Genomic DNA, 57,299 nt, shown 5'->3' with positions numbered 1-57,299 from the left:
ACGAGCTCAAGCGCGTGCGCGCCCAGACGCTCCCCAAGGTCTCCGCCGAGATGGCCAAGGCCGTCAACCTCCAGGGCCGCAACGACTACGAGCAGCAGGTCGCCTGGAACGAGCTGCGCGACTTCCTGCGCCCCGCGCCCTTCATGCCCTCCCTGCGCGGCTGGGCCGCCTCGCCCGACGTCATGCGCCTGCTGGTCCGCCTCATCGACGAGCGCCGCCCCAAGCTCGTGGTCGAGTGCGGCAGCGGCGCCTCCAGCGTCTGGCTGGGCTACGCGCTGCGCCGCTCCGGCGGCGGCCGGCTGATCGCCCTGGAGCACGACGAGCGCTACGCCGAGCTGTCCCGCCAACTCGTGCGCGACCACGGCCTGGACGACATCGTCGAGGTCCGCCACGCGCCGCTGACCGAGTGGACCCACCCGGCCGGCGGCGACGAACCCGCCCGCACCCAGCCCTGGTACGACACCACCGCCGTGGAGGACCTGCACGACATCGGCCTGGTGTTCATCGACGGCCCGCCCGAGGCCACCGCCGCCGAGGCGCGCTACCCGGCCGTGCCGGTGCTCATGCCGCGCTGCGCCCCCGACGCCGTGCTCGTCCTCGACGACGCTGCCCGCCCCGACGAGCGCAGCATCAGTGAGCGCTGGGTCGCCGACTTCCCCGAGCTCAGCGCCCGCGACGAGGCCGCCGAGAAGGGCGCCCGCGTCTTCACCCGGACGGCGCTGTGACCGACCAGGTCCTGCTGCGGGCGCTGCGGCTGCGCGGCGAGCGCCCCGCGCTGCTCGGCCACACCGGAACGGGCTCCCACGGCCCGCTGCGCGGCCTGCCGCTGCTGCCCGCCGACCTCGTGGTCAACCTCGACCGCACCCCGCCCAACGGCGACCCCCTGCTGGCGCCCGCCGAGACCGGTGCCGACTCCCAGGGCGAGGGCGCCGGGCCCGCGCCGGAGCCCGTCGACCACGTCGGACTGGTCGCGGTGGTCGCCACCACCGTCGCCGACCTGCGCCGCGCCGTCAGCCTGGGCGCGCGCCTGCCCCGCACCCACCAGGTCGTCGCGGTCATCACCAGCCCCGCCGCCCACCTCGACCCCCCGCTGCCGGCCGTGCCCGGCCTGGGCCAGTGGCGCGACCTGCAGGAGGCCCGGGTGGCGCGCCTCGACGGCGGCGGCTGGGCCTGCGAGCTGTTCTTCCTGGAACCCGTCGAGACCGCGCCCGCGCTCGACGCGATCGCCTTCGGCGCCGTCGGCCGCCGCCGCGGCCCCGCCACCGCACCCCCCACCGCGCTCAGCGGGACCGAGGCGCCCGCCTGGCGCCCGGCCGTCCCGCGCGCCCGGGGAGTGCCCCCGCGCGGGCCCGTGGCGCGGCACCGCTCCACACCCGTGGCCGACATCGCGCTGCGCACGGGCGAGGGCCGGCTGCCCGACTGGCGCGACGACGCCGTGCCCGCCCTCGACCGCTACCCGGCCGGCTCCCTGACCTGGGAGCGCATCGGCGCCGCCGACGGCGTGGACCGGGTGCGCGAGGGCACCGCCGGCGGGTTCGACCCCAGCCGGCTGCCGCCCGTGGACGAGCGCGTGGTCAACCCCATCGGGTTCACCGGGGAGTCGCTCCCGCGCGTCGCCGAGTTCGGCGTGCGCGACGGCCGCGCGGTCATCGCCTACGGCCGCCGGGTCTACCTGGAGCTGCCGCCCACCGGCGCCGTCACCGACTCCGACATCGCCCGCCTGCGCGACCTGCGCGGCGTGAAGGTCGGCTGGCGCGGCCACGCCGGCCCGCTGGCCGCCGCGCGCGCGGTGGCCGGACTGGCCGCGGGCGGGGTCCCCCTCTTCTGCGAGGAGGTCCCCGGCTGGGCCGAGCCGCTGGGACCGGAGCTGACCGCGCTGCTGACCTCGGTCACCGCCGCCGACCTCGACGACCGGCTGGCCCGCGAGCGGCACAGCATCCGCCTGCGCCGCACCGCGCTGCGCACCCACGGCACCGCCGCCCGCTGGCGCGAGCTCGCCCGCCAGGCCGGCGTGCGCCCGGTGCCCGAGACCCGCGTCTCGGTGCTGCTGTGCACCCGGCGGCCCGACATGGTGGACTTCGCGCTCGCCCAGGTGGCCGCCCAGCGCGACGTGGAACTGGAGGTCGTGCTCGCCCTCCACGGGTTCACCGCCGAGGACCCGCGCGTGCGCCGGGCGCTGGACGCCTTCGCCCGCACCGGCCGCGGGACCGTCGTCTACGAGGCCCCGGCCGGCGAGGTCTTCGGCACCGTGCTCAACAACGCCGCCGGGCGCGCGTCGGGCACCGTGATCGCCAAGTGGGACGACGACGACTGGTACGGCCCCCACCACCTGGGCGACCTCCTGCTGGCCCGCACCTACGCCTCCGCCGACCTCGTGGGCTGCGCCCAGGAGTTCATCTACCTGGAGGAGATCGACCGCACCGTGTGGCGGCCGGCCGCGACCGAGCGCACCGACCCCTTCGTCGCCGGCGGCACGCTCCTGCTGGACCGCACCGTCCTGGAGGAGTGCGGGGGCTTCCGGCCGCTGCCCCGCGCCATCGACACCCAGCTGCTGCTGGGCGTTGCGGGCGGCGGCGGCCGCATCTACCGCACGCACGGCCACAACTACCTGGTCCGCCGCCGCGCCTCGGGCCACACCTGGAGCGAGGACCCCGGCTACTTCCTGCGCGACGCCGCACGCCAGTGGCCGGGGCGGCGGGCCGGCGGGCTGCTCCTCGACGACGACCCGGCCGGCCGGGCCGGCCACCCCCGCCAACAGGAAAGCGAGTCGGTGTGACGATCCTCGGCGGTCGCAGCGCGGCCACGGACCAGGCGGGACAGGCGGTACCCCGCCCGCCGATCCCCCGGAACGACTACACGGTGCTCGACGTCCCCGCGCTGGGCGAGTGGACCCCGAGCCTGGCGGTCAGCGTCGTGATCCCCGCCCACGGCCACCAGGAGAAGCTCGACCTCGTGCTGGCGGCCCTGGCGGCGCAGAGCTACCCCGCCCACCTCATGGAGGTGGTGGTGGTCGACGACGGGTCCGCGCCGCCGCTGCGGCTGCCCGAGATCCGACCCGAGCACACCCGCCTCATCACCGCCGCGCCCGGCGCGTGGGGGTCGGGCCACGCCCTCAACTGCGGGGTGGCCGCGTCCGAGGGCGCCGTGGTGCTGCGGCTGGACGCCGACATGCTCGTCTTCCGCGAGCACGTGGAGTCGCAGCTGCGCTGGCACCACCAGGCCGACTACCTCGCGGTGCTGGGCCACAAGATGTTCGTGCCGTTCACGCCGGGCGCCGTGCGGCCGGCCGAGGTGCGGCGCGCGGTGGCGGCCGGCGAGGCCGACCGGCTGTTCGACGCCGCCTCCGCCGAACCGCACTGGATCGAGAGCGTCATCGCCCGCACCGACCGGCTGACCGCGCCCGACCCGCTGGCCTACCGGGTGTTCATCGGCGCCACCGGATCGCTGCACCGCGCGGTGTTCGAGGCGGCCGGGGGCATGGCCGGCGACATGGTCCTGGGCGGCGACTCCGAGTTCGCCTACCGGGTGGCCCAGACCGGCGCGGTGTTCGTGCCCGACACCGACACCAGCAGCTGGCACCTGGGCCGCAGCCAGATGCAGGCCAAGCGCGACGCCGGCACCCGGTTCCGCCACCCCTACGTCGCCACGCGGGTGCCCAACTTCGCCAACCGGCGCAAGCAGGGCCCGCGGCAGTGGGCCGTGCCCTACGTCGACGTGGTCGTCGACGTCGCCGAGGCCGCCCTGGAGGACGCCGACACCACGGTGGCGGCGCTGCTGACGGGCGAGACCGCCGACATCCGGGTGTGGCTGGTGGGGCCGTGGCCGGAGCTGACCGACGACCGGCGCTCGCCGCTGGAGGACCCCCGCCTGGACCTGCGGCTGATCCGGGAGACCTTCCGCGGCGACGCGCGCGTCCGCTTCGCCGACACCGCACCCGCCGCCGACCCGCTGGTGCCCTTCCGGCTCACCCTGCCGGCGGGCTGCCGCCCGGCGCCGCGCGGCCTGGCCCGGCTGACCGAGGCGGCCGAGCGCGAGCACGCCGGTCTGGTGCGGGTGGCCGCGGCGGGCGTGCCCGCCTCGGGCCCCGGATCCATCCGGCTGGAGCGCACCGCGGCCTACGCGCGGGCGCGCCACCTGGGCACGCCCGAGGACGACCTGGACGGCGCGGTGGAGCGGCTGTTCGGCCTGCACTGGGTGCGCGGCCCCGGTGTCCTGGCCGAGGGCGCCGCCGAGGAGCCGCCGGAGGACTGGCGGGTCCGGCTGCGCCAGGCCGAGGAGGAGGCGCGCGCCCAGCGGGAGCGCGCCGACCGCCTGGAGCGGCGGCTGGTCTGGCTCAGCCGCGGGCTGCCCGCGCGCCTGGCGCGCCGCCTGGCCCGCTGAGGGAGCCGCCGGGCCGCGGCCGCGACGGCCCGGCCCGGCGGCGCGGCCGCTAGGGCACCATCAGGCTGAGGCCCTCGGCGACGAGCGCGGCGCGCTCCTCGCCCTCGATCTCCACGGTGTGCCCGAAGGTCAAAAGCAGGCCGTTCTTGGTCTCGCGGGTGTCGATCAGTTCGATGCCGTCGCGCACCCGGGAACCGGTGCGCACGGGCTGGAGGAACCGCACGCGGTTGAGGCCGTAGTTGATGGCCATGGAGGGCCGCTGCCGCAGCGTCCACACCTGCGGGCTGAACGCGGACAGCAGCGACAGCGTGAGGAAGCCGTGCGCGATGGTGCCGCCGAAGGGGCCGTTGGCGGCGCGCTCCCGGTCGACGTGGATCCACTGGTGGTCGTCGGTGGCGTCGGCGAACCGGTCGATCCGGTCCTGGGTGACGGTCAGCCAGTCGCTGTAGCCCAGGTGCTCGCCCTTGGCGGCGACCAGCTCGGCGAGGTCGGTGAAAATCCGCATGATCGTCTGCGCTCCTTAGACCCGAACGGAGGACGCCCCCGACTCTAGCGAACCGACCATTCGGTATGGCGATGGGGGAGCGGGCCGCCGAGACCCCGGCGGCGGAGGCCGTCGGCGCGGGCGGTCAGGTGCGGCGCGGCCGGTGGGGACGCCGCGGGTACCTGCGGCGCCGCCCCTGCTCCGGTCAGCCGCCGGACGCGGCGCGCACCACCAGGCCGTTGGGGATGGCGCGCTCGTCTTCGCCGGTGCGGTTGTGCCGCACCAGCTCGCCGGTCGCCGGGTCGCGCGTGAGCAGGGTGGCCGATCCGCCGCCGTCCAGCTCCAGCGCGTCGTGGGCGCCGGCCAGCAGCATCCGCTCGGCCATGTCGCCCAGTGAGGCGCCGGTGGCGCCCGGCACGCGGCCGTCGGCGGTCACGACGACCATCCGCGAACCGTCGGCGGAGAACCCGATGGCGGTGCGCGGGTGGCGGGCGTTGTCGGTGGCGCCGGTGAAGGCGCCGTCGCGCAGCAGCACGTGCCGCCCGCCGATCGCCAGGCGGGGCCGGCCGCCGCCGGCGGCGAGCCGGTAGTCCAGCGCGACCGGGTCGCCGCGCCGCAGCGAGGCGAGGCGGTCGGCGGCCGCGCCGCGGCCCAGCAGCACCCGGGTGCCGGGGGCGACCGCGCCCGCTCCGGCGCCCGAGGTGACGCCGGCCACGCGCCCCCCGGCCACCGCGACCTCGGTGACCGGCCCGCTGGGCGCGGCCCGCTCGCGCGGGTGGTCGCCCCAGTCGGCGGTGAACACGCCGGTGCCGTCGGCGGGGACCTCGTGGCTGTTGAGGCGGTCGACGGCGAGGTCGCCGCCGGGGAGGCCGACGGCGCCGGTGAAGGCGGCGGTGGCCACGCGGCCGCGCCCCGCGGAGTCGACGACGGCGACGGCGCGGTCGTCCCCCGAGGGCGACTTCAGCACGGTGCCGTCGCGCACCGCCGCGCCCAGCGGCGCGTAGGAGGCGCCCGAGTCGAAGAAGTCGCCGTTGACGGCGGCGACGGCGTCCGGCCCGGAGGCCATCTCGCGCAGGAGCGCCCGGGCGGCGACGCTGCCGGGGTCGACGTAGTCCACCTCGGCGCCCGCGGTGAGGTCGACGCGCAGCGTGGTGAAGTACTGCGTGCCGTCGCCGGCGGGGACGGACGCGGTGGAGAGGTGCACCCCGGGGGCGACGGGCTCGGCCCGCTCGGCCGCGCGGGCGGCCGGGGCGGCGCCGGTGAGCAGGACGAACACGGTGAGGGCGAGCGCCGCTGCGGCGGCACGGCGGGACACGGCGGGATACCTCCGAGAGCGCGCAGCCGAAACAGACCGGAAACGGGATGGCAACCCAAAGTAATCCAACGGCGGCGTAGAGTATCGGCCAACGCTCGCCCGGGCGCGCCGCGCACCGTAGTGGCCCAACTACCGCCGATTAACGGCCGTGTATCGCGGGTTGATCCCGTGGCAACACGGTCTGCCTAGAGTCACGGCTGATCGCCCCGCCGTCACCCCCTGCGGAACCGGCGACCGGCTCCCACTGACCCGGCCATCCGACGGGAGTCTGTGATGCGCACGCCACGCCGCGAACCCCCCAGGCGGGACCGCCGCTCTCCCCGGCACCCCACTCCCTGCGCCGCACCGCCTCCGCCCCCGCCGCACCGGGGGCGCGGCCCTGGCGCCGTCCTCGACCCCGCCGGCCCCCTCCCGGGCCTCCGCCGCGCCTCCGATCGGCCCCAAGCCGCCCGGGCGGCGTCGCGGCACCCCGCGGGCACCGGGCCGCCCGGACCCGCCGGCACCCCCGCGCCCGCCGCCCTTGACCGGACGCGGCGCGCGGCCGGGACGTGCCCCGTCCGCAGCGCCGCCGCATCGCCGATGGTGCGCGCGCACGAGCCGCTCCGGCCCCGTCCGGGCCGCCCGACCACCTACGGAGGACGCATGGGCGAGTCGACCACCGCTGTTGAGGTGCCCCTCATCGACATTTCGGGCTGGGACTCCGGGCCGCACGCCCAGGCGCGCATCGCCGCGCGCGTGGGCGCGGCCGCAGCCGACCCCGGGTTCATGCGCGTCGTCGGACATGGGATCCCCGGACAGATCCACGACGGCGTGCGCGAGGCGATCGACCTGTTCTTCGACCGCCCGGCGGCGGGCAAGCTGCGCTACGCGCCGCCCGAGCCCGACTCCGAGCGCGGGTACCGCGCCCCGGCGGCCCCGGGCGCGGCCGAGACCTTCCGCATCGGCACTCAGGCGCGGGACTTCCCCGACCGCGCGCTGCCGGTGGACATCTACCCCGCCAACATCTGGCCCGTGGGCCTGCCGAAGTTCCAGCCGCAGGTGATGGCCTGGTTCGACGCCGCCCAGCGGCTGGCCCGGCGGCTCACCCGCGTCTTCGCCGTGGCGCTGGACGTGCCCGAGGGGTTCTTCGAGCCCTACACCGGCCACTCCATCGACGTGCTCCGCCTGGAGCACCGCCCGCCCGCGCCGGCCGGCACCGCGCCGGCGGCGGCCTCCGGCGAGGAGGCCGCCGGGTACACCGAGCCGGGGCTGCTGCGGGTGGTGTGGGCGGAGGGCGCACCGCTGCAGTTCGCCGACGACCTCGGCCGGTGGCGCGAGGTCGCCCCCTGGCCCGACGCCCTGGTGGTGCACGTGGGCGACCTGCTGGCCCGCTGGACCAACGACCGCTGGCTCGCGCCGCCCTTCCGCGCGGTCCGCCCGCCGGCGCCGGCCGGGCGGACCGGGCAGCGCTGGCGGGCGGCGGCCCTGTCGCACGGCGCCGACTTCGACGCGCTGGTCACCACCCTGCCCACCTGCGTCGGCCCTGACCGGCCCGACTACTACGAGCCGGTCACCGTGGCCCGCCACATGGCGGTCAAGCTCGGCGGCCGGTGGCAGCGGCTGATCACCGGAGCCCGCGGCGGCCGGGACCCGCGCGAGGGCTGAGCCGGCCGGTCCGCCGGGGCACCGCCCTCGCGGCCCGCGGCCCGCGGTCGCCGGTCAGCCGGCCGGGCCGAGCACGACCGACTCCACGGTCAGGCCGCGCAGCTGCTTCCAGTCGATCTCGTAGCCCAGCCCGGGGCGGGTGAGCGGGATGGGGGTGATGCCCTCGTGGGCGCGGACCGACGGGCGGACGGTGTCGCGGGCGAACCGGCCGCCCGCGCCCGGCATCTCGCTGGGGAGGGTCACCCCCGGCAGCGACGCCAGCGCCGCGATCGCGGCGCTGCCCAGGCCCGACTCCGCGTCGGCGCCGCACCACACCGCCCAGCCGGCGTCGACGGCGCGGTCGTGGGCGCGCCGCGCCGGGGTGAGGCCGCCCAGGCGCGCCGGGCGCAGGCTCAGCGCGCCGGCCGCCTCCATCGCGATGGCGCGGTCCAGGGTCTCCAGCGAGTCCACCGTCGTGCTCAGCGCGACCGGCGTGCGCAGGTCGCGGCGCAGCCGCGCGTGGGCCGCGAGGTCGCCGCCGCCGAACGGCTCCTCGATGGCGGCCAGCCCGTAGTCGTCCAGCGCCCGCAGCGCCCGCAGGTGGGCGGGGTCCTCGGTGTAGCGGCCCCCGGCGTCGGCCTGCAGCACCAGGAACGGGAAGCTCTCCTGCACGGTGCGCACCACGTCGATGTCCCAGCCGGGGCCGATCTCCAGGCGCACCCGGCGGAACCCGGCGCCCACCTGGCGGTTGACCTCGCGCACCAGGGACTCCTCGGAGGGCTGGCGGCGGACGGTCGTGCCGGCGGTGAAGGCCGTGCGGTCGCCGCCCAGCGCGTGGGACAGGGGCGTGCCGCGCCGCCGGCTCCACAGGTCCCAGCAGGCGGTGTCGAGCGCGGCGGCCACCGCCGGCTGCCAGGCCAGCCCGGCCCAGGCGGCCTCGGTCTCGGTGGGGCGGTGCCAGGAGTGGCCCAGCAGCGCGGGCGCGTAGTCCTCGACCAGGGCCCGCCACCGCTCGGGGTCGGCCTGGGGGACCTCGCCCCAGCCGGTGCGGCCCCGCTCGTCGACGACGCGTACCAGCGCGTGCCGGGAGAACTCCTGGCGGGTCTGGACCGCGCCGCGCGAGCGGTGGGCCAGCGGCAGCCGGACCAGGGTGGCGTCGACTCCCGCGACGCGGGTGAGGATGGCCGGTTCGGTGCGTGACACGCGTGCTCCGTCTCGATGCGCGGGAGTGGATGGGCGGGGCGGCCCCGCGGCGCCCGCGGGCGCCCCGCCCTCTCGAAACTATCCGCACCGCGCGAATAGTCCACCGGTGCCGCCACGCGGGGTGCGGCGAACGTCTCCCGCGCTCCGCGCCACGCCGGTGCGCGCCGCGCGGGTCGTGCGGCCGGGCGTCGCGGTTCGCGCGGACCGAAGCGGTGGCGGGCCGGCGCGCGTCTGGATAGTGTTTCACCTGCGACTACGCAGTGTGCATCCGCCAATACGCAAGGAGCGTCCCATGCGCCCTCGTCCCGCCCGCGCGGCCCGGGCCCTCGGCTGCCTCGCGGCGGCCGCGGTCCTGGCCGCCGGCGCCGCCCCGGCCCACGCCGCCACGGGCGTCCTGGCCGTCAACGGCGCCGAGCACACCGACCCCCGCGGCTGCCTGCCGCTGGAGGCCGCACCGGCCGCCGTGGACAACCGCACCGACCAGACCGTGTTCGTGCTGGCCGAACCCGACTGCACCGGCGAGGTCACCGCGGTGCTGCTGCCGGGCGAGGCCGACCCCGCGGTGCGGGGCGCCGCCGTCTACGCCCCCTGAGCCGCCCGCGCGCCGCCGCCCGGCTCCGGCTCCTTGACCGCCTCGAAGACCACCGACCCCGGCAGCAGCCGCCGCTCGGCCGCTCCGAACCGCTTGGCCATGGCCTCCTCGACCAGCGCGAACTGCGCGGCTGACAGCCGGAAGCTCTCGGGGAACCGGTGCCAGGTGACCACCGCCCGGCCGCCGGGGCGCAGGACCCGGTGGAACTCCGCCATCCCGGGGTCGAGGTAGGGCCACATGGCCACGGTGTTCACCGACAGCACCAGGTCGAACGCCGCGTCGGGCTCGCCGGTGTCGGCGGCGGTGCCCCGGTGCAGCCGCACCCGGCCCGCCCGCACCCCGGCGGCGTTGCGCCGCCGCGCCATGGCGACCATCTCGGGGGAGGGGTCGACACCGGTCACGTTCACGCCGGGGACCTCGGCGAGCATGCGCACCAGGACACCGGGACCGTGGCCGACCTCCAGGACCCGCCGGCACCCGGCCACGCGGCAGGCGCGCAGCACCTCGGCGTTCTGCGCGCGGTTGGTGAAGGCCAGCACCCAGCCCGCGGCACGGCCCAGCGGCCCCCGGGGCAGGGCGAAGGGGTTGGACCCGGGCGGCCGGCCCGTCCACAACTCGCGATCCGCCATGGCCGCCTCCTCGCCGCCCGGTGTCCAAACGGTCGGACACCACCGGTCGTGGGGAGACGCTACCGCAGACGGCGCGGCCCAACCCCTCCGCGCCGGGCCGCGCCGTCCGCGTCGCGGGCTCAGCCCGCCAGGACCTCGGCGAGCGCCGTGGACTTCAGGCCGTGCGCCTGGGCGACGGCCTCGTTGGTCAGCACGCCGTCGAAGGTGTTGAGGCCCAGCGCCAGCGCCGGGTCGTCGGCCAGGGCCCGCCGCCAGCCCTTGCCGGCCAGTTCCACCACGTAGCGCAGGGTGTCCTTGGTGAGGGCGCGGGTGGAGGTGTTGGGCACGGCGCCCGGCATGTTGGCCACGCAGTAAAAGACGGTGTCGTGCACCGAGAACACGGGGTCGGCGTGGGTGGTGGGGCGGGAGTCGGCGAAGCAGCCGCCCTGGTCGATGGCGATGTCCACCAGCACCGCGCCCGGCCGCATGCGCGAGACCAGTTCGTTGGACACCAGCTTGGGCGCCTTGGCGCCGGGCACCAGCACCGCGCCGATCACCAGATCGGCGTCCAGGACGGCGCGCTCCAGCTCCAGCGCGTTGGACACCACGGTCCGCACGCGCCCCTGGTAGAGGTCGTCGGCGTGGCGCAGCTTGGCGACGTTGAGGTCCAGCAGGGTGACGTCGGCGCCCATGCCCACCGCGATCCGGGTGGCGTTGAGGCCCGAGACCCCCGCGCCGATCACGGTCACGCGCGCCGGGCTGACCCCGGGCACGCCGCCCATCAGCACGCCGCGGCCGCCGTTGGGCCGCTGGAGGGTGGCCGCGCCCACCTGGGGGGCGAGCCGGCCGGCGACCTCCGACATCGGGGCCAGCAGCGGCAGCGAGCCGTCGGGCAGCTGCACGGTCTCGTAGGCGATCCCGGTGACGCCGCGGTCCAGCAGCGCCCGCGTGCACTCCTCGGAGGCGGCCAGGTGCAGGTAGGTGAACAGCGTCTGGCCGCGGCGCATGCGGTGGTACTCCTCGGCCACCGGCTCCTTGACCTTCAGGACGAGGTCGCCCTCGGCCCAGACGTCGTCGGCGGTGTCGAGGATGCGGGCGCCGGCGGCGGCGAACTCCTCGTCGGTGATCGAGGAGCCCAGGCCCGCGCCGCGCTCCACGGCGACCGAATGGCCGCGGGTGACCATTTCGTGGACTCCGGCGGGGGTGATGGCAACCCGGTATTCGTGGTTCTTCACTTCTCGGGGCACGCCGACGCGCACGGGGCTCCTCCTCGTATCGTCATTGACACCTCTTCACTGTGACGTGCCCGCCCCGGGGCGGCCATCTCCAACATGACTGCCGATTTCACGTCTTGTTGACATGGTGTAATCCGGGCGGGCCGGGGCAGGGGCCCGCGGTCACGGCGCGGCGACGGGGGAGTCCTCGGCGGCGGGGCGCCGGCCGCCGGCCGCGCCGGCGCGGACGTACACCGGGCGCCCGGCGACCCAGGTGCGCTCCACCCGCCCGGTGAGGGTGCGGCCCGCGTAGGGGCCGGGGTCGTCCGGCGGCACCGCCTGCCGGGCGTCGGGGTCGAAGGCGACGAGGTCGGCGTCGCAGTCGGGCGCCAGGCGGCCCCGGTGCCGCATCCCCACCAGGTCGGCCGCCGCCGTGGCGGTCCAGCGGGCGATGTCGGCGAGGTCGCAGCCCCGGCGGCGGGCCGCGGTCCACAGCGCCGGAAGGGTCCAGGAGATGCCCGAGACCCCGGTGCCGGGCCGGTGGCCCGAGCCCACGCTGGTGATGGCGCAGTCGCCGCGCTCCAGCAGCACCCGCCACAGGGCCTCGCGGTTGGTGCCGGCCCGCAGCGGCGGGTGGCAGGCGTGGGACGCGGAGTCGTCGGGCACCTGCTCGGCGGGCAGGCACAGGTAGTGCGGGCAGGTCTGGGCGCTGACCGCGACCCCGATCGCGCGCGCGCCGGCCAGCACCGCCGCGCACTCGGCGGCGGTGAAGGGGGAGATGTGGGCGCGGGTGCCGGCCATGCGGGCCGCGGAGATCACCCGCTCCAGGCCGCGCCGCTCGGCGCGCGGCGGGCGGGCCGCCAGCAGGGCGACGTTGCCCGGCCCGGCGGGCGGGGCCAGTTCGGCGGCGTCCTCGGCGTGCACCAGCAGCGGGACCTCCATGGCGGCCAGTTCCACCATGGCCTTGCGCAGCCGGTGGTCGTCGAGCGGGCGGGTGCCGGCTCCGGCGCCGTCGGACAGGGAGCAGTGGAAGGCCACCACTCCGGCGGCGCGCAGGTCGGCGAGGTCGGCGGGCGTGCTGGAGGCGGTGATGCCGCCGAGGAAGGCGACGTTGACGGCGGACTCGGCGGCGGCGGCCAGGTGGACGGTGAGCGCGGCGACGTCGGTGACCGGGGGGGACGCGGGGGCGGCGGCGGCGACGACAGTGGTGACACCGGCCCGCGCGGCGGCGGCTGAGGTCTCGGTGTAGCCCTCGCGCAGCGTGCGGCCGGGTGCCTGCACGGCGGCGTCCAGGTCGATCGCGCCCGGCAGCAGCGCGACCTCACCGAGGTCGACCTGGGTGCGGGCCGGCAGGGGGCGGTCGTAGGCCGTGACGGTGGTGATGCGGCCCGCGCGCACGGCGACCGCCGCAGGAGCCACCCCTTCGGGCGTGACCACGCGGCGCGAGCGGATCACGGTGTCGATATGGGGCATCTGAATCCCCTTCGTTGTTCTGTGGCGAAATTCGTGCGCGGTGGGGCGTATGGTGCCGCCTGTGCCGGGGGTGGTTGTCGCACTCCTAACACGTGCGGCGATTGTTCGACCGTATCGCGCTCGCGGAGGGCTATCGTGCCCGTTGTCCAGTAACGCGCCGGGTGGCGTGCGCGGTTGTCGGCAATCGGTGTTTTTTCCCATGGAATGTCGGAGTTTTCCACCGAGTCCAAAAACCGTTATCGGCATGCACCGAAGAAATTGCAATTGCGGACAGGGGATTCCGCGCCGTATTTTTGCCGAAGGGCGGGGGCGGGACCGATGTTCCGGAGGCGGCCGGGCGCCTCGGCGGCCGTTTGCACGGCGGCCTCCGGCCCGGGCGGGGGCGGCCGGCCGCACCGCCGGGCGGGTCGCGCTTGTGCCCGGGGCGGCCATGGGGTGGAGTGGTGCGGGAGCCGCGCGCGGCGGCCCGACGGTGAGCGCGGCGCGGCCGCCGAGCGCGCCGCAGCGACGGAAGGGACGCACGAGTGCTCCTGGGACCAGAGGTGGGCCGCACCGGGCGCCGGAACGGCCCGGGGCCGCCCGCGGCGGCGCGGCCGGGCCGGTCAGGGCGCGGTCGCCCCCCGGCGGGGGCGGGTGCGCCGCCCCGCCGCCCGTCTCCGACACGCTGTAGTAGATTTATCCTGTTTCGTGGTGGTGTTCGCGCTTGAACGTCGCAGCTCTGCTTGTCGGTCCCGCCGTCCCCGGCCCCCCGCCGCCCGGCCTCGTGCTGCCGGTCCTGGTGGAGGTGTCCGCGCAGACGGCCGCCTGGTTCTGGAGCGGTCTGGGGGTGCTCGTGGGTGCGGCCATCGCCGCGGCGGTGATCCGTCACCGCTACCGCCAGTAGCGACCCCTACCCCACGGAGCGGCACGCGTGAGTTCCTCCGGAGTCCGCGACACCACCCCGGCGCCCCCCGGCGGCACCGCCCCGGGTGCCGACACCGCGGTCACCATCGGCGTCGCCGCGATCGCCGGTGGCGCCATCTCGCTGATCATCGCCCTGGTCACCGGGGGAGCGGTCACGGCCGAGGTGATCCCCGGCCTGCCCGACTCCGGCCCCCTCACCCGATGGGGCCTGCCGGTCTCGACCATGGCGCGCGACCTCGCCTCCGCCCTCACCCTGGGCCTGCTGGTGCTCGCCGTCTTCCTGCTGCCGCTGCCCGCGCCCGAGGACAAGAGCGGGGCGCGCCCCCTGGGCGCCCAGGCCCTGGGCTACGTGCGCGCCGCCTCCTGGGCGGCGCTGTGCTGGGCCGCCGCGGCCGCCGCCACCCTGGTCTTCCAGCTCTCCGACATCTCCGGGCTGCCGCCCCAGGAGGTCATGGGCAACCAGCTCACCAGCTACGCCGTGTCGGTCTCCCAGGGCATCAGCCTGCTGCTGATGATCCTGGCGGCCACCGCGCTGGCGCTGTTCTGCCGTACCGCGGAGTCGGCCTCCTCCGCCGCCGTCCTGGTGGTCCTGGCCGCCGCCGGCATGGTTCCGCCGGTCCTCACCGGCCACTCCGCCTCGGCCGGCGCCCACGAACTCGCCGTCGCCGGACTGGCCCTGCACGTCCTGGCCATCGCCGTGTGGGTGGGCGGGCTGGCCGCCGTCACCTTCCACGGGCTGCGCGCCGGGGCCCAGGACGCCCCCGTGGCCGCCGAGCGCTTCAGCCGGATGGCGCTGTGGGCCTACGCCGGCGTGGCCGTGGGCGGGGTGGCCAGCGCCGTCAGCCGCCTGTACGAGCCCGCGCAGCTGTTCACCACCTCCTACGGCCTGCTGATCCTGGTCAAGATCGCGCTGTTCGCCGTCCTGGGCGCCGTGGGCTACGTGCACCGGCGCGCCACGGTCCCGCGCATCACCGAGACCGCCGGGCGGCGGCTGTTCGCCCGCCTGGCCGGGGTCGAGATCGTGGTGATGGCGGCCGCCATGGCGCTGGGCGCCGCGCTCAGCCGCACCCCGCCGCCGCCCGACGACGGCGGGGTGCCCACCCCGGCGGAGTCGGTGCTGGGCTTCCCCATGCCGCCGCCCATCAGCGCCCAGACCCTGCTCACCCTGTGGCGCCCCGACCTGTTCTTCGCCGTGCTGGTGGCCGTCATGGGCGGCCTCTACATCGCCGGGGTGGTGCGGCTGCGCCGCCGCGGCGACAGCTGGCCCGCGGGCCGCCTGGTGGCGTGGCTGGCGGGGCTGCTGCTGATGACCGCTGTGCTGCTCAGCGGCGTGGCCACCTACTCGATGGTGCTGTTCAGCACGCACATGGTGCAGCACATGCTGCTGTCGATGATGGCGCCGGTCCTGCTGGTGCTGGGCGCCCCCGTGACCCTGGCGCTGCGCGCGCTGCGCCCGGCCCGCCGCCGCGGCGACCGCGGTCCGCGCGAGTGGCTCAACGCCTTCCTCAACAGCCGCTTCTCCAAGGTGGTCACCCACCCGGGCGTGGCCACCCCGCTGTTCGTGTTCAGCCCCTACGTGCTGTACTTCACGCCGCTGTTCGGCATGCTGATGAGCGACCACAGCGGGCACGTCTTCATGAACGTGCACTTCCTGCTCAGCGGCTACCTCTACTACTGGACCATCGTCGGCGTCGACCCCGGTCCGCGCCGCCTGCACCACCTGCTGCGGATCCTGCTCCTGCTGCTGGCCATGGGCGTGCACGCGTTCTTCGGCATCACGATCATGATGCAGACCGAGCCGCTGGCCATGTCCTACTACGGGCAGTTCGACGTCCCGTGGGCCGACAGCGTGGGCGAGGACCAGTACGCCGGCGGCGGGGTCGCCTGGGCGATCGGCGAGATCCCCACCCTGCTGGTCATGCTCGCCCTGCTGCGGCAGTGGGCGGGCGACGAGGAGCGCCGGGAGCGCCGCCGCGAGCGGCACAGCCGCCGGGGCGGCTCCGACGACGCGGACATGGACGCCTACAACGCCTACCTGCAGGAGCTGGACCGGCGGGCCCGCGCGCAGGAGGGCCCGGCGCGGGCCGAGCGCCCGGCACCCGAGGCGCCGGCCGCCGACCAGGAGACCCCCTCCTGACAGCGGCGCCACCCCGGCCGGGGCCACCGTAGGGCCCGGCCGGGGGCGGTGTCCAGGCTGCTGCGCCGATAGCGGAATGGGGTGGCGCGCCACCGGCGGATCCGGTTGGGTCGGTGCCCATGAAGAGATTTCGGTTCGGGATCAACTGCCGCCACCAGGAGATCGACCACTGGACGCAGACGTGCCGGAGCAGCGAGCGGCTCGGCTACGACGTCATCCAGGCGCCGGACCACCTGGGCTCGGCGTCCCCGTTCGCGATGCTGGCCGCCGCCGCGGCGGTGACCTCCCGGATCCGCCTGGGCACCCTCGTCCTCAACAACGAGTTCTGGAACCCCGCGCTGCTGGCCCGCGAGGCCGCCACGGTCGACCGGCTCTCCGGCGGGCGGCTGGAGCTGGGGCTGGGCGCCGGCCACATGAAGTCGGAGTTCGAGGCCGCCGAGATCCCCTGGCGCCCCCACGCCGAACGCGTGGCCAACCTGGAGCGCAGCATCGGCGAACTGGACCGGCTCTTCGCCGAGGACGGCCAGCAGCCCCTGCCCACGCAGGTGCCGCGCCCGCCGCTGCTGATCGGCGCGCACGGCGAGCGGGGCCTGGACCTCGCCGCCCGGCACGCCGACATCGTGGGGTTCGCCGGGCTCACCCAGGTCCGGGGCGCCCGCATGGGCACCTTCCGGGTGGCCGACTCCGCGGAGACCCTGCGCCGGGTCGAGTTCGTCCGCGCCCGCGCGGGCTCGCGCGCCGAGGCGCTGGAGTTCAACGTGCTGGTGCAGGCGGTGGTGGTCACCGACGACGCCGAGAAGACCGCCGCCGAACTCGCGGCCGCCTACTCCACCCCCGGGCTGGACACCGCCGAGGCCGTGCTGGCGAGCCCCTACGTGCTCGTGGGCACGGCCGAGGAGATCGCCGACGAACTCGTGGCCAACCGGCGGCGGTTCGGGTTCAGCTACGTCACCACGCACGGCGCCTACCGCGACGCCCTGGCCGAGGCCATCCCGCGGGTGCGCCGCCGGGAGGAGGCGCTGGAGGCACCGCCCGCCGCGGCTCCGGCGGAGCCGGCGCCTCCCGGCGGGGTCTGAGCCGGGGGCCGCGCCGAGAGCGGGGCGGGGTTAGGACAGGGCGGCGGCGATCCCGGTGCCCGCGGCGCCCAGGGCGGCGCACACGGCCAGTCCGCCCAGGGCCACCCCCGCCGAAAGCCGCAGCCCCAGGCCGGCCAGGCGCGGCGCGGCCTGGCCGCGCGCGGCCGCCGCCTGGCGGGCCACCAGCGGCAGCAGCGCCACCCCGGCGGCGTAGACCACCACCACGGCCGCCGACGCCACCAGGAACGCCTGGCCGATCCCCGCGCCCGGGCGCGCGCCCCACAGCCCGGCCGCCGCCAGGGCGGGCACGGCCAGCAGCAGCGCCACGCACGCCGCACCCAGCAGGGCGGAGGCCACCGGCGCGGTGCCGCGTCGGCGCACCACCAGCAGCAGGCCCACCAGGGCCGCCATCATGACGGCGCCGACGACTCCGAACACAGCGATGTTGACCAGGGAATCCACCCCGTCATTATGGCACCGCCCCCGCGACGGCCCCGCCGGGAGCGGGCAGCGCGGGCCCGGGTGTGAACCGGATCTCGGCGAGGTCGTCGGCCCGGCGGCGGTCGAGCAGCAGCAGCGAGCGCGCGCCCGGCACCACCGCGCCGGGGCCGGCGGGGCAGTCGGCGAGCAGCCGCCGCCACCGGCGCACGTGGGTGCGGTGGCTGCGCGGCGCCACCTGGCGGCCGCGCAGGATCTGGCCGCGCAGCGCGTCGCCGGGGTCGCTGTCGATGAGCAGCAGGTGCACCTCGATCCCGCGCCGGCGGCAGTACCAGCCCAGCAGGCGGCGCACGGCGCGGCGGGTGCCGCTCTCGTGGACCACCACGGGGCCGCCGCCCCGCAGCGCGGCGAGGATGCGCAGGTAGTGCAGCAGGTGCATCAGGGGGCGCCAGAGGGGGTAGTGCACGGCGCTCAGCAGGGGGTGCAGCCGGTTGCGCGACTGCTGGGAGTCGACCACCCGCACGCCCGCCGGAGTGCGCACGGTGGCGGGCTCGCGGCCGGTCATGCCGAAGAGGCGGTTGAGCATGGTGCTCTTTCCCGCGCCGGGGATTCCGGCGACCAGGACCAGCGAGTTGGCGGGATAGCGCAGGACGGGGGGCACGGGGGAGATCCGCCGGGTCTGCGGAGAGCACCCCGACGCCGCGCCGGGTGCCGGGGCGGGAAGCGTCGATGGGGACATGAGGTGGTTATGCGCCTTTCGGATAAGCGGCGGCTAAGGGCGGGTGCGTTCATGGGCGGCTAAAGAGGATGGGATGGGCATATGTTCGGTACGCGGGGTATGCGCGTGGAGTGCGGGCCGTGCCGTCTGCGGAACGCTCCGGCGCCCCGCGGGGTGCCCGCCGCCCGAGCCGTCCGCGTGCCGGCCGGCGGGCCGAGTTGACGACGAGTGCAGGGAGTTCGGTGACATGGCACGTAGCGACCGCGGGATCCCGCTCGGGCCGGAGCTGCGGGCGCCGGCCATCGGCCAGGGGACCTGGCGGATGGGCGTCCGCGAGGACCGGCGCGCCGAGGAGGTGCGGGCGCTGCGTCAGGGCGTCGACCTGGGGCTGACCCTGATCGACACGGCGGAGATGTACGGCGACGGCGGTGCGGAGCGGGTGGTCGGCGAGGCCGTGGCGGGCCGGCGCGAGGAGGTCGTCCTCGTGTCGAAGGTGTACCCGAGCAACGCCGGACGACGCGGTGCCCGGACCGCCTGTGAGAGGAGCCTCACGCGGCTGGGCACCGACGTGATCGACGTCTACCTGGTGCACGGGCCGGGCCCGGTGCCGCTGTCGGAGACCGTGGCCGTCATGGAGGAGCTGCGCGACGAGGGCAAGATCCGGCACTGGGGGGTCTCCAACTACGACCGGGAGACCATGGAGCGGCTGTGGCGGGTGCCCTCCGGCCAGGCGTGCGTGACCAACCAGGTGCTCTACAACCTCGCCGCCCGGGGGATCGAGTACGACCTGCTGCCGTGGTGCCGCGACACCGCCCCCGCCCTGCCGACCATGGCGTACTCGCCGCTGGCCCAGGGCGGCCGGGCGCGCGAGCAGATCCTCGCCAATCCGGCGGTGCGCGAGGTTGCGGCGGGGCGCGGGGTGGCGCCCGCGCAGGTGGCGCTTGCCTGGACCGTCCGCGAGGGCGACGTGCTGGCGATCCCCAAGGCGGTCGACCCCGACCACGTCCGGCAGAACGCCGAGGCGCTCACCCTCGACCTGACCGCCGACGAACTCGCCGCCCTCGACACCGCGTTCCCGCCGCCGCGAAGCAGCCGCCCCCTGGAGATGTCCTGATTGAGGGGATCGGCGGCGCCCGCCTTGCGGGCGTGCGCAATTCCCGTGTGGAATCGCCGCGGGCGGATAGGGGCCGGTGGCGGTTTTGCGGCTGATTCCCGCCGCCGTGTCCGTATTGGGGCGGAGACGGCGGCGGGGGTGTTAAGACCTCCGCTGAGATGCGCGGACGGTCGGTTCTCCGCCTTATGCCCAGACGACTCCACGAACGGCCATGGTGGTGCTCCTCGGTTTTCGGTGACCGATAATTGTGTGCCCACTTTATGAGACGCTTATGCGTCGCCGCAGGCGGTTGATGATTCAGGGAAACGCGTTTTTCATTGGTTCGCGGGAATATCGGCCGTTCCGGCACGCACCCAAAGGGCCCGTTCCCGGCACGCGCGCCCGCCGCGCTCACGTCTGGCGCAGCCGCGACCCCGTCGGCGTCTTGACCACCTGCAGCCGCGTGGTGATCCGGGTGCGCAGGTCGGCCACGTGGCTGACCACGCCGACGGCGCGCCCGCCGTCCCGCAGGCCGTCCAGCACCCCCATCACCTCCTCCAGGGTTTCCTCGTCCAGGGTGCCGAACCCCTCGTCCACGAACAGGGTGCCGATGTCGCCGCCGCCCGCCTCTTGGGCCGCCACGTCGCCCAGCCCCAGCGCCAGCGCCAGCGAGCCCACGAAGGTCTCACCGCCCGACAGGGTGGCGGGGTCGCGCTCCTGGCCGGTCCAGGCGTCCAGCACGCGCAGGCCCAGCCCGCCGCCCGAGCGCGACCGGTCGCCCGCGGCCCTGTCCACGGTGTGCCGCAGTTCGTAGCGGCCGTTGTGCATGGTCCGCAGCCGGTCGTTGGCCGCGGCCACCACCTGCTCCAGGCGCGCCGCCAGCACGTAGGCCGACAGCCGCACGCTCTCCCGGTTGTCGGCGGAGGTCCCGGCGACCAGGCGGGCCAGGCCGTCGGCGACGGTGTGGCGGCGCCGGGCCGGCCGGGAGTCAGCGAGCAGGCGGTCGAGGTCGGCCCGCAGGTCGGCGAGCCGGCGCGCCCGCTGCTCGAAGCGGTCGCGCCAGGTCAGCGCGGCCTCGGCCGCGGCCTCCGCCCGCCGGGCGAGGTCTGCCAGCGCGGCGAGGTCGGGCTCGGGGCGCGCGGCGGCCTCGGCGACCTCGGGGTCGGCCAGCACGGCCTCGACGGCCGCGACCCGGTCCTCGTGCGCGCGGATGTCGGCGCGCAGCCGGGCGCGCTCCTCCTCGCCGCGCTCGGCCGCCCACACCGCCTCGGCGTCGGCGAACCCGGCCTCGGCCACGGCCCGCCGCGCCTCGCGCGCGGCACCGGCCAGCTCCTCGGCCGCCGCCGCGCGCCTATCCAGTGCCGCAACGGCGTCGGCGAGCAGGTCGGCCTCGCCGGTCAGCCGCCCGATCCGCGCGGCCAGGTCGGGGTCGGCGCCCCGCGCCGCGTCGAGCAGCGCCGCCAGCCGCTCGCGCTCCTCGGCGCGCCCGGCGCGCCGCTCGGCCAGGGCCGCGAGGTCGGCGCGGAGCGCGGACTCGCGCGTCCGCGCCGCCTCCACGGCGGAGTCGATCCGGGCCAGGCGCCCGGTCAGGCGCTCCACCTCGGCGGCCGCGGCGTCCAGCCGCGCCAGTTCGGCGCGCCGCCGCTCCTCCAGGCCGCGGGCCTCGGCCTCGTCCGCCCCGCCCGCATCGGCCCGGGCGGCCTCCAGCCGGTCCTTCAGCGAGGCCGCCGCGCTCTCGGCGCGGCTGCGTCCGGCCGCCGCGGTGTCGGCCCGGGCCTGGGCCCGCTCCTCGTCCTCGGGGGAGGGGCGGTCGGCCGCACCCCGCGCGGGCGCGGGGTGCTCGGCCGAACCGCACACCGGGCACGGCCGCCCCGGGGCGAGCGCGTCGGCGAGTTCGGCGGCCATGCCCTCGATCCGCCGCCGCCGGATGTCGAGCAGGCGGTCGGCCGCCGCCTGCGCCGCGTCCACCGCCGCGACGCGCTCGGCCTCGGCGCGCGCGAGGTCGGCGCCCAGGCGCACCACCGCCTCGGCCGCCTCGCGCCGGCGCCGGGCCAGCAGCAGCGCGGCTTCGGCGGCCTCGCGCGAACCGGTGCGCCGGCGGGCCTCCTCCAGTTCGGCGGCGGTGTGCTCGCGCTGCCCGGGCAGGTCGGCGGCGCCGGCCCGGCACTCCTCCAGTTCGCGCTCGGCCGCGCGGGCGCGCGCGTCGATGCCGGCGATGTCGGCGTCCACCGCGCCGAGCCGGTCGGCCTCGCCGCGCAGCTGCTCCAGCCGCGCCACCTCGGCCCGCCGCTCGCGCTCGGCCTCGGCCAGCGCCGCCCGCCGGCGCGCCGCCTCCTGGGGGTCCTCGGTATCGGAGCCGGCGCCGGGCGGCGGCCCGCCGGCGAGCTCGCGCACCAGGGCCAGGCGCTCGGCGGCGTCCAGGTCGGCCTTGTCCAGCTGGGTCCTGCGGTGCTCCTCGGTGCGCAGCAGGAGGACGGCCGCGGCGGCGCGTTCGGCCGCGGCCAGTTCGGCGCGGGCAGCGGCGCAGGCGGGCTCCCGCTCGGCCAGGGCCGCCCGGCGGACCAGCGCCTCGGCGTGGCGGCGGCGCCGGTCCGCCAGGGCGCGGGCCTCCTCCACGGCCAGGCGGGCGCTATCGCGCTCGGCCAGCGCCGCATCGACCACCGGCCGGGTGTCGCGGGCGGTGGCGGCGGTGACCGAGGCCAGCTCGGCGGCCCAGGGCGCCAGCGCGTCCAGGTCGCCGGCCTCGGGGCGCGGCGCCCGGCCGACCTCGGCGATCGCGTCGGCCTTGCGCAAAACCGCCTCCTCGGCGCGGGCGGCGGCCTGGCCCAGGGAGCGGGCGCGGTCGGCCAGCCAGTCCTCCACGCGCGCGAACACGCCGGTGGCGAAGATCCGCTCCAGGCTGGCCCGCCGCTCCTTGGCGTCGGCGCGCAGGAACCGGGCGAACTCCCCCTGGGGCAGCAGCACGATCTGGCAGAACTGCGCCAGGGACAGCCCCAGCAGGTCGTCGACGATCTGCCCGGCCTCGTCGGGGCGGTTGGTCAGCCCGCGCCAGCGCCCCTCGACCAGTTCGCTGACCACCACCTTGGCCTTCTCCTCGGTGGTGCCCGTGCCTCGCTTCTTGGGCCGCCGCCAGGCGGGGGAGCGGCTGATGGACAGCCGCCGCCCGCGCACGGTCAGCTCCAGCTCCACCCGGGGCGCCACCCCGGGGGCGGCGTGGTTGCTGCGCGGGGACTTCGCGGCCTCGCGCACGCCAGGCACCCGCCCGTAGAGCGCGAAGCACACGGCGTCCAGCACCGAGGTCTTGCCGGCGCCCGTGGGGCCGTGGATGAGGAACAGCCCGCCGTCGCCCAGCCGGTCGAAGTCCACGGTCTCGGTCCCGGCGAACGGCCCGAACGCCTGGACGGTCAGGGTGTGCAGTCGCATCAGCGCGCGGCCTCCCGGTGCCGGATGTCCTCGAACGCGGCGCGCACCAGGCGCCGCTCCTCGTCGGTGGCGGGCGCGCCGCGCGCCCAGTCCACGAAGTCCAGCACCAGTTCGGGCTCGCTGCGGTCGGCGGTGCGCCGCGCCCACGCGCGGTCCTCCTCGGCCCGCCCGCCCTCGGGCGCGAAGTCCAGCACCAGCGTGTGCGGGAAGCGCTCGCGCAGCCGGTCCATGGGCAGGGCCGGGCGCAGCGGGTCGGTCAGGGTGACCTGCAGCCAGTGGCCGGTGTAGCGCTCCCACTCCGGGCCGGAGAGTAGGTCCTCGAGCCGGCCGCGGAGGCGGGCCAGCGGCCGGGGCACCGGCGCCTCGACGAAGTGCGCGCCGACGAACCCCGATGCGTCCAGTTCCACCAGCCACGAGCCCTTGACGTGGTGCTCCTCGGAGAAGGAGTAGGCCAGCGGGGAGCCGGAGTAGCGCACCGACCCGGCCATGGTCTGGCGGCCGTGCAGGTGGCCCAGCGCCACATAGTCCACGCCCGCGTAGAGCGAGACGGGCACATGGGCGGCGCCGCCCACGGCGATGTCGCGCTCGCTGTCGGAGGGCGCCCCGCCGGTGACGAAGGCGTGGGAGAGCACCACCGAGCGGGTGCCCGCCGGGCGCGCGGCGAGGTCGGCGCGGACCAGGTCCATGGCGTGGCCCAGCACGGCGGGGTGCCCGCGTCCGGCCAGCCCCCAGTGCGGCCGGGCGATCTCGGGCTCCAGGTAGGGGATCCCGTAGAAGGCGACCGGCCCGTGGCGGTCCTCGACCACCACCGGCGTGCCGACCTGCTCCAGCGCCGCGCGCACGTGCACGCCGGAGGCGTCGATGAGGTCGGCGGCGTAGGCCAGCCGCGCCATGGAGTCGTGGTTGCCCGCGATCAGCACCGCACGGGCGCCCGTGGCGCGGATGCGGCGCAGCGCCTCGCCGAACAGCCGGACCGCCTCCACCGGCGGCAGGGCGCGGTCGTAGAGGTCGCCGGAGACCACCACCACGTCCACCGCCTCGGCGCGGACCGTATCGACCAGGTGGTCGACGAACGCCGCCTGCGCGTCGATCAGGTTCTCGCGGTGGAACGAGCGGCCCAGATGCCAGTCGGAGGTGTGCAAGAGGCGCATGTTCCGGCAGCGTAGTGCAGGGCGGGCCGGGACCGCAGCGGCGCAGGTGAGGGCGCGGCCCCGGACCGCCGGGCGGGGGTGCTAGGGCAGCCGGCGCGCCATGGTGAGGCCGTCGCCGATGGGCAGCAGCACCAGGCGGGTGCGGTCGTCGGCCAGGGCGTGGTCGTTGAAGTCGCGGATGGCCTGGACCTCGGGGGAGTCCTGGGCGGGGTCGACCACGCGGCCGTGGGAGAGCGTGTTGTCGACCAGCAGCACCCCGCCCGGGCGCATGCGCGGCACGAGTTCGTCCCAGTAGCCGATGTAGCCGGTCTTGTCGGCGTCGATGAAGGCGAGGTCGAAGGCGGGGCCGGGCGGCAGGGCGCGCAGGGTCTCCAGGGCCGGGCCCAGCCGCAGGTCGACCTTGTGCGCCACGCCGGCGCGCTCCCAGTAGCGGCGCGCCACCGAGGTCCACTCCTCGCTGAGGTCCAGGGCCAGCAGGGTGCCGTCGTCGGGGATGCCGCGCGCCAGGCAGATGGAGGAGTAGCCGGTGAACGTACCGACCTCCACCACGTCGCGCGCCCCGGCGATCTGGGCCAGCAGCGTCATGAACGTGCCCTGCTCGGGGCCGATCTGCATGGTGGTGAGGTCGGGGTAGCGCCGGGCGGTCTCCTCGGCGAGGTCGCCGAGCACGTCGTCGACCGGCGCGCCGTGCGCGACCAGGTACTCCAGGAGTTCCGGGGTGAGCGGTTCGGTGTGGCGAGTCACACCGGACACTCTAGACCCGCGCGCCCCGGCGGATCACGCCTCCGGCAGCAGTTCGGGCCAGGGGAAGAGGTAGAAGGTGAGCAGGACGATGGCGACCGTCAGGGCCGGGGTGACGATCAGCCGCTCGACCTTGCCGTCGGTGGTGAACCCGATGTTCTGCCCGAACCGGTACTTCCAGAACGGCCACAGCAGCGGGACGCCCATCTCGGTGGCCATGTCGCCGATGAAGTGCAGGAGGCAGCCGAACGCCACGGCCAGGCCGATCCAGGTGTAGTCCACGCCCGAGGTGTAGAGGGCCAGCGTGATGCCGCCGACGACCATCGCGGTGATGACCTCCGAGGCCACCCGGTTCTTCTCCGAGCCGAACCCCAGCCCGTTGAACGCGATGCCCACGAGCAGGAACACGAAGACCTGCACGGCGAGGTCGGACCACAGCGCCAGCACCTGGGTGACCACCCCCAGCAGCACGGCGAACAGCAGCGAGTGGGTGCCGTTGCGGTGCCCGCCGAACATCCAGGCGAAGACCAGGCTCAGCCACCGGGTGACCGCGCCGTAGGTCTGGCTGATGGTGCTGCTCTTGGAGTCGAGGTCGGGGATGAGGGCGGCCCCCGCGCACACCAGCGAGCCGGCCACGATCTCGCCGGGCCCGATGTCGAACTGGATGCCCAGGAACTCCCGGCCCTGGACGAAGGGAACGATCGCCATCCAGCCGACCACGCCGCTGAGCGCGTGAGAGTGCCCCATCATGGCGGGAACCGTAGCGGTTGTCGGGTTTCCTGGCGAATCCGGACGGGTTTTCGGCGGGCGCGAACAAGGAGGCCGGCGCGCATCCAACCGCGCCGGGTGGGCACGGCGCGCCCCACGTCCGATTCGGGCGGCGCGGGCACCGCGCCCCGATTGTGAACAACGCGTGACGCGCGCGGTGTAAATCGTTGACGCAATTCTGTCCACGCTGGTAAACAACCAACTGTTCGTGTCGCGATCACCGCAATACCACCCCGTCCCCCCGTCATCGCCACAGAGGGGTAGCCCAGCCCATGGCCAGATCGCAGGACCGTCCCGGGCGGCGCGCCGCCGCCGCTCTCTCGGCGCTCAAGACCTCCTCCGCCGCCGTCCTGGCCGCCGCGCTCGCGGCCCTGCCCGCCGCCCCCGCCGCGGCCTCGCCCGGCGCCGGCGGCGGCGAGGGCGACACCCTCACCATCGCGGTCTCCCAACCGGTCGACTCGCTGAGCCCGTTCCTCGCCCAGAGGCTGATCAGCACGAACATCCACCGGCTGGCCTACGACTACCTCACCAACTACGACCCCGAGACCAACGAGCCCATCCCCGCGCTCGCGGAGTCCTGGGAGACCACCGACGAGGGCCGCACCTGGACCTTCACCATCCGCGACGACGTCGAGTGGAGCGACGGCGAACCCCTCACCGCCGAGGACATCGCCTGGACCTACACCACGATGATGGAGGACGAGGGCGCCGCCACCGCCAACGGCAACTTCGTCGCCAACTTCGAGAGCGCCACCGCGGTCGACGACACCACCCTGCGCATCGAGCTGGCGGAGCCGCAGGCCACCATGCTCGCCCTGGACATCCCCATCGTGCCCAAGCACGTCTGGGAGGACGTCGAGGACTTCGGCGCGTTCAACAACGACGAGGACTTCCCGATCGTCGGCAGCGGTCCCTTCGTCATCACCGACCACCGGCCCAACCAGTCGATCACGCTGGAGGCCAACGAGGACTACTGGCGCGACCCGCCCAAGTTCGACCGGCTGGTGTTCCGCTACATGCCGGAGAAGGACGCCCAGGTCGAGGCGCTGCGCGCCGGCGAGGTCTCCTTCATCGCCGACCTGACGCCCGCCCAGGCCGACGCCCTGGGCGAGACCGAGAACATCGCCGTCAACGAGGCCACCGGCAAGCGGTTCCAGGCGTTCACCGTCAACCCCGGCGCCCGCACCCAGGACGGCGAGGAGTTCGGCGACGGCCACCCCGCCCTCACCGACCGCGTGCTGCGCCAGGCCATCATGCGCGCGATCGACAAGAACGAGATCGTGGAGTCGGTCTACGGCGGCTACGCCGAACCCGCCGGCGGCTACATCCCGGCGCGCTACGAGGACTACCACTGGGAGCCCGGCGACGACGACCCGCTCGGCTTCGACGTCGAGGCCGCCAACGAGATGCTGGACGAGGCCGGCTACGAGAGGGGCGACGACGGCGTGCGCGTCTCGCCCGACGGCGACCGCCTGGAACTGCGCCTGCACGTCCACAACGACCGCCCCGACTACGTCGCCATGGGCCGCCTCATCGACGAGCGCCTGGCCGACATCGGCATCGAGATCGACAACCAGACCGTCGACCCCGGTGTGCTCAGCGACGCCCTCTACAACGGCACCTACGACCTCATCTTCACCGGGTGGTCGGTCAACCCCGACCCCGACTACGTCCTGGGCATCCACACCTGCGACGCGCTGCCGGTGGAGCGCGGCACCATGCGCACCGACGCCTACTTCTGCGACGAGGAGTACGACCGCCTCTACGAGCAGCAGTTGGCCAACTACGACGACCCCGAGGGCCGCGCCGAGCAGATCCGCCAGATGCAGGAGATCCTCTACGAGGAGGCCGTGGTCAACGTCCTGACCTACGCCGACGTCCTGGAGGCCTACCGCACCGACCAGATCTCCGACATCCAGGTCCAGCCCGACCCCGGCGGCAACATCTGGGGCCAGGACGGGCACTGGGCCTGGACCTCGGCCACCCCCGCCGAGCCGGCCGCCGCCGCCGGCCCCGGCGTGCCCACCTGGGCGCTGGCCGGCGTGGGCGTGCTCGTCCTGGTCGCGGTGGTCGGCGGGGTCGTCCTGCTGCGCCGCCGCTCCGCCACCGCCGAGGACCGGGAGTAGCCCCATGACCGCGCCACCCGCCGCCGGAGCGCCCGCCACCGGCGCCGCCCCCGCCCCCGCCCCGCGCCGGGGCGGGCGGCGGGGCGGCCTGCCGCCCACCGTGCGCTACCTGGGCGGGCGCATCCTCACCGCCCTGGTGTCGCTGCTCGCCGTGATGGTCACCAGCTTCTTCCTGTTCCGCGTGCTGCCCGGCGACCCGGTCACCGCGCTCACCCAGGGCCGGGCCGTCACGGTGGAGCAGCTGGAGGCCATGCGGCGGGAGTTCGGCCTGGACCAGCCGCTGCCCCAGCAGTTCCTCGACTACTGCCTGGGCATGCTCACCCTGGACTTCGGCACCTCCTACCAGTACCGGGTGCCGGTGGCCGACCTCATCGTGGAGCGGCTGGGGCCCACCCTGCTGCTGGCCGGCACCGGCACGGTGATCGCCGCCGCGCTCGGCCTGGCGCTGGGCACCCGCGCCGGGTGGCGGCGCGGCTCGGTCATGGACCGGGTCGACACCGGCGTGGCGCTCACCCTGTGGTCGGTGCCGTCCTTCTGGCTGGGCCTGCTGCTGATCGTGCTGCTGGCCTCGGGCGCCGGGCTGTTCCCCACCAGCGGGATGTCCACGCCCGGGGTCACCGGCACGCTCAACGTCGCCCTGGACGTCGCCCACCACATGGTGCTTCCGGTGGCCACCATGGTCGCCGTGGTCTACGCCCAGTACATGATGATCATGCGGTCCTCGCTGGTGGACGAGGCGGGCTCGGACTACCTCACCACCGCCCGCGCCAAGGGCCTGCGCGACGCGCTCGTGCTGCGCCGCCACGCCGTGCCCAACGCGCTGCTGCCCACGGTCACGCTCATCTTCCTCAACCTGGGCCGGGTGGTCTCGGGCGTCATCCTCATCGAGACGGTGTTCGCCTGGCCCGGCCTGGGCTCGCTGTTCTACTCGGGGCTGCGCGTGCCCGACCTGCCCATCGTCCAGGCCCTCTTCGTCGTCTTCGCGGGCTCGGTGATCCTGATGAACCTCCTGGCCGACCTGGTGTACCCCCTGCTGGACCCGCGGGTGCGCACATGAGCGCCGCCCCGGCCGCGGCCCCGCCCGCGGGCACGCCGGCGAGCCGGCGCCGCCTGGCCTGGGCGCGCCGGCGCCGCGCCCTGGCCGGCTACGCCCGCGCCTACGCCGCCAACCGGGGCGGCATGGCCGGCCTGGCCGCGCTGCTGCTGATCGCGGCGGCGGCCCTGGCCGCCCCGCTGTTCGTCAGCCCCGCCGACCTCTCCCTCACCGACGCCGCGGGCGGCCGCTTCGACCCGCCCGGCGCCGGCGCGCCCCTGGGCACCGACCCCTACGGCCGCTCGGTGCTGGACCTGGTGGTGTGGGGCGCCCGCATCTCGCTGACGGTGGGGTTCCTCGCCGCGTTCGTGTCGGTGGCGCTGGGCACGCTGGTCGGCGTCATCGCCGGCCACTACGGCGGATGGGCCGGCAACGTGCTGATGCGCGTCACCGACTGGTTCGCCGTGCTGCCGGCCCTGGTGATGGCGGTGGCGCTGGCGGCGGTCATGACCCGCAGCACGCTCACCATCGTCATCGCCATCGGGGTCACCGCCTGGCCGGCCACCGCGCGCGTGGTGCGGGCCCAGACCCTGGCGGTGGAGGCCCGGCCGTTCATCGAGCGGGCGCGGGCGCTGGGCGGTGGCCACGCCCACGTCATGCTGCGCCACGTGCTGCCCAACGTCATGCCCGTGGTGCTCGCCCAGACCACCCTGCTGGTCGCCGAGGCCATCATGATGGAGGCCACCCTGGCCTTCCTCGGCCTGGGCGACCCCGCCACCGTCTCCTGGGGCGGGATCATCCAGGACGCCCGCACCGCCGGCGCCATCAGCTCCGGCATCTGGTGGTACATGGTGCCGCCCGGCGTGGCCATCGCCGCGGTGTCCCTTGCCTTCACCATGTGCGGGCGCACGCTGGAGAGCGTGCTCAACCCCCGGCTGCGGGAGCGCCAGTGAACCACCTCGACGTCCGCGACCTGCACGTGGCCTACCGCACCGCCGCGGGCGAGGTCCCCGCCGTGCGCGGGGTCTCCTTCGGCATCGCCCCCGGAAGCAAGCTCGGCGTGGCCGGGGAGTCGGGCTGCGGGAAGTCCACCGTGGCGCTGGCCCTGCTGCGGCTGCTGCCGGCCACCGCGCGCGTCAGCGGCCAGGTGCTGCTCGACGGCGAGGACGTGCTGGGCATGCGCTGGGGCCGGCTGCGCGCGGTGCGCTGGGCCGGGGCCTCCATCGTGTTCCAGGGCGCCATGCACTCGCTCAACGCCGTGCACCGCGTCGGCGACCAGATCGCCGAACCCGTCCTCGTGCACGGCCAGGCCACCCCCGCCCAGGCGCGGCGGCGCGTGGGCGAGCTGCTGGAGCAGGTGGGGCTGCCCGCGTGGCGGGCGCGCTCCTACCCCCACGAACTGTCGGGCGGGCAGCGCCAGCGCGCCATGATCGCGATGGCGCTGGCCTGCCGGCCGCGGCTGGTCATCGCCGACGAGCCCACCACCGCGCTCGACGTCATGATCCAGGCGCAGATCCTGCGGCTGATCGACGACCTGGTCACCGGCAGCGGGATCAGCATGCTGATGATCAGCCACGACCTGTCGGTGCTGGCCGACACCTGCGACCGGCTGGCGGTGATGTACGCCGGACGCGTCGTCGAGGAGGGACCGGCCCGCGCCGTGTTCGCCGGCGCCCGCCACCCCTACGGCGCCGCGCTGAGCGCCGCGTTCCCCCGCGTGGGCGACCCCGCATCGCGGCGGGCGCCGCGCGGCCTGCCCGGCGATCCGCCCGACCCCGCCGACCTGCCCGCCGGCTGCGCGTTCCGGCCGCGGTGCCCGCAGGCCCAGGACCGCTGCGCCGAGGTCGCCCCCGTGCTGTGGCCGGCCGGACCCGACCGCACGGCCGCCTGCGTGCGGGTGCTCTCGGCCGAGGACGCCCGCGCCCGCGGGGTGCCGCCGCCCGGCGAGTCCGGGGAGGGCGGGGCGGCCCCCGCCGCCGCCCAGGCCGCCGCGCCCGCCGAGCGGACCGGCGGCGCCGACGACCCCGGCGGCGACCGCGCCCCCGAGCCCGAGGAGACCCGATGACGGTGCCCGCCGCGCCCGCGGCCCCCGACCAGCCGGCGCCCGCCCCGGCCGATCCGGTGCTGCGCGCCGCCGGCCTGCACGTCACCTTCACCGGGCGCGGCGGCCGGGCCGCCCGCGCGGTCGACGGCGTGGACCTGGAGGTCCGCCCCGGCGAGATCGTCGCACTGGTGGGGGAGTCGGGCTGCGGCAAGTCCACCCTGGCGCGCGCCCTGCTGGGCCTGGTGCGGCCCACCTCCGGCCAGGTGGCCTACCACGGCCGCCCGCTGGACTACCGCCCCCGGGCGCTCAAGCGGTTCCGCGAGCGCGCCCAGCTGGTGCTGCAGGACCCCAGCGGCTCGCTCAACCCCCGCCACACCGTCTACGACGCCGTGGCCGAGGGGCGGCGCATCCACAGCGGGGCCACTGCCGACGAGCAGGAGCGCGTGGCCGAGGCGCTGGCCCGCGCGGGGCTGCGCCCGCCCGAGCGGTTCTTCCTGCGCTACCCCCACGAGCTGTCGGGCGGGCAGCGCCAGCGGGTCGTCATCGCGGGCGCGCTGATCCTCGACCCCGAGGTGATCGTCGCCGACGAGCCGGTGGCCTCCCTGGACGCCTCGGTGCGCGGCGAGATCCTGGGGCTGCTGATGCGGCTGCGCGACGACTTCGGCCTGGCGGCGCTGGTGGTCACCCACGACCTCGGCCTGGCCTGGAACATCGCCGACCGCATCGCCGTGATGTACCTGGGCCGGGTGGTGGAGACCGGCACGGTCGAGGAGGTGCTGTCGGCGCCCCGCCACCCCTACACCCGGGCGCTGCTGTCGGTGCTGCCCGAGGCCGGGCACGAGCCGCAGGTGCTCGCCGGGGAGCCGCCCGACCCCACGCGCGTGCCCGGCGGCTGCCGGTTCCACGCGCGCTGCCCGGTGCTGGCCTCGGGCGAGGCCGAGGCGGCCGGGGTGGCCGAGCGCTGCCGCACCGAGGACCCGGGCCCGCTGCCCGCCGACGGCGCGGCCCGCGCCGCCTGCCACTGGGCGCGTGCCACGCGGGGCGGCTGAGCCCCGCTGACAGGCCGCCACGCGCCGACCGCGAAGTCGGGGAACGTGATGCCATCCGGGACGAAGAACACCGGCATCCTGCCGTCGACCGGGTTACCGGCCGCGTTCTCCTGGGGAGGACGGTCCCCGGGCACGCCGGTCAGGGCGTCGACCGAGCCGCGCGAGCCGGCCGCCGAGGTCCCCGGCCCGCCGCGGCGGGCTACTCCGGCGGCGGGCCGAGCGGGCGAATGACGCAGCCGCTGCGCGGCAGCGCGGGCAGCCGCGCCATGTCCACCGTGTCGTCCTGCTCGGGCACCTCGTAGCGCATCCGCACCAGGCGGCGCGCCACGGCGGCGATGAGCGCCACGGTGATGGGCTCGCCCGGGCAGCGGTGGCCGGTGCTGGGATCGCCGGCGCCCTGGGGCACGAACCCGTAAAGGTCCCAGCCGGCCTCGGCGAACCGCTCCGGGCGGAACTCCTCGGGGTCGCCCCAGCGCCGGGGGTCGTGGTTGATGCCGTAGAGGTCCAGCAGCACCCGCCTGCCGCGCTTGACGGGGTGGCCCTGGAACAGCAGGTCGAAGCGGGCGCGCGCGGCCACCGCGGGGAAGAACGGGTAGTGGCGCCGCACCTCCTGGGCGAACAGTTCGGTGTAGCCGCCGGTCCCGTTCCCGCCATCGGCGGCCGCCTCGTCGCCCACGGCGCGGGCGCAGCGCGGGTGGTGGTGCAGGGCGTGGGCGGCGAAGGCGAGGTAGACCGCCACCGCCACGGTGGGCCGCAGCACGTTGAGCAGCTCCACCCCGGCGGTGTGGGGCGGCAGCAGCGCGCCGTCGGGTGCGCGGTGCCAGGCGGCGGCGTGCGCGGCGGTGTCCTCGGGCGGGGTGATGCGCCCGGCGCGGACGCGGCGGACGACGTCGGCGGCCCAGCGGTCGGCCGCGCGCCGCGCCAGCCGGGCCCGCCAGTGGCGCGGCCCCACGGCGCCCGCGCCGTCGAACAGGGCGGTCAGCTCGCGGGTGCGCCGCTCGGCGTCCACGGTGGGCAGCGGCACGCCCGCCCACGCGCACACCGCGCGGGTCAGCACCGCGCGGAAGGCGTCGTAGAGCACCACCGGCTCGCCCACAGGCCAGGAGCGGGCCGCGCGCACCAGTTCGCGGTCCACCAGCGCGGCAAGTTCGGCGACCCGGTCGGCGCCCATGAGGTCCACGAACAGCGCCTTGCGGTGCCGGTGCTCGGCGCCGTCGAGCCCCTGCACCCCGCCCTTGCCGAACAGCGTCCGCACCACCCGCGGCGGCACCGCCCGGTGCCGGGTGAAGTGGGTGTCGTCCTGGAACTCCGCCGCCGCGGCGGGGCCGGTCACGCACACCGCCGGGGCCAGCAGCAGCCGGGTGGCGACCACCGGGGAGCCGTGGCGCCGCACGGCGCGCCCGATGAACCGGTAGGGGTCGCGCAGCGCGGCCAGGGTGCGGTCCAGCGCCGTCCCGCCGGGTGTGGGTTCCATCGTCGTGAGCCTTCCGTCGCGCCTGGTGGGCGCCGACTGCCCCGGGGCGCCCACCGGCCGCCCCTACCCCCGCCCGAAGCGGGGTAACTCCGGGCCGTCCGGGCCGAACCGCTGCGGGGCGGGGCCGAGATGAGGCACCATGAGGACGTGGACGCCCAACACGTGATGCTGCTGCGTGAACTGCTGGCCTCGACCCCGTGGGTGGAGCGCAGCGAGGACTTCGCCCGTGCGCTGCGCCGCACCCGCAGCCCCGGCGGGCTGATGCTGCTCGGCACGCCCGACGACGAGCCCTGGCACCTGGCCGCCCACCTCGACGACGAGGCGCGCTACAGCGGCCTGCCGGTGCTCTCGCCCACGCTGGTGCGCTGGCAGCCGCCGCCCGACGCCCCCGCCCACCTGCGGGTGGGCCTGGACCGCCTGGCCGAGGCGCGCCGGGGCGAGACCCTGTTCGTGGTCAACGCCGCCGAGGAGGCCCCCGTGCCGCTGCTGGAGCGGGTCGACGACGCCCGCCGCACCGGCGCCACCATCCTGTCGCTGGACCAGGGCGACCCCGAGCTGACCTCGCTGGCGCACGACTCCATCAGCCTGCGCCCGCAGGCGGCCCCGCTGACCTTCGAGGGGCTGCAGCACCTGGTGAGCACGGCCGCCGGCCAGGCCGACCCCGACCGCAAGCCCGGGTTCAGGGAGCGGCTGTCGCGGTTCCTGGACGTGGTGAGCGGCCCGCGGATCGCCGACTGAGGACCTCCGGCCACCGCGCCGCGCGGCGCCGCGGCCGGGGGAGCGCCGCGGGCGCCGCGGGCGCGGGGGTCAGTCGCGGTCCTCCTGCTCGTCCCACGCCTCGTTGCGCTCGGAGACGATGTTCAGCGCCGACGCCGCGGTGGCCTCGTCGGGATAGGGGCCCAGCCGGTACTTGCCGGGGCATCCCGGGCCCTGCTCGGGCCTGCTGTGTCGAAGGCAATACCACCATTGCCGGTCCTCGTCCGGCGTGGCGGCGTGGTCCCGGTCGCTCATGGTCGGCTCCTGCGGGTTCGTCCGGCTTCGCCTGCCTACTTCCGGGCTCTTACCCGCGTGTCGGCGTATCGACGCGGATCGGCCGGTCACGGCTGGGAACTAGAATCCGCAGACATGACTACGCCGCTTGTTCCCGGGCGCATCTCGCCGCCCCGTTCGGTCCCCGCCGGTATCGAGCGTCCGGAGTACGTCGGCAAGAAGCGCCCGGTCGAGGGCGTGCTCGGCGACATCCAGACCCCCGAGACCATCGAGGCCATGCGGATCGCGGGCCGGATCGCCGCGCAGGCGCTGCAGGAGGTCGGCAAGCACGTGCGGCCCGGCGTCACCACCGACGAACTCGACCGCATCGGCCACGAGTTCCTCTGCGACCACGGCGCCTACCCCAGCACCCTGGGCTACAAGGGCTACCCCAAGTCGCTGTGCTCCTCGCTCAACGAGGTCATCTGCCACGGCATCCCCGACGACACCGTGATCGCCGACGGCGACATCGTCAACATCGACATCACCGCCTACATCCACGGCGTCCACGGCGACACCAACGCCACCTTCCTGGCAGGCGACGTCGACGAGGAGTCCCGGCTGCTGGTCGAGCGCACCCACGAGGCCACCATGCGCGGCATCAAGGCGTGCCGCCCCGGCCGCCGGCTCAACGTCATCGGGCGCGTCATCGAGTCCTACGCCAAGCGGTTCGGCTACGGCGTGGTGCGCGACTTCACCGGCCACGGCGTCGGACCGGAGTTCCACTCCGGCCTGGCCGTGCCGCACTACGACGACCCGCGCGCCACCACGGTCATGGAACCCGGCATGACCTTCACCATCGAGCCGATGATCACCCTGGGCACCGTCGACTACGAGGTCTGGGACGACGGCTGGACCGCCGTGACCGCCGACCGCCGCCGCACCGCCCAGTTCGAGCACACCCTCGTCATCACCGAGGACGGCGCCGAGATCCTCACCCTCCCCTGACCTTCCCACGGCGGGCCGCCCGGGCACGGGGCGGCCCGCCGCGCCCGGCGACCCAGACGAGGAGGAGCGGTGCGGATCCTGATCTCCGCCGATATGGAGGGCGCCACCGGCGTGACCTGGCCGGCCGACGTCGAGCCCGGCACCGAGCAGTGGCAGCGCTGCCGGGCCATGTTCACCTCCGACGTCAACGCCGCCGTGTCCGGGTTCTTCGCCGGCGGCGCCACCGAGGTGCTGGTCAACGAGGCCCACTCCACCATGCGCAACCTGCTGCTGGAGCGGCTGGACCCGCGCGCGGCCATGCTCACCGGCCGGCACAAGGAGCTCTCGATGGTCGAGGGCGTGCAGCGCGGCGACGTCGACGGCGTGGCCTTCCTCGGCTACCACACCGGCGCCGGGACCGAGGGCGTGCTGGCCCACACCTACCTGCCCAACTCCGTCACCGGGGTGTGGCTGGACGGCGAGCCCGCGAGCGAGGGCCGCCTCAACGCCGCCGTCGTCGCCGAGTACGGCAGCCCCGTCGTGCTGGTCACCGGCGACGACCGCACCTGCCTGGACGCCGCCGGCTACGCCCCGGCCGCCCGCACGGTCGCCGTCAAGACCTACGTGTCGCGCTACGCCGCCGTGTGCCGCCCGCCCGCCGTCACCGCCGCCGCGATCGCCGAGGCCGCCGAGGCCGCCGCCGCGGGCGCGGCGCGCACCGAGCCCGCGCGCCGCGGACCGTTCACGGTCGAGGTGGAGGTCGACGCCGCCCACCTGGCGGGCGCCGCCGCCCTGGTCCCCGGTGTCGACCTCGTGAGCGAACGGCGTGTCCGCTACACCTCGCCCACGGCCTTTGAGATGATCCGCTGCTTCAAGGTCGTGACCACGCTCATCGCCAACGCGGTGGAGGCGCTGTACGGCTGAGCCGGGCCGGCACGGCCGCACGACGCGGCGACGAGAGGGCGGAGGAGCGCGTGGCACACGCTGACCAGGGGATTCGGGCCGCGGCGGCGGCCGACGCGGCGGGCGCGCTCGCCCGGCTGGACGAGGAGGCCGTGCGGTTCACCTCCGAGCTGATCCGCATCGACACCACCAACCGGGGCGGCGGCGAGGGCGCCGAGCGCCCCGCGGCCGAGTACGTGGCCGAGCGCCTCTCTGCCGCCGGCCTGCGCCCGCTGCTGCTGGAGTCGGCGCCGGGCCGCGCCAACGTGGTGGCGCGGGTGCCCGGAACCGACCCCGCCGCCCCCGGCCTGCTCGTGCACGGCCACCTCGACGTGGTCCCCGCCGACCCCGCCCAGTGGCGGCTGCCGCCGTTCTCCGGCGAGGTCGCCGAGGGCATGGTGTGGGGCCGCGGCGCGGTCGACATGAAGGGCACCGACGCCATGGTGCTGGCGGTGGTGCGGCACTGGGCCCGCACCGGCCTGCGCCCCCGCCGCGACATCGTGCTCGCCTTCACCGCCGACGAGGAGGACAGCGCCGCCTACGGCGCCCAGTGGCTGGTCGACACCCGCCCCGAGCTGTTCGAGGGCTGCACCGAGGCCGTGGGGGAGTCGGGCGCCTACACCGTGCACGCCCGCACGGCCGAGGGCGAACCCGTGCGGATCTACCCCGTGGGCGCCGGCGAGCGCGGCACCGCCTGGCTGGAGTTGACGGCCGCCGGCACCGCCGGGCACGGCTCCAAGACCAACCCCGACAACGCCGTGGCCGCGCTCGCCGAGGCCGTCGCCCGGATCCACGCCCACCGCTGGCCGGTGCGCCTCACCCCGGTCACCCGGGCCGCGCTGTCGGGCCTGGCCGCGGCCGTGGGCGTGCCCGCCGACCTCGACGGCCCCGGCTTCGACCCCGAGCGCGACGTCGACGCCCTCGTGGCGCGCCTGGGCGCCGCCGCCGAACTGGTGCGGCCCACCGTGCGCAACAGCTCCGTGCCGACCATGCTCGCCGCCGGCTACAAGGTCAACGTGGTGCCCGGCACCGCCACCGCCGGGATCGACGGCCGCGTGCTGCCCGGCGCCGAGGAGGAGTTCCGCGCCGCCCTCGACGCGCTGACCGGCCCGCGGGTCTCCTGGGACTACCGGCACCGCTCGCGCCCGCTGCTGGCGGCCGTGGACACCCCCGTCTTCGCCGAGATGCGCGCCGCCCTGCTGGAGTTCGACCCCGGCGCCCACGTGGTGCCGGTGTGCCTGTCGGGCGGCACCGACGCCAAGCAGTTCGCCGATCTGGGGATCACCGGCTACGGGTTCGCCCCGCTGCACATGCCCCCCGGTCTGGACTACGACGCGCTGTTCCACGGCGTGGACGAGCGCGTGCCCGTGGCCGGCCTGCACTTCGGCGCGCGCGTCCTGGACCGGTTCCTGCGCGCCGCCTGACAGCGCCGCCCCCGCCCGCCGCCCGAGGCCGCGTCCCACCCCCACCACCCCATGGAAGGCGGTTGCCCCCGATGAGCGCCCTGCCCTGCGGTTCCTGGCCCTCGCCGATCAGTGCCGCCGACGCCGCCCGCCACGACGGCGCCCCCAATTGGCCGGCGGCCCTGGGTGAGGAGGTGTGGTGGACCGAGCCGCGCCCGCGCGAGGGCGGCCGGGTGGCGCTGTGCCGCACCCGCCTGGACGACCCCGCCGCCGCCCCGCAGACCGTGCTGCCGGCCCCGTGGAACGCCCGCAGCCGGGTGCACGAGTACGGCGGCCGGCCCTTCGTGCTGGTGCCGGGCGCTGCGGGTGCCGCCGTGGTCTTCACCGAGTTCACCGACCAGCGGCTCTACCTCTTCGAGCCCGGCGGCGAGCCCCGGCCCCTCACCCCCGAGCCGGCCGAGCCCGCCGCCGTGCGCTACGTCGAGCCCGTCCTGGCGCCGGGCGGCACCGAGGTGTGGTGCGTGTGCGAGCGCCGCACCGGCCCCCTGCCCACCGACGTGCGCCGCTCGATCGTGGCCGTGCCGCTGGCCGGGTGCTCCGGCCCCGACGACGTGCGCGAGGTCGCCGCCGGGCACCGCTTCCTGGCCTGCCCCCGCGTCTCGCCCGACGGCGCGCACCTGTCCTGGATCGGCTGGGACCACCCCGACATGCCCTGGGACAGCACCCGGCTGCTGGTGGCCGGCATCGGCCCCGACGGGCGCGCCGCGCGACCCGAGGAGGTGGCCGGGGGCCCCGGCGTGTCGGTCGTGCAGGCCGAGTGGGCCGACGACACCACCCTGTACTGCGTCGCCGACCCCGAGGGCTGGTGGAACCCCTACCGCGTCAGCGCCGCCCCCGGCGGCGGGTGGGGCCGGCCCGAGGCCCTGGTCCGGTGCGAGGAGGAGTTCGGCGGCCCCCTGTGGCAGCTGGGCTACACCTGGCTGCTGCCGCTGCCCGGAGGGCGGCTCGCCGCCGTGCACGGGCGGGCGCTGACCTCCCTGGGCGTCCTCGACACCGCCACCGGCGCCCTTGAGGACGCCGCCACCCCCCACACCGAGTGGCTGGGCCGGCTGGCCGCCGCCGGGCGCGACGGCCGCACCGTCCTGGGCGTGGCCGCCGCGGCGGACCTGGCCCCCGAGGTCGTGGCGGTGGCCCCCGACGGCAGTTGGCGCTCACTGAGCCGGCCGCGCCCCGCCGGCGCGCCCGCCGCCGACGGGCGCGCCGCCTACCTGCCCCGGCCCCGCACCGTGGAGTTCAGCGGTCCGGACGGCCGCGAGGTGCACGCCGTGCTCTACCCGCCGCACAACCCTGCCGCCGAGCCGCTGCCCGGCGAGCTGCCGCCCTACGTCGTGTGGGCCCACGGCGGGCCCACCAGCCGCGCGCCCATGGTGCTCGACACCGAGATCGCCTACTTCACCAGCCGGGGGATCGGGGTCGTGGAGGTCAACTACGGCGGCTCCACCGGGTTCGGCCGGGCCTACCGCGAGCGGCTGCGCGGCAACTGGGGCGTGGTGGACGTGGCCGACTGCGTGGCCGCCGCCGAGGGGCTCGTCGCCCGCGGCCTGGCCGACCCCCGCCGGCTGGCGATCCGGGGCGGCAGCGCCGGCGGCTGGACCAGCGTGGCCGCGCTCGCGTTCACCGACACCTTCCGCTGCGCCGCCATCCTGTTCCCCATCGTGGACCTGGTGGGCTGGCGCACCGGCGAGACCCACGATTTCGAGTCCCAGTACCTGGAGAGCCTGGTGGGCCCCTGGCCGCGGGAGCGGCGGCGCTACACCGAGCGCTCCCCGGTCAACGCCGCCGACCGCATCAGCGCCCCCTTCGTGCTGATGCAGGGCCTGGAGGACGAGATCTGCCCGCCGGTGCAGTGCGAGCGGCTGCTGGCCCAGGTGCGCGACGTGCCCCACGCCTACCTCGCCTTCGAGGGCGAGCAGCACGGGTTCCGCCGCGCCGAGACCATCACCGCGGCCCTGCACGCCGAGCTGTCGCTGTACGCCCAGGTGTTCGGGTTCGCCTCCGACGCGCCCAAGCTGGAGCTGCACCGGTGAGGGCGGCGGCGCCCGGAGCGCGCCCGCGCCGGCTGCGCCCCGGCGACCGGGTGTCGGTGGTGGCCCCGTGCAGCCCGGTGCGCGAGGAGGACCTGCGGGCCGCGATCGCCCTGCTGGGGGAGTGGGGACTGGAGGCGGTGCCCGGCGAGCACGTGCTCGCCCGCCACCCCTCGCTGTCCTACCTCGCCGGCACCGACACCCAGCGCGCCGCCGACCTGCGCGCGGCGTGGCTGGACCCCGGTACCGCCGCCGTGCTGTGCGCGCGCGGCGGCGACGGCGCGCACCGGCTGCTGGACCACCTCGACTTCGCGGAGCTGCGCCGGGCCCCCGCGAAGGCGTTCGTCGGCTTCAGCGACATCACCGCGCTCCACGAGGCTTTCGCCGTGGAGTTGGGCGTGGCCACCGTGCACGGGCCCGTGGTGGCGCTGGACTCCTTCGTGGGCGACGCCGAGGCCGCCGGGCACCTGCGGGCCACCCTGTTCGAGCCGGAGACGCGGACGGTGCTGCGCCCGCCGGGCGCCCGCCCCCTCGTGGGCGGCCGGGCGCGGGGCGTCACCATCGGCGGCACCCTCAGCGTGCTCAGCGACGGCCTGGCCACCCCGCACAGCCGCCCCTCGGCGCGCGGCGGCCTGCTGCTGCTGGAGGACGTCAACGAGCACGTCACGCGCCTGGACCGGATGCTCACCCACCTGCTGCGCGGCGGGTGGCTGGAGGGGGTGGCCGGGGTGCTGCTGGGCTCGTGGTCCGACTGCGGCCCCGACCTCGCCACCGTGCACGCCATGCTGGAGGAGCGGCTGGCCCCGCTGGGGGTCCCGGTGGTGGCGGAGTTCGGGTTCGGCCACCGGCCCGGCCAGCTCACGGTTCCGCTGGGCGTGCCCGCCGTCCTCGACGCCGACACCGCCACGCTCACCCTCCAGGTCCCCGCGCTCGTCTGAGGGCCGCGCACCCGGGTCGGCCCTGCCGCCCCTGCCCTCCCTCCTTCGTCGGGGGCGGGCCCCCGACGAAGGAGGGAGGGCAGGCGGCCCGGGTGCCCCCGAAGGACCAACCGAACTCCAACCTCGCGCCGGAGGCGCTTTTAGGCGCGGCGGCCGATACTCGGGACGGGAAGCACCCACGCACCCGGGAACCCCCGGGGCAAGGAGGTCGGCATGGTCTCGATCACCGCGCGCCGCCGCGCCCGCCCCGCCGAGGCGGCGCCCGACGTGTCCGGCGCGCCCGGCGCCTTCGGCGCGGGCCGGTCGGCGCCGCGCCGCCTCCTGGCGGCGCTGCTGCCCGCCGCGCGCGCCCTGCTCGACGCCCGGGGCCTGGTCTGCGAACCCGACCCCGCGCGCGTGCGGGCCATGCTCGTCGAGGTCGGCCGGCTCGACCCCGCCGCCCCGCCCCAGGCCCGCCGCGCGGCCCTGGCGGCGTTCCAGCGCGCCCACGGCCTGCCCGCCGACGGCGTGGCCGACGGCCGCACCGTCTCGGCGCTGTCCCGCGCCTGGCGGCGCCGCCGCGAGCTGCGGGCGCTGGGCCTGCCCGACACGCCCGCGCCGCGCCCGCGCGCCGCGGGCCGTGGGGGGTGACCGGTCGGACACCCCCGCGCGCTGCGCCACCCCGGCCCCGCCTGGCATGATCGCTGCATGGCAGAGCAGAGGACTCCACACGACCTTCCCGACGTCTCGGGGCTCACCGTCGCGGTGCTGGGCGGCACCGGCGACCAGGGGCGCGGCCTGGCCCGCCGGTTCGCGCTCGCGGGCCACTCCGTGGTCATCGGCTCGCGCAGCGCCGAGCGCGCCGCCGCGGCGGCGGCGGAGCTGGGCGCCGACCTCGGCGTGGCCGGCGCCGACAACGCCGAGGCCGCCCGCCGCGGCGACATCGTGATCGTCGCGGTGCCCTGGGACGGCCACCGCGCGCTGCTGGAGAGCCTGCGCGCCGAACTCGCCGGCAAGATCGTCGTGGACTGCGTCAACCCGCTCGGGTTCGACGCCAAGGGCCCCTACGCCCTGCCGGTCGAGGAGGGCAGCGCCGCGCAGCAGGCCGAGGCCGTGCTGCCCGACAGCCGGGTGGTGGCGGCCTTCCACCACGTCTCGGCGGTGGTCCTGCTGGACCCCGAGGTCGACGAGGTCGACCTGGACGTGCTGGTGCTGGGCGACGACCGCGAGGCAACCGACATCGTGCGGGCGCTGGCCGCCCGGATCGGAGGCGTGCGCGGCGTCTACGGGGGCCGGCTGCGCAACGCCCACCAGGTCGAGGCGTTCACCGCCAACCTGATCGCGGTCAACCGCCGCTACAAGGCGCACGCCGGACTGCGCATCACCGACGTGTGAGCGCCGGGCCCCGGCGGCGCCCGTCGCGGGCGGTGCCGGGGCCCGGGCGGCTACAGCCAGGAGTGCAGCTTCTCCACGAGCCTGACCGGGTCGTCGCCCACGGGGGTGACGTTGAGGTGGGTGACCCCGGCGGCGCGGAAGGCCGCGACGCGCTCGCGCACGTAGGACTCCGGGCCCACGAGGTTGGTCAGCTCCACGAACTCGTCGGGCACCGCGGCGGCGGCCTCGTCCTTGCGGCCGGCCAGGTAGAGGTCCTGGATCCGCTCGGCGGCGTCCTCGAATCCGTAGCGGCGGGCGACGTCGTTGTAGAAGTTCCTGCCCTTGGCGCCCATGCCGCCGACGTAGAGGGCGATCATCGGGCGGGTGAGGTCGGCGAGCTTGCGGGTCTCCTCGCCCTCGCCGATGGCCAGCAGCCCGCCGGCCGAGATCGCCAGCTCGCCCAGGGCGGGGTCGCGCTTGGCCCTGCCCCGGGCCAGGGCCGGGCCCCACACGGCGTCGGCCTTCTCGGGGATGAACAGGTGCGGCAGCCAGCCGTCGGCGACCTCGGCGGTCAGTTCGACGTTCTTCTCGCCCAGGGCGGCCACGAACACCGGGACGGCGCTGCGCACGGGGTGGTTGATGATCTTGAGCGGCTTGCCCAGCCCGGTGCCCTGCTCGGGCGGCAGCGGCAGGGTGTAGACGCTGCCCTCGTGCACCACGCGCTCCTCGCGCGCCCAGATCTTGCGGCAGATCTCGATGATCTCGCGGGTGCGGGCCAGCGGCTTGGTGTAGGGCACGCCGTGCCAGCCCTCGATGACCTGCGGGCCGCTGGCGCCCAGCCCCAGCACGGCGCGGCCGTCGGAGAGGTAGTCCAGGCCGGCGGCGGTCTGGGCGATGAGGGCGGGGGTGCGGGTGTACAGCGGCAGGATGGCCGAGCCGATGTTGACGCGCTCGGTGCGGGCGGCGATGTAGCCCATCAGGGTGGGGCTGTCGTAGCCGTAGGCCTCGGCCACCCACACGGTGTCCAGGCCCACCTTCTCCAGTTCGGCGACCTGGTCGACGACCGGTTTGGGCTCGCCGGCGTACTGCAGCGGCATGGAGATGCGCATCGTGCCTCCCTTGTCTCGCGCGGCGGGCCGCGCCCGGATGCGGCAAACTCTACTACCGAGTAACGTTCGGTCGCGGGCGCGCCCCCGGCGCCGCGACCGGGGCGGACGCCGCTGGCCGCGGGGGCGGGTCGGCGTCAGCCGGTCGCTGGGCGCGCCGCGCCCGTCGCGCCGCGCGAGGGCCGGGGAGCCTCAAGCGGAGCGCCCGGGAGGTCAGGGAGCGCCCCGCGCGGGGAGGGTCAGGAGTAGGAGTGCGCGGCGTCGGGGAAGGCGCCGTTGACGACCTCGTCGGCGAAGGACTTGGCCGCACCGGTCAGGGTGTCGTTGAGGTCGGCGTAGGTCTTGACGAACTTGGCGGTCCGCGGGCTGAGCCCGGCCATGTCCTGCCAGACCAGCACCTGGGCGTCGGTGCCCGGCCCGGCGCCGATCCCGATGGTGGGGATGCTGAGCTGCGCGGTGACGTGCGCGGCAAGGTCGGCCGGCACGCACTCCAGCACGACGGCGAAGGCGCCCGCCCGCTCCAGCTCCTTGGCGTCGGCCAGCAGTGCCGCGCCGGCCTCCTCGCCCCGGCCCTGCACCCGGTAGCCGCCCAGGGTGTTGACCGACTGCGGGGTGAGGCCGACGTGGCCCATGACCGGGACGCCCGCCGCGACCAGGGCCTCGACGTGGGCGGCCACCCGGTGCCCGCCCTCGAGCTTGACGGCCTGGGCGTGGCCCTCCTTCATGAACCGGGCGGCCGCCGCCAGCGCCTGCTCGGGCGAGCCCTGGTAGGAGCCGAACGGCAGGTCGGCCACCACCATGGCGCGGCGGGTGGCGCGCGCGACGGCGGCGGTCAGCGGGAGCAGGTCCTCGACGGTGACGGGCAGGGTGGAGTCGTAGCCGTAGACCACCATCGCCGCGGAGTCGCCGACCAGCAGGACGGGGATGCCTGCCTCGTCGAAGACGCGCGCGGTGAGGGCGTCGTAGGCGGTCAGCATGGGCCAGCGCTCGCCGCGCTCCTTGGCGGAGAGGATGTCGCGGACGGTGACCCTTCGGTTGGCCGTTCCCCCGTAGAGGGCGGGGGCGGATGGGGTACTGCTCATGGCTGCCTTCCTCCGTTGTCTCGAAGCGCGCGGACGGCGTCTCCGGACGGTGTCGGTCGGTCCCCGCGGCGCGCCGCCGCGGGTGGACTCATCATCGCATAGCAGGATTCACGGACTTCCTCTGCCTGCCAACCCCCCGGCGGCCCCGGATCATCCCGTGCGGCCGGGGAGCGCGGGTTGCGCACCGCGCGGGTGAGCGCCGCGCGCCCGGCCGCGCGGCGCGGAACCGGAACCCGCGGCGCACTTTTCCGTCACCCCCGCGGAGATCAACGTAAGAAAGCGCAATGGCCGCGCGCCGGAGACGGGTATGCGCGGTGGGAAAGAATTGCCGGAACCCGCGGAAAACAGCGGTGAAATCCGGCGAATTGGACTGATGTGCGCCCGGGGCTGGATATATTGTCGGCAGAGCCCGAACTGCAGGGCCTGGAGGGGGCGCGCGCGCCCTGCCGGCCGCCGCGCCGCGCCACTGTCGACGCGCGCATCAATGGAATAAACTGTCCGGAGCAACGGCCTCCCGAAGCGCGCATCCCGCCTCTCGGTCGTGCGGCGGTGCACTCTGCGGGTTCCCCTAGCGCCGAACCCGATAAATCCGATACCAAGCCACCTCGCGCCAGGAAGGAATTCCGTTGTGAGAGGGCAGCCCCCCGCCCCGGAAGCAGCGTCACCCGCCCGCAGCGGCACCCAGGCCCCGCCCATCAAGGTCCTCGTCGTCGACGACCACGCGTTCTTCCGGCGCGGCCTGGTCTCGGTGCTCGAGGAGGAGCCCGACATCGACGTCGTCGGGGAGTCCGGCGACGCCGACCACGCCGTGCGCACCGCCGCCGACCTCGTGCCCGACGTCGTGCTGATGGACGTCTGGATGCCCGGCCGCAGCGGCATCGAGGCCTGCACCGCCATCAAGGACACCGTCCCCAGCGCCAAGATCGTCATGCTCACCATGAGCGACGAGGAGGACGACCTCTTCGAGGCGCTCAAGGCGGGTGCCACCGGCTACCTGCTCAAGGAGATCTCCGTCGACGAGCTGCCCGGCGCGGTGCGCGCCATCGCCAGCGGCCAGTCGTTCATCACGCCCTCCATGGCCACCAAGCTCATCAGCGAGTTCACCGCGCTGGCCAAGAAGGACGGCGCGCGCAGCCGCCGCGCCCCCGTGCCCCACCTCACCGAGCGCGAGACCGAGGTCCTGGTGCGCGTGGCGCGCTGCCTGAACAACAAGGAGATCGCCGACGAGCTGTTCATCTCCGAGCACACGGTGAAGAACCACGTCCGCAACATCCTGGAGAAGCTCCAGCTGCACTCGCGCACCGAGGCGGCGGTCTACGCCGTGCGCGAGAAGTTCCTCGACGACGCCTGACGACGGCGCCTGACCGACCCGCGGCGGGCCCGCGGACGCGCGCGGCCGGTCCCCCGCGAGGGGACCGGCCGGCGGGCGGCAGCCCCGGGTCTTCAGAGCGTGGGCAGGTAGCGCTGCAGCTCGTAGGGGGTCACCTGGCGGCGGTAGGACTCCCACTCGCCCTTCTTGTTGCGCAGGAAGAAGTCGAACACGTGCTCGCCGAGGGTCTCGGCGACCAGTTCGCTGCCCTCCATGGCGCGGATGGCCTCGTCCAGGCTCTGCGGCAGCGGCGCGATGCCCAGCGCGCGGCGCTCGGCGTCGGTGAGCGCCCACACGTCGTCCTCGGCGCCCGGCGGCAGCTCGTAGCCCTCCTCGATCCCCTTCAGCCCGGCGGCCAGGATCACCGCGTAGGCGAGGTAGGGGTTGCAGGCGGTGTCGACCGAGCGGAACTCGATCCGGCTGGAGTTGCTCTTGGTGGGCTTGTACATCGGCACCCGGACCAGGGCCGAGCGGTTGTTGTGCCCCCAGCAGACGTAGGCGGGGGCCTCGCCGCCGGCGCCGGCCGAGGCCGCGGCGTTGTCCCACAGCCGCTTGTAGGAGTTCACCCACTGGTTGCAGACCGCCGTGATCTCGGCGGCGTGGCGCAGCAGCCCGGCGATGAACTGCCGGCCCACCTTGGACATCTGGTACTCGGCGCCGGGCTCGTAGAACGCGTTGCGCTCGCCCTCGAACAGCGACATGTGGGTGTGCATGCCCGAGCCGGGGTACTCGGTGAACGGCTTGGGCATGAAGGTGGCGTAGACGCCCTGCTCCAGCGCCACCTCCTTCATGACCAGGCGGAACGTCATGATGTTGTCGGCGGTGGTGAGCGCGTCGGCGTAGCGCAGGTCGATCTCCTGCTGGCCGGGGCCGCCCTCGTGGTGGCTGAACTCCACCGAGATGCCCATGGCCTCCAGCATGTTGATCGCGTTGCGGCGGAAGTCGTGGGCGCTGTTGTGCGGAGTGTGGTCGAAGTACCCGCCGGAGTCGTTGGGCTCGGGCAGTTCGCCGTGCTCGGGCTTCTTCTTCAGCAGGTAGAACTCGATCTCGGGGTGGGTGTAGAAGGTGAACCCGAGGTCGGACGCCTTGCCGAGCTGGCGCTTGAGCACGTGGCGGGGGTCGGCGTAGCTGGGGCTGCCGTCGGGCATCAGGATGTCGCAGTACATCCGGGCGGTGCCGTGCGGCTCGTTGCGCCACGGCAGCACCTGGAAGGTGGCGGGGTCGGGCTGGGCCAGCATGTCGGCCTCGTAGACCCGGGCGAACCCCTCGATCGCCGAGCCGTCGAACCCGATGCCCTCGGCGAACGCGGCCTCCAGTTCGGCGGGGGCCACGGCCACCGACTTGAGGTACCCGAGTACATCGGTGAACCACAGTCGGACGAACCGGATGTCGCGCTCCTCCAGAGTGCGGAGCACGAACTCCTGCTGTCGGTTCACGGTTCACCTTCCTCGTGTCGTGCGTGCGGCGCCTGGAGCGGGCGCCGGCACCGCGCCCCTCCCCGGGGTCGAGTGTCCTGGACGGCCGCGGCTCCCAGTGTGCCCGCCGCAGGTTTCCGGCGCATTAACGCAGCGTGCGGCGACCGGCCGCGCCGCCAGTGTACGCATTCTCACAGCCGCCCACCGCCGCCCAACACCCGGGGCGCGCACGGCCCGCGCACCCGCGCCGACTAGGCTCGGCACGTGGCCCAGCTCAGAATCGCGATGGCGCAAGTGAACCCGACCGTCGGCGACCTCGACGGCAACGGCCGGATCGTCCTCGACCACGCCCGGCGCGCGGCCGAGGCGGGCGCGCACCTGGCGGTGTTCCCCGAACTCGTCGTCACCGGCTACCCGGTCGAGGACCTCGCGCTGCGCAACTCCTTCGTCTCCGCCTCCATCAAGGCCACCCACGCGCTGGCCGCCGCCCTGGCCGAGGAGGGCCTGGGCGAGCTGCCGGTGGCGGTGGGCTTCCTCAGCCGCCGCACCGGCGTGGGGGAGCGGTTCGGCCAGCCGGCGGGCTCCCCGCAGAACGCGTTCGCGCTGCTGTACCGCGGCCGCGTCGAGGTCACCTCGGCAAAGCACCACCTGCCCAACTACGGCGTCTTCGACGAGTTCCGCAACTTCGTGCCCGGCGAGACCCTGCCGGTGGTGCGGCTGCACGGCGTCGACCTCGCCTTCGCGGTGTGCGAGGACCTGTGGCAGGGCGGCGGCCCCGTGGCGGCCGCCCGCGCGGCCCGCGTCGGCGCGCTGATCACCATCAACGCCTCGCCGTATGAGCGCGACAAGGACAACGTCCGGCTGGAGCTGTGCCAGCGCCGCGCCCGCGAGATCGGCGCCACCGTGGGCTACGTCAACATGTGCGGCGGCCAGGACGAGCTGATCTTCGACGGCGACTCCCTCATCGTGGACGCCGAGGGCGAACTGGTGGCCCGCGCGCCCAAGTTCGAGGAGAACCTGTTCGTCACCGACCTCGCCCTGCCCGAGGCCGGCGCGGTCGAGGGCCCCGAGGGCCCGGTCGACGGCGTCACCGTGGTCCGCCACACCCTGTCGACCGACCCCGTCCCGGCCTACGCGCCGCAGCCGCCGGTCCTCACCCCGCGCCCCGACCCCGCCTCCGACGTCGGCGAGGTCTACCGCGCGCTCGTGGTGGGCGTGCGCGACTACGCCGTCAAGAACGGGTTCGCCTCGGCCATCATCGCGCTGTCGGGCGGGATCGACTCCGCGCTCACCGCCACCATCGCCGTGGACGCCCTGGGCGGCGACCGGGTCTACGGCCTGCTGCTGCCCAGCAAGTACTCCAGCGACCACTCCGTCGCCGACGCCGAGGAACTGGCCAAGCGCCAGGGCATCCGCGCGCGCACCGTCGAGATCGCCCCCGTGGTGGCGGCGTTCGAGGCGGCGGTGCACCTGGACGGCCTGGCCGCCGAGAACCTCCAGGCGCGGGTGCGCGGCACCCTGCTGATGGGCCTGTCCAACCAGGAGGGCCACCTGGTGCTGGCCACCGGCAACAAGAGCGAGCTGGCGGCGGGCTACTCCACCCTCTACGGCGACTCGGTCGGCGGCTACGCCCCCATCAAGGACTGCTGGAAGACCCTGGTGTGGGAGCTGGCGCGCTGGCGCAACGCCGAGGCCGAGCGGGCCGGGGAGGTACCGCCGATCCCCGAGAACTCCATCAGCAAGCCGCCCAGCGCCGAGCTGCGGCCCGGCCAGCTCGACACCGACTCCCTGCCCGACTACACGGTGCTGGACGCCCTCCTGGACGCCTACATCGGCACCGACAAGGGCCTGCGCGAGCTCACCATCGCCGGGTACGAGCCCGAGCTGGTGCAGCGGGTGATCCGCATGGTCGACCGCGCCGAGTACAAGCGCCGCCAGTACCCGCCCGGCCCCAAGATCAGCTCCCGCAACCTCAGCCGCGACCGCCGGCTGCCCATCACCAACCGCTGGACCCCGCAGGGCTAGCGAGCCGGGCACGAGCCGAGGGCGGGGCGCGCGGCGCGCCCCGCCTTCAGCCGTCGGTCCCGGTTGGCGCTGTGCGCCCGTCCGCGCCCGGCACGGTGTCTAGACCAGGCCCATGGCCGCGGCGCGGGCGCCGGCCGCCGCCCGGTTGGGCAGCTCCAGCTTGGCCAGGATGTGCGACACGTGCACGCTGGCGGTCTTGGCCGAGATGAACAGCTCCTCGGCGATCTGGGCGTTGGTGTAGCCCCGGCCCAGCAGCCGCAGCACCTCGGCCTCGCGCGGGGTGAGCCCGGCGGGCGGGCCCGCCGGCACCGGCTCGCCGTCGGCGTCGGCCTCCAGCGCCACGCCCGCGCGCCGCGCCAGCTCCCGCGCCCGGGCCGCAAGCGGCGCCGCGCCGCATTCGGCGGCGACCTTGGCGGCCTCGCGCAGGCGGTCGCCCACGGCCGCGCCCCGGTCGGCGGCCAGCGCGGCCTCGGCGCCCAGCGCCATCGCCTCGGCGCGGTGCAGCGGCATGAGCAGCCGCTCCCAGCCGCGCACCGCCGACTCCCACGCGGCCTCGGTGTCCTCGCCCGAGGCGGAGCCCTCGGCGGCGGTCAGCCGCGCGGCGACCGTGGCGGCGAACGCCTCCTGCACCGGGCCCACGCGCCGCAGTTCGGCCGCCGCCGACGCCACCATCGCCGCGATCCCGGCGGCCCCGGCGGAGGCCTGGGCGCCCGCGAGCGCCGCGCGGCGCACGCCCTCGGCGATGCGGTCGAGCACCACCCAGCCGTAGCCGGGCGACTTGGTCAGCACCACGCGCTCCAGCACCTCGCGGGACAGCTCCAGGGCCCCGGCGAGGTCCTGCTCGCCCAGGCGCAGGTCGAGCATCGCGGCCACGCTGAGCTGCACGGTGTGGATCCGGGTGCTGCCCGAGGTGCAGGTGCGGGGGTCGATGAGCGCCGCGCTGCGCCGGGCGCCCTCGATGTCTCCCTGGGCCACCGCCGCCCGCACGTCGGCCGTTGCCAGGTAGACCCGGTGCGCGGGGGAGGGCGACCACGAAAGGCTGCGGCGCACCTGCTCCCGGCAGCCGGCGAGGTCGCCCATGTCCAGCCGCGCCTCGGCGATGTTGAGGGCCACGAACGGGCCGCTGGCGCTCATCAGGCCGATGTCGCGCAGCCGGGCCATGGCGGTGTCCAGCAGGGCCAGGGCCTCCTCGTGGTCGCCGTGCTCGCGCAGGTAGTGGGCGAGGTTGGCCATGCCGCGGGTCTCCAGGGAGGGGTCGCCCAGCTCGCGGGCGAGGGCCAGCCCCCGCTCCAGGACGGTCCGCCCCTCGCCGAAGTCGCCCTCGTTGAGCAGGCTGGTGCCCAGCGTGATGAGCGCGTCGGCCTCGGCGCAGCGGTCGTCGCCCTCGTTGGAGCAGCGGATGGCCTCGGTCGCCAGCGCGGTGGCCGACAGGGTCTCGTGGCCCATGGCGCGCAGCCGCTCGGCGCCTTCGCGGCTGAGGGTGAGGTCCTGCTGGTGCAGCATGGCCTCGCGGGCCAGCAGCGACAGCACGAAGCCGTAGCCGGGCACGTGCGGCGGGTGGGTGGCCATGGCGGTGATCAGGTCGCCGATGCCGTCGCCGTCGCGGATCTGGGTGCGCGCCTGGCCGCGGCGGCGCAGCAGCACCGCGCGGTCGGTCAGGCTGGCCTCGTCGGCGGCGTCGGCGGGGATCTCGGCCAGGCCGGAGTCGCACAGCGCCCGCGCGCGGAAGAAGTCGCCGCTCTCCAGGGCCGCCGCGGCGGCGCGGGCCACCACGCGCACGTGGGAGTTGCCCTGCACCCGCTCCACCGCGTCGGGCACGCGGTCCCAGTACTCCAGGACGCGCTCCAGCATCTGGAGCTCCTCGGCGAAGGCGAGGGTGTCGGCGGCGCGCACGGCCGCCCACCAGGCGGCGCTGAGCGCGCGCGGCAGGTCGTGGCCGTAGAAGTAGTGGTGGGCCTGCTCGGCCGCGAGCCGGTGGAAGGGCACCACGCCGGGCAGCGCGTCCAGGGCCTCGGCGAAGTGCAGGTGGAGCCGGGTGTGCTGGCCGGGCAGGAGTTCGTCGTGGACGGCCTCGCGCAGCAGGGCGTGCCGGAAGGTGTAGCCGGTGCCGTCGACCCGCAGCACGTTGGCGTCGATGAGGGCGCGCAGCGCGGTGTTCAGGGTGTCCTCGGGGACCTCGGCCACGTGGGCGAGCAGGTCGTGCTCGATCTGGGCGGCGCTGACGGCGCCCACGGACGCCACGCGCAGCACGTGGCGGGCGGTGTCGTCGAGGCCCTCCAGCGAGGCCAGCAGCAGCTCGCGCGGGCGGTCGGGGATGTCGCCGCCGACGAACTGGCCCTGGGCGGCCAGGGACTCCACGAACAGCGGGTTGCCGCCGGTGCGCTCGAAGAGGGCGGCGGCCTCGTCGGGCGACAGTTCGCTGCCCCGCACGGCGGCGGCCACCTGCGCGGTCTCCTGGCACGTGAGGGGGGCCAGTTCGTGGCGCAGGACGGTGGGCAGGCGTTCCAGCTCCAGCAGCAGCCGGCGCAGCGGGTGGCCGCGGTGGAGGTCGTCGCTGCGGTAGGTGGCCACGATCTGCACGGGGGCGGTGTCGAGGTTGCGCAGCAGGAACACGAGCAGGTCGCGCGTGGCGGAGTCGGCCCAGTGCAGGTCCTCGATGATGACGGTGACGCCCTCGGCGCCGGCCACGGCGGTCAGCAGCCGCAGCACCTGCTCGAACAGCAGCCCCCGGGCCTCGCGCCGGTCGTCGGGCGGGGTGCCCAGCTCGGGCAGCAGGCGGGCGAGTTCCTGGCTGCCGCCGGGGGCCAGGGCGTCGAAGACGCCGCGGCCGTGGTCGCGCAGCACCTGCCGCAGCACGGTGACGAAGGGGGCGAAGGGCAGGCCGTCCACGCCCAGCTCCAGGCACCCGCCGGTGAGGACCCGGCCGTCGGGCAGGTGGTCGGCGAACTCCGCCAGCAGCCGGGATTTGCCCACTCCGGCCTCTCCGCCGAACAGCAGGGTCGCCGCCGGGCCCGAGCGCGCGGCGTGCGCGTGGTCGAGGAGGAGGCGGAGTTCCTGCCGGCGTCCCACGAACACGGACCGCGAGCCGACGGGAGTGGGGATCATGCTGTCCAGTATGCAGTCCGGTGCGGACTTTTTGCTATTTCATTCTGCGGAGCGCACCGGCGCTCGGCCGCCTCGCCGCACGGGGCCGGGCGCAGGTGGTGAGGTGGACCGGGTCGGGAGCGGCGGCCGGTGCGGGCGGCCGGGACCGGACGGCCCCGGCCGGGCGCGGGCCGCGGCTCAGCACCCGGCGGGGACCTTGGCCGCGCCGCCGGCGGGGACGGTGCCGGCCTCGCGGGCGGCGGCGGGCCGGGCGGGCACCGCCTCGGGCGCCGCGGGCGGGGTGGCCGGGCGCCGGCGGGCCTGGCCGCCCTCGGGCCCGTCCTCGCCGCGCCGCAGGGCCCGCGCCGCCTTGGCGGCGGCCCGGGTGGTGCGGACCAGCGCGCTCAGGTGCGCCTCGCGCTGGAGGCGCGCCGCCCGGTCCTCGACCACGGCCCGCTGGAAGTCCGGGTGGATGCCGTACATGGTGTGTCCCTCCACGTCCGGCCGCGGTCGTGGACCGCCGCGGCCTCAGTGGTCCCAGACTCGCCGTAAGACCGGGCCGCCGGCATCGGGCGAACGCCTTATCCAAGGCCCCGAGGCTTCGGACGCGGGGCTAAGACCGCCTCCGACGGGGCGGTCCGCGGATAAGGCGGTGCGCCGGCTTGCGGCCACGAAGGACCATGCCGTCGGTCGTGGGAGACCAAGGGGGTCAGTCCAGGAAGACGATGTTGGCGATCACGGTCTCATCGCGGTGATGGGCGAGGGTGAAGTAGACATGTCTCCGCCCGCCGATCAGGGGGGACTCCCGCAGGCCGCCGCTGCGGTGCTCCGGGGCGCCGACATGGTCGGCGTCCGCGCCCGGGAACGCGAGTTCGGCCGCTATGCGCTCGACCTCGGCAAGAGCGCCGGGGGAAGTCCGCGGGCGATGTCAGCCGGGTCGTAGACCCATGTCCACCCGGTCAACCACGCAGCTCCGCTTCGACCTTGCGGATGATCCTGCCGATCTCCTTCAGAGCCGGGAGGGGGCGAGCTTGGCGACGGCGGCTCTCAGCCCGGCCGGCGTGGGCGCGCACGGGGGATCAGCGGGGCTTCGGCGTATCCGCAGAGCGGCTCACCCATCACTTCTCCAACTCCTGGCCCACTACGTAGCGAGACGACCCGTGGGGACCCGGCTCACCGGAATACGCCCGGACCGCCTCCGCGTCACCCGGGAAATGGATTACTACAGCCTGTAGTAGGCTCGGGGGCCATGGAAATCATCAACTCGGTGCTCGTCTTCCTGCACCTGCTCGGGATGGCCGGAATCATCGCCGGCTTCCTGATGCAGCTCATCACGGGGCACAAGGCCTCGCCCAAGGCGATCCTGCACAGCTCGCTGCTGCAGTTGGTGACCGGCCTGCTGCTGGTGGGCGTGGCCGAGATGGGCGACGACGCGGTCAACCACGTCAAGATCGCCGTCAAGCTCGTGGTGGCCGTGGCGGTCGTGGTCGTCGCCGTGCTGAACGTCCGCAGGCCCAGCACCCGGCTGGCCATCGCCGCGGGGGCGCTGGCGGTCGTCAACGTCGCCGTGGCCGTCTTCGTCTGACCCCCTCCACCCCGGCGCGCCCCGGCCGGCGCCCCCGGCCCACCCCTTCGTCCCCCGACCGGCCCGCCCGCCGCACCGCGGCCGGCGGGCCCAATACTCCGGCACCCTCCGCCGACTCAGTCGTCGTAGAACACCCGCTCCATCACCGCGCGGGCGCGGCGGGTGGCCTGGCGGTAGTCCTGGAGGAGCTGCCCGGCCGGGCCCTCGTCGTCCTCCTCGCGGTAGCCCAGCGCCCCGGCCAGCGTCGTCTGGTCGCGCAGCGAGGTCGGCACCGAGTCCGAGGGGCGGCCGCGCACCAGCATGACGGCGCCCCGCACCCGGGCCGCCAGCCGCCACGCCGTCTCCAGCACCGCCCCGTCGTCGGGGTCGAGCAGCCCGTGGTCCACCGCCGCGTCCAGCGCCTTCAGCGTGCCCGTGGTGCGCAGCGCGGGCACCCGCGCCGCGTGGCGCAGCTGGAGCAGCTGGGCCACCCACTCCACGTCCGACAGTCCGCCCCGGCCCAGCTTGGTGTGCAGGGCGGGGTCGGCGCCGCGCGGCAGCCGCTCGGCCTCCATCCGCGCCTTCAGCGTGCGGATCTCGCGCACCGCGCGCTCGTCCACACCGCCCTCGGGGTAGCGCAGCGGGTCGACCAGCGCGGTGAAGCGCGCCCCCACCCCGGGGTCCCCGGCGATCGGGAAGGCCCGCAGCAGCGCCTGGCTCTCCCACGGCGAGGACCAGCGCCGGTAGTAGGCCGCGTAGGAGTCCAGGGTGCGCACCATGGCCCCGCTCTTGCCCTCGGGCCGCAGGTCGGCGTCCAGCCGCAGCGGCGGGTCCACCGCCGGCATCTCCAGCAGCCGCCGCAGCTCGCGCACCAGCGCGCCGGCGGTCTCGGTGGCGGCCACCGGGTCGGCGCCCGGCAGCGGCTCGTGCACGAACAGCACGTCGGCGTCGCTGGCGTAGGACAGCTCCCGGCCGCCGAACCGGCCCATCGCCACCACGCACAGCCGCGTGCACAGCTCCTCGCCGCGCTGGGCCGCCACCACGTCCGATGCCGCGCGCAGCGCCGCCTCGATGGTCACCGCCGAGATGTCGGTCAGCGCCTCGCCCACCGCGTCCACCGGCGCGACGTCCAGCAGGTCGGCGACCGCCGTGCGCAGCAGTTCGCGGCGGCGCAGCGCCCGCACCGCCGCCACCGCGTTCTCGGCGGAGTCGTGCCGGCGAAGCGCGGCGTCGGCCTCGGCCATCAGCGCCGCCACCGGGCGCGCGGCGAGGTCGGCGTCGTCGGCCAGCACCGCCACCGACTCCGGCGCGCGCAGCAGCAGCTCGGTGACGTAGCGGCTGGTACCCAGCAGCCACGCCATGCGCTCGGCCACCCGCACGTCGTCGCGCAGCAGCCGCAGGTACCACGGCGTGCCGCCCAGCGCCTCGCTGACCTGGCGGAACCCCAGCAGGCCGGCGTCGGGGTCGGGGGCGTCGGCGAACCACTCCAGCATCACCGGCAGCAGCGTCCGCTGGATGGCGGCCCGCCGCGACAGCCCCGAGGTCAGCGCCTCCAGGTGGCGCAGGGCGCCGGCGGAGTCGGCGAACCCCAGCGCGCTGAGCCGCTCGCCCGCCTGCTCCAGGGTCAGCCGGGCCTCGCTGTCGGGCAGCCGCGCCACCGCGTGCAGCAGCGGCCGGTAGAACAGCTTCTCGTGCAGCCGGCGGACCTCGCCGGCCACCCGCCGCCACGCCGCCATCAGGTCGGTCACCGGGTTGGCGGTGAACCCCAGCGCCCGGCCCAGGCGGCGCAGCTGGTCGGGCCCGTCGGCGCCGGCGGGGTCGGGCAGCAGGTGGGTGCGGCGCAGCCGGCTGAGCTGGAGCAGGTGCTCCACCCGCCGCAGGAACCGGTAGGCGTCGGCCAGCCCGCCGGCGTCCTCGCGGCCGACGTAGCCGCCGCCCGAGAGCGCCGCCAGCGCCTCCAGGGTGTTGCCCGAGCGCAGCGCGGGATCGCTGCGCCCGTGGACGAGCTGGAGCAGCTGCACGGAGAACTCGATGTCGCGCAGCCCGCCGCGGCCCAGCTTGATCTCGCGCTCGGCCTCCGCGGCGGGGATGTGGGCGACCACGCGCCGGCGCATCGCCTGCACGTCGTCGACGAAGTTGGGCCGGCTGGCCGCCTTCCACACCAGCGGCTCGATCTCGGCCAGGTAGGCGGCGCCCAGCTCGGGGTCGCCGGCCACGGGCCGGGCCTTGAGCAGCGCCTGGAACTCCCAGGTCTTGGCCCAGCGCTGGTAGTAGGCGACGTGGCCCGACAGCGGGCGCACCAGCGGGCCGTTGCGGCCCTCGGGGCGCAGCGCGGCGTCGACCTGCCACAGCGTGCCCTCGCTGTCGGTCTCGGCGGGGATGCGCATCATCTCCGCCGCCAGCCTGGCCGCCGCCCGCTGCGCCGCCTGGTCGTCCTCGACGCCCTCGGCGGGCTCGGCGACGAACACCACGTCGACGTCGCTGACGTAGTTGAGCTCCCGGCCGCCGCACTTGCCCATGCCGATGACCGCCAGGCGGCACAGCGCGGCCTCGGCGGGCGCGCGGGAGCGCGCGATCGCCAGCGCGGCCTCCAGCACGGCCGCGGCGAGGTCGGCCAGCTCGGCCCCGACGGTCTCCAGGTCGGCGGCGCCGGTGAGGTCGCGCCCGGCCAGGCGCAGCACCCGCCGGTGGTAGGCCACCCGCAGGGCGTGCTCGGGCCCCTCGGGGTCGTCGCACTCCGGCGCGGCCACGGGGGCGGCGGCGTGCGGGTCGGCGCCGACGATGTGCAGCAGCCCGGCGCGCAGCTCCTCGGCGGTGGGGGTGCGCGCGGCGTCGGCACCGCGCAGCTCCCGCCAGTCGCCGGGGTGGCGCACCAGGTGGTCGGTGAGGGCGACGCTGGCGCCCAGCACGCCCGCCAGGCGGGCGCGCAGGTCGGGGTCGGCGGTGAGCGCCTCCAGCAGCTCGGCCGCCTCGGACCCGGTCTCCAGCAGCCGGACCAGACCCAGCAGGGCCTGGTCGGGGTCGGGTGCGGCGCCCAGCGCGTCGACGACCGCGGCGTGGCGCGCGGCGTCCAGACCGCACTCGCCCATCAGCCGCACCGCCCGCGAGGCGTCGCCGAATCCGCGCCGCGCGAGTCCCCCTGCCGTCATGGTGGATGTCTCCCGAGTCCTCACGCCGATCACCGTAACCGCCCGCGCGGAGGCCCGGATAGGGCGAAATGCCGGTACCGCCGGTTCACCTATGCGGCACCGCCGCGGTGGAGCCCGGCGGCCCGCACGGCATCGGCGGGGCCGCGCGCACGTGTCGCGGCGGCCGTCCTCCAACGTCAGCGCGGCGCGGTCCGGTGTTCCTCCCCTTCGGCCGGCCCGGCCGCACCGGCCGGCCGCCCGTGCCGACCGCGAGAGGCCGCCGCCCGCGTCCACGCGGGCGGCGGCCTCCCACCGCGCCGGCGCGCGCCCCGCCCCCAGGCGGGGGAGCGCGCCGGCCCGAGCGCTCGCGGCGCTCAGCTGTCCTAGATGTCGTAGTACAGCTCGAACTCGCGCGGGTGCGGGCGCAGCCGCAGGGAGTCGATCTCCTCGGTGCGCTTGTAGTCGACGTAGGTCTCGATGAGGTCCTGGGTGAAGACACCGCCCTCGAGCAGGAACTCGTGGTCGGCCTCCAGGGCGTCCAGCGTGGCGTCCAGCGACGCGGGGACCTTCTCGATGGCCTCGGCCTCGGCCGGGGGCAGCTCGTAGAGGTCCTTGTCGACCGGCTCCGGCGGCTCGATCTTGTTCTTGATGCCGTCGATCCCGGCCATCAGCATCGCGGAGAACGCGAGGTAGGGGTTGGCCGAGGGGTCGGGCACGCGGAACTCCAGGCGCTTGGCCTTGGGGTTGGACCCGGTCAGCGGGATGCGGATGCACGCCGAGCGGT

General features: G+C 75.8%; 46 protein-coding genes (2 of these 46 running past the window's edge). 25 read left to right on the top strand and 21 right to left on the bottom strand.

The genetic code is table 11. The features are described 5' to 3' along the window. The 3 genes in view from HNR12_RS06390 to HNR12_RS06380 are tightly spaced (each overlapping or abutting the next) and all read left to right on the top strand, a layout consistent with a single transcriptional unit that may run on beyond the window. Positions 1-725 carry the 3' portion of a class I SAM-dependent methyltransferase gene (locus HNR12_RS06390; protein WP_179766636.1) on the top strand. It extends 298 nt beyond the left edge of the window, so the window shows 725 of its 1,023 coding nt (coding positions 299-1,023); the start codon falls outside the window, past its left edge; the stop codon is at positions 723-725. Then, the gene (locus tag HNR12_RS06385) at positions 722-2,776 is read left to right on the top strand and encodes a glycosyl transferase family 2 (protein WP_179766635.1); all 2,055 of its coding nucleotides are present in this window, start codon (positions 722-724) and stop codon (positions 2,774-2,776) included. The genes HNR12_RS06390 and HNR12_RS06385 overlap by 4 nt, the downstream gene beginning before the upstream one ends. Continuing rightward, positions 2,773-4,380, top strand: coding sequence for a glycosyltransferase family 2 protein (locus tag HNR12_RS06380; RefSeq protein ID WP_179766634.1), 1,608 nt, complete (start codon positions 2,773-2,775; stop codon positions 4,378-4,380). Before HNR12_RS06385 ends, HNR12_RS06380 begins: the two co-directional genes overlap by 4 nt. 49 nt (positions 4,381-4,429) lie before the next feature. Here HNR12_RS06380 and HNR12_RS06375 read toward each other — a convergent pair whose 3' ends face one another. Together HNR12_RS06375 and HNR12_RS06370 are read right to left on the bottom strand one after the other, a co-directional pair. Next, complete coding sequence (locus HNR12_RS06375; protein ID WP_179766633.1) at positions 4,430-4,885, bottom strand: MaoC family dehydratase; 456 nt, start codon at positions 4,883-4,885, stop codon at positions 4,430-4,432. 184 nt (positions 4,886-5,069) lie between these two features. Further along, positions 5,070-6,179: a phosphodiester glycosidase family protein gene (locus HNR12_RS06370; RefSeq protein ID WP_179766632.1), complete on the bottom strand. Its 1,110-nt coding sequence runs from the start codon at positions 6,177-6,179 to the stop codon at positions 5,070-5,072. A 642-nt stretch (positions 6,180-6,821) separates the two neighbouring features. Between HNR12_RS06370 and HNR12_RS06365 the strand changes: the two genes are divergently transcribed. After that, positions 6,822-7,823, top strand: a complete 1,002-nt coding sequence (locus tag HNR12_RS06365) for an isopenicillin N synthase family oxygenase (RefSeq protein WP_179766631.1) — start codon at positions 6,822-6,824, stop codon at positions 7,821-7,823. A 54-nt stretch (positions 7,824-7,877) separates the two neighbouring features. Here HNR12_RS06365 and HNR12_RS06360 read toward each other — a convergent pair whose 3' ends face one another. Then, positions 7,878-9,005, bottom strand: a complete 1,128-nt coding sequence (locus tag HNR12_RS06360) for an enolase C-terminal domain-like protein (protein ID WP_179766630.1) — start codon at positions 9,003-9,005, stop codon at positions 7,878-7,880. 292 nt (positions 9,006-9,297) lie between these two features. On the opposite strand from HNR12_RS06360, the gene HNR12_RS06355 reads away from it, so the two are divergent. Then, positions 9,298-9,597, top strand: a complete 300-nt coding sequence (locus HNR12_RS06355) for a hypothetical protein (protein WP_179766629.1) — start codon at positions 9,298-9,300, stop codon at positions 9,595-9,597. Here the strand turns inward: HNR12_RS06355 and HNR12_RS06350 are convergent. The 3 genes from HNR12_RS06350 to HNR12_RS06340 form a co-directional block, all read right to left on the bottom strand. Beyond that, positions 9,585-10,226 (bottom strand): class I SAM-dependent methyltransferase, encoded by a 642-nt coding sequence (locus tag HNR12_RS06350; RefSeq protein WP_179766628.1) that lies wholly within the window; start codon positions 10,224-10,226, stop codon positions 9,585-9,587. The genes HNR12_RS06355 and HNR12_RS06350 overlap by 13 nt on opposite strands. 119 nt (positions 10,227-10,345) lie before the next feature. After that, on the bottom strand, positions 10,346-11,464 hold the full coding sequence (gene ald / locus HNR12_RS06345; protein WP_179766627.1) for an alanine dehydrogenase: 1,119 nt from the start codon (positions 11,462-11,464) through the stop codon (positions 10,346-10,348). Between the two features lie 138 nt (positions 11,465-11,602). Further along, positions 11,603-12,892, bottom strand: coding sequence for an amidohydrolase family protein (locus HNR12_RS06340; RefSeq protein WP_179766626.1), 1,290 nt, complete (start codon positions 12,890-12,892; stop codon positions 11,603-11,605). Between the two features lie 703 nt (positions 12,893-13,595). Here HNR12_RS06340 and HNR12_RS06335 point away from each other — a divergent pair. The 3 genes from HNR12_RS06335 (at position 13,596) to HNR12_RS06325 (ending at position 17,008) form a co-directional block, all read left to right on the top strand. Continuing rightward, positions 13,596-13,775, top strand: a complete 180-nt coding sequence (locus HNR12_RS06335; RefSeq protein ID WP_179765507.1) for a hypothetical protein — start codon at positions 13,596-13,598, stop codon at positions 13,773-13,775. A gap of 27 nt (positions 13,776-13,802) precedes the next feature. Further along, positions 13,803-15,932, top strand: a complete 2,130-nt coding sequence (locus tag HNR12_RS06330; protein ID WP_179766625.1) for a cytochrome c oxidase assembly protein — start codon at positions 13,803-13,805, stop codon at positions 15,930-15,932. Between the two features lie 119 nt (positions 15,933-16,051). Beyond that, complete coding sequence (locus HNR12_RS06325; protein WP_179766624.1) at positions 16,052-17,008, top strand: TIGR03621 family F420-dependent LLM class oxidoreductase; 957 nt, start codon at positions 16,052-16,054, stop codon at positions 17,006-17,008. 30 nt (positions 17,009-17,038) lie between these two features. On the opposite strand, the gene HNR12_RS06320 is transcribed toward HNR12_RS06325, so the two are convergent. After that, a complete protein-coding gene (locus HNR12_RS06320) occupies positions 17,039-17,470 on the bottom strand; it encodes a hypothetical protein (protein ID WP_179766623.1) in 432 nt (143 codons plus the stop codon). Positions 17,471-17,477: 7 nt separating this feature from the next. Then, positions 17,478-18,185: an ATP-binding protein gene (locus HNR12_RS06315; RefSeq protein WP_246425010.1), complete on the bottom strand. Its 708-nt coding sequence runs from the start codon at positions 18,183-18,185 to the stop codon at positions 17,478-17,480. 226 nt (positions 18,186-18,411) lie between these two features. Here HNR12_RS06315 and HNR12_RS06310 point away from each other — a divergent pair, with 226 nt between their 5' ends. Further along, complete coding sequence (locus HNR12_RS06310; protein ID WP_179766622.1) at positions 18,412-19,278, top strand: aldo/keto reductase; 867 nt, start codon at positions 18,412-18,414, stop codon at positions 19,276-19,278. Positions 19,279-19,668: 390 nt separating this feature from the next. Here the strand turns inward: HNR12_RS06310 and HNR12_RS06305 are convergent, their stop codons facing one another. The 4 genes from HNR12_RS06305 to HNR12_RS06290 form a co-directional block, all read right to left on the bottom strand. Further along, a complete protein-coding gene (locus tag HNR12_RS06305) occupies positions 19,669-22,680 on the bottom strand; it encodes an AAA family ATPase (protein ID WP_179766621.1) in 3,012 nt (1,003 codons plus the stop codon). Continuing rightward, on the bottom strand, positions 22,680-23,831 hold the full coding sequence (locus tag HNR12_RS06300; RefSeq protein ID WP_179766620.1) for an exonuclease SbcCD subunit D: 1,152 nt from the start codon (positions 23,829-23,831) through the stop codon (positions 22,680-22,682). The genes HNR12_RS06305 and HNR12_RS06300 overlap by 1 nt, the downstream gene beginning before the upstream one ends. 81 nt (positions 23,832-23,912) lie before the next feature. Beyond that, the gene (locus tag HNR12_RS06295; RefSeq protein WP_179766619.1) at positions 23,913-24,575 is read right to left on the bottom strand and encodes an O-methyltransferase; all 663 of its coding nucleotides are present in this window, start codon (positions 24,573-24,575) and stop codon (positions 23,913-23,915) included. Positions 24,576-24,608: 33 nt separating this feature from the next. Continuing rightward, on the bottom strand, positions 24,609-25,322 hold the full coding sequence (locus HNR12_RS06290) for a metal-dependent hydrolase (RefSeq protein ID WP_179766618.1): 714 nt from the start codon (positions 25,320-25,322) through the stop codon (positions 24,609-24,611). Positions 25,323-25,612: 290 nt separating this feature from the next. On the opposite strand from HNR12_RS06290, the gene HNR12_RS06285 reads away from it, so the two are divergent. The 5 genes from HNR12_RS06285 to HNR12_RS06265 are packed head-to-tail and all read left to right on the top strand — an operon-like array spanning position 25,613 to position 31,592. Further along, entirely contained in the window at positions 25,613-27,466 is a 1,854-nt protein-coding gene (locus HNR12_RS06285) for an ABC transporter substrate-binding protein (RefSeq protein ID WP_179766617.1), read from the top strand. A 4-nt stretch (positions 27,467-27,470) separates the two neighbouring features. Further along, the gene (locus HNR12_RS06280) at positions 27,471-28,523 is read left to right on the top strand and encodes an ABC transporter permease (RefSeq protein ID WP_179766616.1); all 1,053 of its coding nucleotides are present in this window, start codon (positions 27,471-27,473) and stop codon (positions 28,521-28,523) included. Next, positions 28,520-29,452, top strand: a complete 933-nt coding sequence (locus tag HNR12_RS06275; protein ID WP_179766615.1) for an ABC transporter permease — start codon at positions 28,520-28,522, stop codon at positions 29,450-29,452. Before HNR12_RS06280 ends, HNR12_RS06275 begins: the two co-directional genes overlap by 4 nt. Next, positions 29,449-30,564: an oligopeptide/dipeptide ABC transporter ATP-binding protein gene (locus HNR12_RS06270; RefSeq protein WP_179766614.1), complete on the top strand. Its 1,116-nt coding sequence runs from the start codon at positions 29,449-29,451 to the stop codon at positions 30,562-30,564. Before HNR12_RS06275 ends, HNR12_RS06270 begins: the two co-directional genes overlap by 4 nt. Next, positions 30,561-31,592, top strand: a complete 1,032-nt coding sequence (locus HNR12_RS06265) for an ABC transporter ATP-binding protein (RefSeq protein ID WP_179766613.1) — start codon at positions 30,561-30,563, stop codon at positions 31,590-31,592. Before HNR12_RS06270 ends, HNR12_RS06265 begins: the two co-directional genes overlap by 4 nt. Before the next feature lie 199 nt (positions 31,593-31,791). Here the strand turns inward: HNR12_RS06265 and HNR12_RS06260 are convergent, their stop codons facing one another. Next, a complete protein-coding gene (locus tag HNR12_RS06260; RefSeq protein WP_179766612.1) occupies positions 31,792-33,066 on the bottom strand; it encodes a cytochrome P450 in 1,275 nt (424 codons plus the stop codon). A 147-nt stretch (positions 33,067-33,213) separates the two neighbouring features. On the opposite strand from HNR12_RS06260, the gene HNR12_RS06255 reads away from it, so the two are divergent. Next, positions 33,214-33,804, top strand: coding sequence for a hypothetical protein (locus HNR12_RS06255; RefSeq protein ID WP_308118919.1), 591 nt, complete (start codon positions 33,214-33,216; stop codon positions 33,802-33,804). A 69-nt stretch (positions 33,805-33,873) separates the two neighbouring features. Here the strand turns inward: HNR12_RS06255 and HNR12_RS06250 are convergent, their stop codons facing one another. Further along, positions 33,874-34,077, bottom strand: coding sequence for a hypothetical protein (locus tag HNR12_RS06250; protein WP_179766610.1), 204 nt, complete (start codon positions 34,075-34,077; stop codon positions 33,874-33,876). 114 nt (positions 34,078-34,191) lie between these two features. Here HNR12_RS06250 and map point away from each other — a divergent pair, with 114 nt between their 5' ends. The 7 genes from map to npdG all read left to right on the top strand — a co-directional run bounded on the left by map (position 34,192) and on the right by npdG (position 41,763). Then, complete coding sequence (gene map / locus HNR12_RS06245) at positions 34,192-35,043, top strand: type I methionyl aminopeptidase (protein WP_179766609.1); 852 nt, start codon at positions 34,192-34,194, stop codon at positions 35,041-35,043. 69 nt (positions 35,044-35,112) lie between these two features. After that, positions 35,113-35,946, top strand: a complete 834-nt coding sequence (locus HNR12_RS06240) for a M55 family metallopeptidase (protein WP_179766608.1) — start codon at positions 35,113-35,115, stop codon at positions 35,944-35,946. Between the two features lie 50 nt (positions 35,947-35,996). Further along, positions 35,997-37,388, top strand: a complete 1,392-nt coding sequence (locus HNR12_RS06235; RefSeq protein ID WP_372451053.1) for a M20/M25/M40 family metallo-hydrolase — start codon at positions 35,997-35,999, stop codon at positions 37,386-37,388. Between the two features lie 71 nt (positions 37,389-37,459). Continuing rightward, on the top strand, positions 37,460-39,454 hold the full coding sequence (locus HNR12_RS06230; protein WP_179766607.1) for a prolyl oligopeptidase family serine peptidase: 1,995 nt from the start codon (positions 37,460-37,462) through the stop codon (positions 39,452-39,454). After that, complete coding sequence (locus HNR12_RS06225) at positions 39,451-40,389, top strand: S66 peptidase family protein (RefSeq protein WP_338119728.1); 939 nt, start codon at positions 39,451-39,453, stop codon at positions 40,387-40,389. The genes HNR12_RS06230 and HNR12_RS06225 overlap by 4 nt, the downstream gene beginning before the upstream one ends. A gap of 213 nt (positions 40,390-40,602) precedes the next feature. Further along, a complete protein-coding gene (locus tag HNR12_RS06220; protein WP_179766606.1) occupies positions 40,603-41,019 on the top strand; it encodes a peptidoglycan-binding domain-containing protein in 417 nt (138 codons plus the stop codon). Between the two features lie 57 nt (positions 41,020-41,076). Next, on the top strand, positions 41,077-41,763 hold the full coding sequence (gene npdG, locus HNR12_RS06215; RefSeq protein WP_179766605.1) for an NADPH-dependent F420 reductase: 687 nt from the start codon (positions 41,077-41,079) through the stop codon (positions 41,761-41,763). Positions 41,764-41,813: 50 nt separating this feature from the next. Here npdG and HNR12_RS06210 read toward each other — a convergent pair whose 3' ends face one another. Further along, positions 41,814-42,851 (bottom strand): LLM class F420-dependent oxidoreductase, encoded by a 1,038-nt coding sequence (locus HNR12_RS06210; RefSeq protein WP_179766604.1) that lies wholly within the window; start codon positions 42,849-42,851, stop codon positions 41,814-41,816. 236 nt (positions 42,852-43,087) lie between these two features. Continuing rightward, on the bottom strand, positions 43,088-43,930 hold the full coding sequence (panB, locus tag HNR12_RS06205; protein WP_179766603.1) for a 3-methyl-2-oxobutanoate hydroxymethyltransferase: 843 nt from the start codon (positions 43,928-43,930) through the stop codon (positions 43,088-43,090). Positions 43,931-44,558: 628 nt separating this feature from the next. On the opposite strand from panB, the gene HNR12_RS06200 reads away from it, so the two are divergent. Next, positions 44,559-45,281 carry a response regulator gene (locus HNR12_RS06200; RefSeq protein WP_179766602.1) on the top strand — a complete coding sequence of 241 codons (723 nt, stop codon included), beginning with the start codon at positions 44,559-44,561 and terminating at the stop codon, positions 45,279-45,281. A gap of 92 nt (positions 45,282-45,373) precedes the next feature. Here HNR12_RS06200 and glnA (HNR12_RS06195) read toward each other — a convergent pair whose 3' ends face one another. Next, positions 45,374-46,735, bottom strand: coding sequence for a type I glutamate--ammonia ligase (gene glnA / locus HNR12_RS06195; protein ID WP_179766601.1), 1,362 nt, complete (start codon positions 46,733-46,735; stop codon positions 45,374-45,376). A gap of 243 nt (positions 46,736-46,978) precedes the next feature. On the opposite strand from glnA (HNR12_RS06195), the gene HNR12_RS06190 reads away from it, so the two are divergent. Beyond that, positions 46,979-48,739, top strand: coding sequence for an NAD+ synthase (locus HNR12_RS06190; protein ID WP_179766600.1), 1,761 nt, complete (start codon positions 46,979-46,981; stop codon positions 48,737-48,739). A gap of 99 nt (positions 48,740-48,838) precedes the next feature. On the opposite strand, the gene HNR12_RS06185 is transcribed toward HNR12_RS06190, so the two are convergent. Both HNR12_RS06185 and HNR12_RS06180 read right to left on the bottom strand, forming a co-directional pair. Beyond that, positions 48,839-51,844, bottom strand: coding sequence for a helix-turn-helix transcriptional regulator (locus tag HNR12_RS06185; RefSeq protein ID WP_179766599.1), 3,006 nt, complete (start codon positions 51,842-51,844; stop codon positions 48,839-48,841). A 177-nt stretch (positions 51,845-52,021) separates the two neighbouring features. Further along, entirely contained in the window at positions 52,022-52,306 is a 285-nt protein-coding gene (locus HNR12_RS06180; RefSeq protein WP_179766598.1) for a hypothetical protein, read from the bottom strand. A 766-nt stretch (positions 52,307-53,072) separates the two neighbouring features. Here HNR12_RS06180 and HNR12_RS06175 point away from each other — a divergent pair. Further along, a complete protein-coding gene (locus HNR12_RS06175; RefSeq protein WP_179766597.1) occupies positions 53,073-53,408 on the top strand; it encodes a hypothetical protein in 336 nt (111 codons plus the stop codon). Between the two features lie 116 nt (positions 53,409-53,524). Here HNR12_RS06175 and HNR12_RS06170 read toward each other — a convergent pair whose 3' ends face one another. Together HNR12_RS06170 and glnA (HNR12_RS06165) are read right to left on the bottom strand one after the other, a co-directional pair. Further along, positions 53,525-56,536, bottom strand: a complete 3,012-nt coding sequence (locus HNR12_RS06170; protein ID WP_179766596.1) for a bifunctional [glutamine synthetase] adenylyltransferase/[glutamine synthetase]-adenylyl-L-tyrosine phosphorylase — start codon at positions 56,534-56,536, stop codon at positions 53,525-53,527. Between the two features lie 362 nt (positions 56,537-56,898). After that, on the bottom strand, positions 56,899-57,299 hold the 3' portion of the coding sequence (glnA, locus tag HNR12_RS06165; RefSeq protein WP_179766595.1) for a type I glutamate--ammonia ligase. The gene runs 1,024 nt beyond the window's last position; only the last 401 of its 1,425 coding nucleotides appear in the window; the start codon falls outside the window, past its right edge; it ends in the stop codon at positions 56,899-56,901.

Origin of the sequence: Streptomonospora nanhaiensis, assembly GCF_013410565.1 — a bacterium.
In the GTDB taxonomy this organism is placed as follows: Bacteria; Actinomycetota; Actinomycetes; order Streptosporangiales; family Streptosporangiaceae; genus Streptomonospora; species Streptomonospora nanhaiensis.
Note: the sequence above shows the minus strand (reverse complement) of the source record. Positions and strands in the feature narration are given on the sequence as shown.

What these genes read in the sequence shown, in the direction of transcription:
- HNR12_RS06315 (WP_246425010.1), bottom strand. Translation starts at nt 18,185, where the DNA reads ATGTCCCCATCGACGCTTCCCGCCCCGGCACCCGGCGCGGCGTCGGGG.
- HNR12_RS06340 (WP_179766626.1), bottom strand. Translation starts at nt 12,892, where the DNA reads ATGCCCCATATCGACACCGTGATCCGCTCGCGCCGCGTGGTCACGCCC.
- HNR12_RS06290 (WP_179766618.1), bottom strand. Translation starts at nt 25,322, where the DNA reads ATGATGGGGCACTCTCACGCGCTCAGCGGCGTGGTCGGCTGGATGGCG.
- HNR12_RS06310 (WP_179766622.1), top strand. Translation starts at nt 18,412, where the DNA reads ATGGCACGTAGCGACCGCGGGATCCCGCTCGGGCCGGAGCTGCGGGCG.
- HNR12_RS06230 (WP_179766607.1), top strand. Translation starts at nt 37,460, where the DNA reads ATGAGCGCCCTGCCCTGCGGTTCCTGGCCCTCGCCGATCAGTGCCGCC.
- HNR12_RS06350 (WP_179766628.1), bottom strand. Translation starts at nt 10,226, where the DNA reads ATGGCGGATCGCGAGTTGTGGACGGGCCGGCCGCCCGGGTCCAACCCC.
- HNR12_RS06210 (WP_179766604.1), bottom strand. Translation starts at nt 42,851, where the DNA reads ATGCGCATCTCCATGCCGCTGCAGTACGCCGGCGAGCCCAAACCGGTC.
- HNR12_RS06325 (WP_179766624.1), top strand. Translation starts at nt 16,052, where the DNA reads ATGAAGAGATTTCGGTTCGGGATCAACTGCCGCCACCAGGAGATCGAC.
- HNR12_RS06285 (WP_179766617.1), top strand. Translation starts at nt 25,613, where the DNA reads ATGGCCAGATCGCAGGACCGTCCCGGGCGGCGCGCCGCCGCCGCTCTC.
- HNR12_RS06170 (WP_179766596.1), bottom strand. Translation starts at nt 56,536, where the DNA reads ATGACGGCAGGGGGACTCGCGCGGCGCGGATTCGGCGACGCCTCGCGG.
- map (WP_179766609.1), top strand. Translation starts at nt 34,192, where the DNA reads ATGACTACGCCGCTTGTTCCCGGGCGCATCTCGCCGCCCCGTTCGGTC.
- HNR12_RS06175 (WP_179766597.1), top strand. Translation starts at nt 53,073, where the DNA reads ATGGAAATCATCAACTCGGTGCTCGTCTTCCTGCACCTGCTCGGGATG.
- HNR12_RS06180 (WP_179766598.1), bottom strand. Translation starts at nt 52,306, where the DNA reads ATGTACGGCATCCACCCGGACTTCCAGCGGGCCGTGGTCGAGGACCGG.
- HNR12_RS06220 (WP_179766606.1), top strand. Translation starts at nt 40,603, where the DNA reads ATGGTCTCGATCACCGCGCGCCGCCGCGCCCGCCCCGCCGAGGCGGCG.
- HNR12_RS06365 (WP_179766631.1), top strand. Translation starts at nt 6,822, where the DNA reads ATGGGCGAGTCGACCACCGCTGTTGAGGTGCCCCTCATCGACATTTCG.
- HNR12_RS06280 (WP_179766616.1), top strand. Translation starts at nt 27,471, where the DNA reads ATGACCGCGCCACCCGCCGCCGGAGCGCCCGCCACCGGCGCCGCCCCC.
- HNR12_RS06375 (WP_179766633.1), bottom strand. Translation starts at nt 4,885, where the DNA reads ATGCGGATTTTCACCGACCTCGCCGAGCTGGTCGCCGCCAAGGGCGAG.
- HNR12_RS06300 (WP_179766620.1), bottom strand. Translation starts at nt 23,831, where the DNA reads ATGCGCCTCTTGCACACCTCCGACTGGCATCTGGGCCGCTCGTTCCAC.
- npdG (WP_179766605.1), top strand. Translation starts at nt 41,077, where the DNA reads ATGGCAGAGCAGAGGACTCCACACGACCTTCCCGACGTCTCGGGGCTC.
- HNR12_RS06265 (WP_179766613.1), top strand. Translation starts at nt 30,561, where the DNA reads ATGACGGTGCCCGCCGCGCCCGCGGCCCCCGACCAGCCGGCGCCCGCC.
- HNR12_RS06275 (WP_179766615.1), top strand. Translation starts at nt 28,520, where the DNA reads ATGAGCGCCGCCCCGGCCGCGGCCCCGCCCGCGGGCACGCCGGCGAGC.
- HNR12_RS06355 (WP_179766629.1), top strand. Translation starts at nt 9,298, where the DNA reads ATGCGCCCTCGTCCCGCCCGCGCGGCCCGGGCCCTCGGCTGCCTCGCG.
- HNR12_RS06305 (WP_179766621.1), bottom strand. Translation starts at nt 22,680, where the DNA reads ATGCGACTGCACACCCTGACCGTCCAGGCGTTCGGGCCGTTCGCCGGG.
- HNR12_RS06250 (WP_179766610.1), bottom strand. Translation starts at nt 34,077, where the DNA reads ATGAGCGACCGGGACCACGCCGCCACGCCGGACGAGGACCGGCAATGG.
- panB (WP_179766603.1), bottom strand. Translation starts at nt 43,930, where the DNA reads ATGAGCAGTACCCCATCCGCCCCCGCCCTCTACGGGGGAACGGCCAAC.
- HNR12_RS06260 (WP_179766612.1), bottom strand. Translation starts at nt 33,066, where the DNA reads ATGGAACCCACACCCGGCGGGACGGCGCTGGACCGCACCCTGGCCGCG.
- HNR12_RS06185 (WP_179766599.1), bottom strand. Translation starts at nt 51,844, where the DNA reads ATGATCCCCACTCCCGTCGGCTCGCGGTCCGTGTTCGTGGGACGCCGG.